Genomic DNA, 57,671 nt, shown 5'->3' on the forward strand with positions numbered 1-57,671 from the left:
CCGCTACATCTTCCTCGACCCCGGTGCACACCACTTCTTCGTCGACTGGGACGCCGCCACCATCGCCACCGCCGCCCTGCTACGCGCCGAAGCCGGGCGCGAGCCCCGCGACCGGCCACTACGCGAGCTCGTCGGCGAGCTGTCCACGCTCAGCCCCGAGTTCCGCAACCGATGGGCGGCGCACGACGTCCTGATCCGCCACGACGGCATCAAACGGCTCCAGCACCCCGACGTCGGCCACCTGGAACTGACCTTCCAATCCCTCGACCTACCCCTGCCCGGCCGAGCCGTGCACGACCTGGTCATCTACACCGCCGAACCCGGCAGCACGTCCGAAGACCGACTCAAACTCCTCGCCAGCTGGGCAGCTACCCAATCCCGGACGGCACAGCCCACCCACCACTCTGCGCAGCCCGACACGCTCTGACTCCCCATCTACGCCGATGTGAGGCGCCCTTCAGCAGGCGCCCTACCGGCGTCCAAGGGTCGGAATTCGTGGTCCCAAAGCGTTTAGGATCGCCCAAAATCGCTGAAACCGGGCGCCGAATGTTTCGTGTATGTAACGTCGGTTTACCTTCGTTGACAAACCGTTTTACCAGAAGCAAAGTGTTCTGCATTCCAGTGGTAAAAGGGTTTGGCAGGTGTCGAGATGGCGAAGCCGAGGGTGAAGATCCGCACGGTGGCCGAGGCCGCTGGCGTGTCTGTCACGACGGTCTCCCTCGTACTCAACGAGGTGGCCGGGGCCCGGGTCAGCGCGGAGACCCGGCAGCGGATCCACGACGCGGCACAGCGCCTCGGCTACGTACCGAACGAAGTCGCCCGGCAGTTGCGCGCCCAGCGGACCAAGGCGTTGGGTCTGCTGGGTGACGAGGTGACGACCACTCCGTTCGCGGGGCGGATGGTTCTGGGAGCGCAGGAAGCGGCGAGCAAGCACGGCTGGTTGCTGATGCTGCTCAACAGTGGCCAGGACCCCGAGTTGGAGCGCAAGGAGATCGCCGCGTTCCTCCGTGGGCGGGTGGACGGCGTGCTGTACACGACGATGTACCACCGGGTGGTGCGAGTGCCGGAGCGGCTGCGCACGGTGCCGACGGTGCTGCTGGACGCCGAGGACGACACCGCCGAGGTGCCGTCCGTGGTGCCTGACGAGCTGGACGGCGCGTACCTGGCGACGAAGGAGTTGCTGGATCACGGGCATCGCCGTGTCGGTTTCGTCAACCACAGCGGTGACATCCCGGCGACCTGGGGTCGGCTGGCCGGCTACCAGCGCGGGTTGCGGGAGGCTGGCGTGCCGTTCGACCCGAACCTGGTGGTAGCGGTTCCGCCGGTGGCCCGGGAAGGCTATGCCGCCACGTTGCGACTGCTGGGCGCCGAGCAGCGCCCGACAGGGCTGTTCTGTTTCAACGACCGGGTCGCGATGGGCGCCTACCAGGCGGCCGCGGCGCTTGGTCTGCGCATCCCGGCCGACGTGTCCATCGTTGGCTTCGATGACCAGGAGGAGATCAGCGAGGGTCTGCTGCCGGGGTTGACCACGGTGGCGCTGCCGCACTACGCGATGGGGGCGTGGGCGGTCGACGCGCTCATCGCCCGGATCACCGATCCACAGACGCCGGTGGAGCGCGTGCTCCTGCCGTGCCCGATCGTTCGGCGCGAGTCGGTGGGCACACCGCCGACGCTGTGACCGCGTAACACTGCCTGGCCGGTGGCACGGCCGCAGGCAGGAGATGACTTTCCGGTTCGTGACGGCCGCCGCGCTCACACCGCGACGGCGGCGAAGCCATGCCCAATAAAGAGGAGAAGGCACCGATGAACACTTCGAAGCGACGCTTGTTGGCCACCGGATTGGCGGCCGTGGTGTTGGCCGGCGTGGCCGCGTGCGGGTCGGGCGAGGGCGCGGGCACGTCCGCCGACGGCGGCCTGACCCTGTGGACGCACAATGCCGGCAACCCGCAGGAGCTGGCGGTCGTGGAGCAGATCGTCGCTGATTGGAACGCGGCCCATCCGGACAAGAAGGTCACGGTTCAGGCCTTCCCGCAGGCCGCGTACAACGAGGCGGTCGTCGCGGCGGCGACGGCGAAGAAGCTGCCCTGCATCCTGGACACCGACGCGCCCGCCGTGCCCAACTGGGCGTACGCGGGCTACCTGGCTCCGCTGGAGATTCCGGCCGACCTGCTGGCCAAGCAGCTGCCCAGCACGGTGGGCACCTACCAGGGCAAGACCTATTCCGTCGGTTACTACGAGGCGGCGCTGGGACTGTTCGCCCGCAGGTCCGCGCTCACGGCTGCCGGGGTGCGGATCCCCACGCTCGAGCAGCCGTGGACCGCCGCCGAGTTCGACCAGGCCCTGCGCGCGATCAAGGCGAGCAAGAAGTACCCGATCACCTTCGACCTGGGCACCGGCGACACCACGACCGAGTGGTGGACCTACGCCTACTCACCCTTCCTACAAAGCTTTGGCGGGGACCTGATCGACCGCAACACCTACAAGACCGCCAACGGTGTGCTCAACGGCGACAAGGCGGTGGCCTGGGCAACCTGGTTGCGGAATCTGGTGGAGCAGGACTACTCACCACAGAAGTCGAGCCAGGACGCGTTCGCCGACTTCGTCAACGGCAAGTCGGCGATGGTCTGGTCCGGCATCTGGAACGCGGGTTCGTTGAGCAAGGTCGAGGACGGGGTCGTGCTGCCCCCGCCGGACTTCGGCAGCGGCGCCAAGGTTGGTGGCGGGTCGTGGCAGTGGGCGGTCAGTAGCAGTTGTGCGGACAAGGCGACCGCGATGGAGTACCTGCGCACGTCGCTCACGGCCAAGAACATCGCGGCGTTCGCCGAAAAGCAGAACGTCATCCCCGCCACCGAGGAGGCGGCCGCGCTGGTTCCCGGCTGGCAGCCCGGTGGAGAGAAGCGGTTCTTCCTGGACGAGTCCAAAAAGCTGGCGACCGTCCGGCCGCCGACCCCGGGTTACCCGTACCTGACGACCACGTTCGCGAAGGCGACGCAGGACATCGTCGCGGGCGGAGACCCTAAGCAGATCCTGGACCGCGCCGCGAACGAGATCGACCAGGACCTGAAGTCCAACAACTACTACGGCTTCTGACCGTTCGCAGGGTGCGGGCGGCGGCTCGCACCCCGCGCGCACCGCCTTGGAGAGAAACGATGGCCGTCAGCATCTCACCGACCCCGGTCGCCGCCGCGGCGAAGCCGGCGCCGCGGCGTCACGACCGCCGGCAGAGCCGGGATCAGCGACGCGTGGGGCTGCTCATGATCGCCCCTGCTGGTGTCCTGCTTGCCCTGTTCTTCTTCGTGCCGGTCGCGTTGGGGTTCGCGCTGGCCTTCACCGACGCGCGCCTGATCAGCCCGAAGCCGCTGGAGTTCATCGGCCTGGACAACTTCCAACGGATCCTGGACGACCCGGTGTTCTGGAAGTCGTTGCGCAACACGCTGTTCTTCGCCGCCGTCGTCGTGCCCGTTCAATCGGGGCTCGCCCTGCTGCTGGCGTTGCTGGTCAACGTGAAGATGCGCGGCACCAACATCTTCCGGACGCTGTACTTCATCCCGGTGGTCACGTCCATCGTCGTCGTCTCGATCCTGTGGCGGTTCATGTACCAGCAGGACGGGCTGGTCAACAGCATGCTGCACTGGGCCACCGGCAACGTCGTACGCGTCGACTGGCTCAACAACACCAGCACCGCGCTGCCCGCGATCATTGTCATGTCGGTGTGGCAAGCGGTCGGCTTCCACATGGTCATCTGGCTGTCCGGGCTACAGACGATTCCCGGTGAGCTGTACGAGGCCGCCGACCTGGATGGCGCCGGAACCTGGGACAAGTTCCGCTACATCACCTGGCCCGGCCTACGGAGCACCCGCACCTTCATCCTGGTCACGATCACCATCGCCGCACTGAGCCTGTTCACGCAGGTCCACGTCATGACCGCGGGCGGCCCGCTGGACGCCACCTCGACGGTGGTCTACCAGGCCGTCCGGGTCGGATACCAGCAGCAGCAGACCGCCTACGCCTCGGCCATCTCGGTGGTCTTCTTCCTGCTGGTGCTCACCGTCTCGCTGATCCAGCGGTGGCTGACCCGAGAAAGGAACGCCTAGCCATGGCGATGCCCGCCGTCCACGGCGCCAAGCGCCGCCGACACCACGCCACCCGCGCCGCCGTGCTGGCTGCCCGCCTGGTGTGCGTGTTCCTGTTCGCCGCGCCGATGCTGTTCATGTTCGTCTCGTCGCTGAAGTCCGACACCGACATCTTCCGGGACATCGGCTCGGTGCGCGCCTTCCTGCCAGTCGGTGACATCTCATTGCGCAACTACGCCGGCGTGTTCGAGACCGTGCCGGCGGCCCGGTTCCTGCTCAACTCGCTGTTCATTTCTCTGCTGACGGTCGCGCTCGGTGTGCTGGTGAACAGCATGGCGGCGTTCGCGCTGTCCCGCCTGTCCTGGCCGGGCCGGCGCGTCGCGTTGAGCGTCGTGATCGCCACCCTGGTGGTCCCGTTCGAGACATTCGCGCTGCCGCTGGTGTGGTGGGTGAACAAGCTGCCCTGGCTCACAATGCACGGACTGCAACTGACCATCAGCGAGGGCTGGCTCGACACCTACCGGGTGCAGATCCTGCCGTTCGTGGCCAACGCCTTCTCCATCTACCTGTTCTACTCCTACTTCCAGAGCATCCCGCGCGAGCTCGACGAGGCCGCCCGGGTCGACGGCGCCGGATGGTTCCGCATCTACCGCACCGTCGTCATGCCGCTGTCCGGACCTGCCGTGGCCACCGTGTCGATCCTGACTTTCCTGCCGGCATGGAACTCCTACCTGTGGCCGCTCATGGTGGTCCAGACGCAGGAGCTACGGCCGGTCATGGTCGGCGTCTCCTACTTCTTCCAGCTCAAGGTCCACTGGGGCGAAATCATGGCGTACTCCACCCTCATCACCCTGCCGGTCCTGGTGCTGTTCCTCGCCTTCCAGCGCGCCTTCGTCAACAGCATCGCCTCCACCGGCGTCAAGGGATGACCTCCGCCGCCAGGCACAACCCCACCACACCGACTCCATCCGAAAGCGGTAGCCGATGACCATCGCCGACCCCGTGGAGAACCGCACGCAGGATGATGCGTTCCCCGCGCTACATGTGCGACCACCCGCGGGATGGGTCAACGACCCGAACGGCCCTTTCCAGTGGAACGGCCGATACCACCTGTTCTACCAACACAATCCGTCGGCGCCGGTGCACGCGAACATCCAATGGGGACACGCCAGCAGTGCGGACCTGGTGCATTGGCGCACCGAACCCATCGCCCTCACCCCGACGCCGGGACATCTGGACGCCGGCGGCTGCTGGTCCGGGTGCGTGGTCGACGACGATGGCGTGCCCACCGCCGTCTACACCGCGATCGGCAACGGCGTCCTCGACGCCAGCATCGCCCTGGCCACATCCGCGGACGGGCAGCTGCGCACGTGGCGTAAACATCCGGCCCCCGCCGCCCGCGCTCCGCAAGGCCTGCACCTGATCGGCTACCGGGATCCCTTTGTCTTCACCGCCTACGGGCACCGTTACGCGCTCGTCGGCGCCGGCTTGCGTGGTGGCGGCGCCGCCACCGTGCTGCTCTACAGATGCGACGACCTGTACGAGTGGACCTACCTCGGCCCGCTGACCAACGCCGCGGACCCGGTGGCCGCGCGGTACGCCCCGGCGGACATCTGGGAATGCCCACAACTGGTGCGCCTGGGCGACCGATGGGTCCTGATCGTCTCCCTCTGGACCAGCGAGATCCTCGGCCGCGTCGCCTACCTCGTCGGAGACCTCGACATCTCCGGCGGCGTGCCCCGCTTCACCCCAACCCACGGCGGGCTCGTCGACGCCGGCCGCGACTTCTACGCCCCAGCCGTCCTGGCATCCCCGGAACGCGTCCTGCTGTGGGGCTGGTCCTGGGAGGACCGCACCGACGCCGACGTATTGGCGGGTGGCTGGGCAGGCCTGCTGACCCTTCCCCGGGTACTGACGCTCAACCCCGCCGGCCGCCTCGCCTCGACCCCCGCACCGGAGCTGCACGCGCTGCGCGGCACTCCCGTCCGACGTGTGGTGGCCGTACGGGAACAGCCGCAAACCGTGGACCTGCCATCAGGCCCACTCGACATCGAAATCCGCCTGCACAGCCAGGCACGGCAGCCGACAGCGCTCACACTGCGCCTGGGCGACAACTGGCTCACCGTCACGGTCGACCCCGCGACCGGACGCGCCGCAGTACACCGAAACGTGCTGCACCCCGAACGAGCCACCCGCGACGCCACCGTGCACATCACCGGTGGCACCGAGTCCGTCCACATGCGTCTGCTGCTGGATGGCTCCATCGCCGAGGTGTTCCTGCCCGACGGCGTCGTCTTCACCGAACGGCTCTACCCCACGACCCCGGCCCGGCACACGTCGCTGCACCTGCGTGGATCGGTCGGCACCCAGGCGGTGATCACCGCCTGGCAGCTACGGCTCCCCGGCGTCCCCTGAGAACGCCGGGAGCACAGCAAGGAGGGCACCCTGTGAGACCCACCCCCGCAACGATCGCCCGCAACGCCGCGCTCCTCGGTGCGCTGACGCTGGTGATCGCATCCACGCTCGCACCGCATCGCCTCGACGCGACGCCCGTAGCGGCGACCACCTACCGACCGCTGTACCACCACATCGTCCCGGACCGGTGGATGAACGACCCCCAACGACCCATCCACCTCAATGGACAGTTCCACTACTACTACCTCTACAACAACGACTACCCGGACACCAACCACACCGCCTGGCGGCGCGCCACCAGCACCGACCTCGTCCGGTTCACCGACCGCGGCGTCGCCGTCCCCAAGGACACCACCCCCAACGGCAGCATCTGGTCCGGCTCACCGGTCGTCGACACCAACAACACCGCGGGCTTCGGCGCCAACGCGGTTGTCGTGCTTGCCACTCAGGAACACGCCGCGAACAACAACGCCCAAGCCCAGTTCCTCTGGTACTCCACCGACGGCGGCGCCACCTTCCGCAACTACAGCACCACGCCGGTCATCCCCAACCCCGGCCGGTTCGACTCCCGCGACCCGAAGACCATCTGGGACAGCGACCGCAACCGATGGGTCACCGTACTAGCCGAGAACGACCAGCTCAGCTTCTACACCTCCACCAACCTCAGAAACTGGCAGCGAGCCGGCGAATGGCGGATGCCCGGCCTCGGTGTACTGGAATGCCCCGACCTGTTCAAGATGGTGGCCGACGACGGCACCACGAAATGGATCATCGGCGCGTCCGCCGACGGCAAGGGCATCGGCCAACCGAACACCTACGCCTACTGGACCGGCACCTTCACCGGCACCGGCTTCCAGCAAGACTCCGCACACCAGTGGCTCGACTACGGCTGGGACTGGTACGCCGCCGTCACCTGGGAGAACCCCACCAACCCACTGGGCAGCCGATATGCCATCGGCTGGATGAACAACTGGGCCTACTCGGCGAACACACCAACCTGGGCCAACGACGGCTTCAACGGCACCAACTCGATCGTGCGCGAGATCAAACTCAAGCGGCAAGGCACCGGCGGCTACAGCCTCGTATCCCAACCGGTCAACGGCCTCGACAACATCGTCGCGAGCACCACCAACCTCGGCACGATCCAGGTCAACGGCGTCGTCCCGCTCAGCTACTCCGGCGAGGCGTACGAGCTCACCACCGACGTCAGCTGGACCCAGCTCAACAACGTCGGCATGCAACTGCGCAAGTCCACCGACGGCACTCGCCACGCCGACGTCGGCGTTTACGGCGACTACGCCTACCTCAACCGTGGCTACACCAACCACCCCGACCAGACCAACAGGTTTCTCGAAAGCAAAAGCCCGTTCGACCCCGCACGCAAGAACGTCCGGCTACGCATCCTGGTGGACCGCACCACCATCGAAGTGTTCGTCGACGATGGAAAGCACGTCCACTCCAGCGAGGTCTTCGCCGCCCCCGGCGACAACGGCATCGCCCTCTACACCGACGGTGGCACCGCCACGTTCGCCAACCTCACCATCCGCAGCCTCCGCGACATCAACGCCCAACCCGTCCCGACCGGCACGGTGCTGGCCAGCTTCGAAAACAACACCTACGGATCGTGGGCCCGCACCGGCACGGCATTCGGCACCGCGCCAGCCAACGGCACCCTGCCCAACCAACAACATGTCAGCGGATACCTCGGCGACGGCCTCGTCAACACGTACCTCAACGGGGACGCCACCACCGGAACCCTGACCTCGCCCGCCTTCACCATCAACCAGCGGTATCTCAAATTCCTCGTCGGCGGCGGAAACCATCCCCACACCGCCGGCAGCCCCACAGCGGTCAACCTCGTCGTCGGCGGTCAAGTCGTCCGCACCACCACCGGACGCAACGAGGAATACCTCCGCTGGACCACCTGGGACCTCGGCAACCTCACCGGACGCACAGCACAGATCCAAATCGTCGACAACAACACCGGCGGCTGGGGACACATCAACGCCGACCACTTCACCCTGGCAGCCACCGCCTGACCAAGCCACCAACGGAGGGATCGTCAGCCCGGCCGCGCACTGACGGTCCCTCCCACCAACACATCACCCTGGCGCCGTTTAGGAGCCCGCTACGCATGGATGATCGGGATGTCGGCCTCGGTGAGCCGGCGCACGGTGTCGTCGTCGGCGGGTGCGTCGGTGACGATGCCGGCCACCGCGGTGATCGGCAGGACCGTGAAGCGGGACGCGGCACCGATCTTCTCGGCGCTGGCCAGCACGTAGGTGTCGGCGCTGCGACGCGCGAGGGCGCGCTTCATGGCGGCCTCGTCGGCGTCGCCGGTGGTCAGGCCGGCGTCCGGGTGTACCCCGGTGACACCCAGGAGGAACACGTCGGCGTTCACCGCCTGTGCGGCCTCGACGGCCGCCGCGCCGCAGGTGACGACCGAATGCTTGAACAGCCGGCCGCCCAGCAGATACACCTCCACGGCCGGATGCTGGGCCAGGGCCGCCGCGACCGTGGGGCTGTGGGTGACCACCGTGGCGGCGAGCGTCGTGGGCAGGACCTGGATCACGGCGAGCGCGGTCGTGCCGCCGTCGACGACGACGGTCGTACCCGGCTGGATCAGCGCGGCGGCCGCCGCCGCGACGCGCTGTTTGCTGGCGACGCCTACGCCGCGGCGCGTCGGATAGTCGGCTACCGCGGGCGAGGCCGGCAGCGCCCCGCCGTATACCCGCTGGCAGAGCCCCGCCGCGGCGAGGTCACGCAGGTCACGACGGATCGTGTCCTCCGACACGTCGAGCTCGGCCGCGACATCCTTGGCCACGACGCGCTGGTCCTGCCGGAGCCGGGCCAGGAGAAGATCTCGACGCTGCGCAGCCAGCATGCACGGTCCTCCACGTTCTTGTTTATTTCTGCACGTTCTACCGATACTCTCATGGTCATGCTGGCGACGAAACCCATGCTGATCCTCATTGCCGGGCCCTATCGGTCCGGCACCGGCGACGACCCGGACCTGCTCGCGGCAAATCTGCGCCGGCTGGAGGAAGCCGCCTGGCCGATCTTCCAGGCCGGCCACGTCCCGATGATCGGCGAGTGGGTGGCGCTCCCGGTGCTGCGGGGCGCCGGCGCCGGCAGTGTCGCCGATCCGGTGGCCGAGCAGGTGCTCTACCCCACGGCGCAGCGGCTGCTGGCGCACTGCGACGCCGTGCTGCGACTGCCCGGTGAGTCCACCGGAGCCGACCAAGACGTGGCAATCGCCCGCCAGCGCGGGCTGCCGGTCTACTACGACCTCACCGAGATTCCCGGCGTCGCGGCGTAACCGGCGGTGCCTCGTTCACCTCTTTGACCGCTCCCGGGGTTAGGGTGTCCTGCCGGCCGTGTCAGACGGGGCCTGAGGGGGCGGTGAGGCATGGTGCCGAGCGCCGGTGCGGTGGCGGCAAAGGCGCCGAGCGCAGGCGGCGAGTCGGTGGCGCTGCTGTCGCGGTTCGGGCGCCGGTTCGCCGCCGCCGTCCGCGTGATGATCTTCGGCCCGGTGGCCGCGATCGGGCTCGTCCGGGCGACCGGCGAGCACGCGATGCCGACCGCCGTCGTGGTCGCCGGCGTCGCGGCGTGGAGCGCGGTGTACGTGTGGTGGCTGCTGCGACGCGCCGGCCGGTGGGCGACCGCCGTGGACGTCGCGGTGATGGTGCTCGTGTGCCTGAGCATCTTCTGGACCGACGCCGCGGCTGAGGGCAACGTCGGCTGGATTCGCCTGCTGGTGAGCTTCGCCTGCGTGGCGTACCAGTGGTATACGCCGCTGGCCCACGGCGTCGCGGCGACCGCGGTGGCCGCCGGCACCTTGCTGGCGGTCGTCCTGGTCACCGAGCCTGCCGCGGACGTGGTGAACGCGGCGGTCTGGGTCCTCGCCATCGCCACGCTGTCCCGCACCGCGTGGACGCTGGTCATGCGCGGGGCGCGGAGCGCGGACCGGCTGGCGCTGGACGCCGAGCGGGCGCGCAAGGCCCAGCAAGTCGCCGCCGCGGTCCGGGCCGACGAGCGCGACCTGGTCAACGCGCTGCACGACACCGCGGCCACCACCCTGCTGATGGTGGGCAGCGGCCAGGTGCGGCCGGACGAGGGTTGGCTGGCGCCGCGGGCGCGGCGCGATCTGGAGATGCTGCGCGCGTACGGCGAGCGGGCACCCACCTCGGCCGATCTGGTCCAGCTTCTGCGCGCCGAGGTCGACGCGGTCAACCAGCTCCCGGTGAGCTTCTCCGCCCCCGCCGACCTGCCGGTGCCGTACCGGGTCGGGCGGGCGGTCGCCGACGCGGCGCGGGAGGCGCTGAACAACGTCGTGCGGCACGCCGCCGCCGGCCGGATCCAGGTGCGGCTGACCGGCGACCCGCGCCAGCTGCGGGTGGACGTGGTCGACGACGGCAAGGGTTTCGTGCCCGAGCTTGTCGCGTCGACCCGGCGCGGTCTGCGCGACTGCGTGCGGGGACGGGTGGCGGCGGTGGGCGGCACCGTGCGCGTGGCCTCGCTGCTCGGCGCCGGCACCACCGTGTCGTTGGAGTGGCGCGGTGAGTGAGGACCCCCGGGCCGCCATCGAGCGGGATACCCGCGCCCAGCTGATCGCCCGGCTGCGCGTGGGCATCCTGGTCACGGCTTCTGGCGGGCTGGTGCTGCTGAGCCTGCCCAACATGCTGCGCGACTGGGACCGGTACCAGCCGGCGTGGGCGCAGGCGGTCGCGTTCGCGATGCTGGCCGGCGTCCTGTGTGCAGAGGCCGTGCTGGTGGTCCGCGGCCGGCTCTGGCCGGCGGCGTGGCGGTGGCCGGCCGTGGGCGTGGTGGTCGCCGCGTCCGTGCTGTCGTACGCGGCGCTGCCCTACGGGCACTCGGCGACCGCCGGTGACTGGATCTTCGGCGAGGCGACCTGGGTGGGGCTCGTCGTACTGCTGAGCCGGCCGCTCCGCGTGCATCTCGCGTTCCTTGGTCTACATTGGAGCGTCGCGCTGGTGAACATGTTGCTCTCCACCGACGTCGACCGGACGACGGTGCTGCGGTTCGCCACCGGTTCGATCGGCGTCATCGGCTATCCACTGTGTATGGCGGTGACGGCGGCGGCGTTTCGTGGGATCGCCCGCTCGGCGGCCGCCGCGAAGTGGGAGACCGAACAGGTGGCCGTCGCCGAGGCGGCCGCGGCCGAGTCACACCGGCGGCGGCAGCAGCGCTTCACCGACCTCGACCTGAGCACGATGCCGTTGCTGGAGGGCCTGGCCAGCGGGCGGCTCGACCCGACCGACCGGCGGGTGCGGCACGACTGCGCCATCGAGGCGGCCCGGATGCGGCGGCTGTTCGCCGAGGTCGATGTCGTACCCAACCGGTTGTTGCACGAGCTGCGGCACTGCGCGGATGTCGCGGACCGCAAGGGTGTGCTGGTGGAGTTGGACGCTCGAGGCCAGTGGCCGGACCTGCCGCTGCCGGTGCGGCGCGACCTGACCGAGGCCCCGCTGACCGTGCTGGCGACGGCCACGTCCTGGGCGCGGGTGACCGTGGTCGGCGGCCCGGACCTCGTCTCCGTCAACGTGCTCGCCGACTGCGGGCAGGTGGAGCTGCCGCGCCCGGCGGCGCCGGGTGTGCGGCTCGACGCCTTCCGTAGCGGGGAAAGGCTGTGGGTGGAGGTGCAGTGGCAAGCGACCGCATCACCGCGGTGATCGTCGACGACCACGCCGCGATCGCCGCAGGCGTCCGGTACTGGTGTGAGCGGGCCCAGCCGCCGATCGACCTGATCGACGCGGGGGCCCGGATGGCGAACGTGTGGACCGGCCCCGGCGCCGAGGCCCACGTGGTGATCTTCGACCTCGAGCTCGTGCCGAAGAACCCGGGCTTCGGCGAGCTGCGCCGGCTCGTCGACCACGGCCGCCGGGTGGTCGTCTACTCCCAGCACGCCGACACCCGGACGGTCCTCAAGTGCGTCAACCTCGGCGCGCTGGCGTACCTCACCAAGACCGAGGGGCCGGAGCACCTGGTGCCGGCGATCCAGGCGGCCGCGGACGGGCGGCCCTACACCGCGCCCTCACTGGGCGGGGTGCTGATCGCCGACGACGACCCGAGCCGGCCGCGGATCTCCCAGCGCGAGGCGGAGGTGTTGCGCGCCTGGTTCGCCTCGTCTTCCAAGGAGCTGGTCGCCGCGAAACTGCACATCAGCGTCAAGACCGTCGACACCCACATCGAGCGGGTCCGGATCAAGTACGCGAACGCCGGCCGGGCCGCGCGCACCAAGAGCGACCTTGTCACGCGCGCCCTGCACGACGGCCTGATCACGCTCGATGAGCTCGGGGAGGCATCCGACCCCACAAGGTAACTGTGGGGTGTTCGCCTGACACAGTGCGTGTTCGGCCGTCCCTACCGTGAGCGCCGGGCAAACCCGCCCGCGTTCACAGGAGGTAGGGCCTTGATTCATACCGCAAGACGCCTTCGGCGTCTCGCCGTCGCGCTCGCCGCGGCGGCCGCGCTCAGCCTGCTCACCACCGGTGTGGTCGACCTGGCCAGCACCGCACGTCCGGCGCACGCCGACGCCGGCCCGGTCGTCGACGACTACCCCTACCGGGGCCAGAGCAGCGGCGTCGACCCGTGGAACTTCTACAAGGGACAGTGCACCTCGTTCGCCGCGTGGCGGCTCAACGACCGGATCGGCATCGACTTCACCAACCAGTACCTCGGCGAACACTTCGGCAACGCGAACACGTGGGACGACGCCGCCCGACGCGCCGGGCTGACGGTCAGCTCCACGCCGCGGCCGGGTGCGATCGCACAATCGGACGCCGGTTCGTTCGGCCACGTCGCGTGGGTCGCCCGGGTCAACGGCGACGGCACAGTGCTCATCGAGGAGTACAACTGGGCGCGGCCGTCCGGGTACGGCACCCGTACCGTCTCCGCGTCCAGCTTCGAGTACATCTACTTCGGCAACCCGCCGGCGGTGAACCTGGCGGCGGAGAGCGTGAACGGGGATCGGTACGAGGATCTGTTGGCGGTCGACTCCGGCAACGTGCTGTGGTCGTATCCGGGTCGCTCGGGGCTGGACCGGCGACGGCGACGGCACCTTCGCCACACCCGCCCAAATCGGCCACGGCTGGTCCACCTTCCGCCTCGCCAACTACTGAGTGCGGAGTACCGGAGTGCGGTGCCAGCGTGTCCGATGTGGACACGCTGGCACCACCCGCTCACGAGCCGCTACCGGTCTCGACCTCGCCGGCATGGTCGCGCCACCGCGTCAGGCCGCGGAAGTGTGGGCTCAGCACGGCGTCGTACGACTCCGACCGGGCCACCTCCCGCAGCGTGACCCGGCCGGCGAGCACATCGGCGGCGAACCGGCGCAGCCCCGGGTCGGGCGACAGCTCGCTCATCTGGCGGAGTCCGTCCAGCAGTGCCCGGGCGGTCGGCTCGTCGCCCCCGGTCATCTCGACCAGTTCGTCGTACGCGGTCACGGCGCTCCCGGGTGGTCGTACGGGCGGCTGGGCAGCGGCAGCGACTTGAGGCCACCCAGGTCGGTCATCGCCATCACGGCACCGGCGATGGCCGCGAGCGCGGTGCCGGCGGACTGGATGATTTTCGTGGCTTCCGCGGCGAGCGCCTGGATGCGCATCACCTGCGACGCGGTCAGCACGCCGCCGGCCCAGGCGCCGATCCCGGTCCAGCCCAGCAGCGTACCGATGCCGGCGCCGATACCGCCGACCATCACCGCGTCCGTGATGGCGGTGATGACACCGGCGATCTGGTTCGCGAAGAGCCAGTTGCCGCGCGCGGCCTCCTTGTACCGCTCGGACAGCTCCTGCAACGCCGACCGCGCCGCCGCGCACGCCGCCGCCACCTCGCCGAAGTACGCCAGCGCGCTGGCGGCGGCGTTGCCGGTCCAGTGGCGGCCAACCTCCTCGCTGGCGTACCGGATGTTCTGACCGACGTCGTCCAAGCAGTCACCGAGCCGCGCCACCGCGACGCCGAAGCGGGCCAGCGCCCGCCAGTCCCCGGTGAACGGCTTCGTCATCGACCCGATCAGGTCGAAGCCGACGGTCTCCCGAAGCAGCCAGTTGAGCCAGGACGCCGGGCTGACCACCTCGAACACCTGGACCGGATCGACGTACCCGTCGCCGATCGTGGCCTCGGGCTCCCCCGGATCGGTCAGGTGCACCTGGGGATCACGCCAGCCGGCCAGGGGCACCCGAACGTCGGGTGTCCGTGGCCGCAGCGGCCCGTACAGGACGGGCGCCCCGTCGAAGGTACGGTCCAGATCGGACGCCGCGGCGACGTCGGTGGTGACGTAGTACCGCTCCGCGAATCGCAGCTCCAAAGCCGACCGGTCGAGCAGGTACTCCAGGCGCCGCAACGCCTCGTCGACCTCGGCGGCCGCGTTCTCGTGGGCCGGGCGCAGCAAGCCGATCAGCCCGTCCTCCAGCCAACCGAAGTCGGCGTGGTCGCGGACATAACGCCGGCCCGCCGCCACGTCCAGCCCGAGCCCGTGAATACGCGACGCGAACGTTTCGAGCGCCGCGACGTCGACCCGCACCTCAGCCCTAGCCGCAGTGCACGTACCAGCGGGATCCATAGGCGTATGTGGTGCCGGCGCCGTTGTAGACGTAGCCGCCGTATGTGATGCACTCGTTCGGCGCGGTCACGTAGACCGGCCCGGCGTACCAACGGTACGAGTCCGAGTCGTAGCCCAGCTCGCCACTCTGGTCCTCGAGCCGCACGGTGGTCTTCGTGGGCACGCCGACGTGGGCGCTCTTGATGGTGACGGCACAGTTCTTTCGGGTGGAGGCGCTGTAGAGGACGTAGGTCGTGCCCCAGACGTATCCGCTGTTGGTCTTCAGGGCCACCGAGGACAGCCGGTAGTAGCTGGACCCGCAAAGGCCCTCCGGCGTGTACGCGGCGGCGGCTGGGCTCGCCGTGGCCGTCAGACCACCGACGGCGACGAGGCCGAGGGCGGCGATCCGCACGACGTGGCGGGTGAGTCGGCGCATGAAGCACTCCTTAGGCGTGGGTTGCCGATCGAAGCGCTCACGGTAGCTACGAACGCGCCAGACCTGTGTCGGGTGAACACCCCACAGCGTCGGTCAGTCGCGCAGGTACACCGTGTCCTTGTGCGACAGGCGCCCGCCGGTGAAGCACAGCCGGTACGCGGGCGACCGGACGTGCGGGTCGGTGCGGTAGAAGAGGCACTCGTCGACGCCGAGTGGGTCGGCGGGGGTGCCGTCCGGCCGCCCGGGACCGCCGACCTGCCATTCCGGGAGGTGCTGCTCCACCAGCGGCTGCGCGTCGCCGATGCGCAGCTGCTGGTACACGTCCCGGTGCAGCAGGGACCGGGACCGGCTGTCGGTGTCGACGGCGAACGCGAGCAACAGCACGGCGGCCGCCGCCACCGGTACCCAGATCGCGTCGATGATGGTGCGGCGGACCCGGCCGCGGGCCAGCGCGAGCTCGCGTCGCGAGGTGCCGGTGCTCGGTGGCGGGGTGGTGACCGCCGCGGCGGTCTCGGGGATCCGGGCGGTGACCGCGAAGCCGCCGTCCAGCGGCTCCGTGTGTAGCGTGCCGCCGGCAAGCCGGACCCGCTCGTGCAGGCCGACCAGGCCGTGGCCGCCGTCGGGTGAGCCGGGGTGCGCGCCGTTGGACGAGGCCGCCGGCGGCGCGGGCGGTGCTTGGTTGACGACGCTCACCACCGCGTCGGTCCCGTCCCGGTGCAGCGTCACCGTGACCTTCGCTCCCGCGGCGTGCCGTGTCGCGTTGGTCAGCGCCTCTTGAACTACCCGGTACACCGCCCGGTCCGTCATCGGCGCGAGCGGTGGCGAGCCTGGTGGGGACATGCCGTCGACGAGTGTCACCGGCATCCCCGCGGCCTCGGCGCGGGCGACCAGCGATCCCACGGTGTCGTCGGCCGGCAGCAGTGGCGGGCTCTCGCCGTCTTCGCGCAGCACGCCGACGATGTCACGGAGCCGCTGCGTGGCGGCGGACGCGGCCTGGCGCAGCTCCGTAGCGGCCTGCCGGGACCGCTCTCCGGCGTCGGGGGCCACCTGGAGCGCGGCGGCCCGCAACGCGATCATGCTGAGCTCGTGGCCGAGCGAGTCGTGCATGTCGGTGGCGATCCGTGAGCGCTCCCGCAGCCGCACACGGTCGCCGACGAGCTCCTGCTCCCGTTCGAGCCGCTCGGCGAGCTCCCAGCCGGTGCGGACGAGCTCGGCGTGCTGGCGCGCGTAACGGCCCGCCAGCCACGGGAGGACGAACGTGACCAGCACGTTGGCGAGCAGACCGAACCAGTCGGACATCGTGGCGCTCGCGGTGGCCGGCACGAGGAGCAGCCCTGTCGCGCACCCCGCGGCGAACAGCAGCAGCGGCTCCCGCCGCCGCGCCGAGCGCCGGCCCAGCAGGTAGGCCAGCAGCCCCTGTGCCAGCACGAAGTTGGCGCTAAGCAGCTCGGGCGTCGCCGCCAGCCCGAGCGCCATCGTCACCGCGGTCGCGGCCACCGGCGCGCGCCGGGAGATGAGCACCGCGAACGCCAGCAGCGGGACCGCGACGATCCGCAGCCACAGCACCGGCACCGCGGCCAGTTGCGCGGACTCCCCGTCGTCCGGGATGAGCAGTGGTGCGGTGATCACGAGCCACAGCAGCAGGTCGGCCGCCCATCTGCCGCTCACGAGCCGGGTGAGCCGTTGCACGAGCCTCACGCTACGGGCCGCGGCCTGACGGGACACCTGACGAAAGACAGTAAGCCGGCCTTTGACGAAGGTTAGTAGTGGCCGCTGACGATCGGGTGCAGCCGGGTACCCGGTCATGTTCGTAGGTTCGTCGGCGTGAGGAAAGCGGTGCGAAAGACCCTGAGGGGACCCGGCGTGCTCCGTGCCGCCATGCGCGATGTGCTCGCCCACAAGGCCCGGCTGGCGATGACCATGCTCGCCGTGCTGCTCGGCACGGCGTTCGTCTCCGGCACTCTGGTGTTCACCGACACGGTCTCCGGCGCCTACCTCGACAGCGCGGAGAAGAGCTTCACCGGCGTCGACGTGCAGCTGCGGGCGGCTCGCAGCGGGGCTGGCCACGACACCGCACGGCTGATCGACGAGGAGCTGCTCGACCAGGCGCGCGCCCTGCCCGGCGCCGCCTCCGCGTCCGGGGTGATCTCCGGCTTCACCGCGCTGGCCGGCAAGGACGGGCAGATGGTCGGCGACGGCTGGGCCACGCTCGGCACCAACCGCATCCGCCACCCGATGGCCGAAGGCCGGGCGCCGCAGGCCGCTGGTGAGATCGCCATCGACGCCACGACCGCCAGGCGTACCGGTTACGCGGTGGGCGACACGGTCCGGCTGTCGGTCAGCGGACCCGTCCTCGAAGAGCGGATCACCGGCGTCTTCCGTACCGACGACGGTAACGTCGCCGCCGGCGGCACCCTCACCCTCTTCGACACCGCCACCGCCCAGGCGCTCTTCGCCGAGCCGGGCCGCTACAACCAGATCGAGCTGTCCGTGACGCCGGGCACCTCCGCCGAGCAGCTGCGCGGGCAGGCCCAGCCACTCCTACCGCCCGGGATCGAGGCGGTCACCGGCGCCCAACTCGCCGCGGAGCAGGCCGACCGGAACGCCGCGAGCATCCGTAGCCTCAGCCCGGTGCTGCTCGCCAGCGCCGGCATCGCCCTGTTCGTCGGCAGCTTCCTGATCGTCAACACGTTCACGATGCTGGTCGCCCAGCGCACCAAGCAGCTCGCGCTGCTGCGCGCCGTCGGCGCCAGCCGCCGCCAGGTGACGCGCTCGGTGCTGGCCGAGGCCGGCGTGGTCGGGCTGGCCGCCACCGTGGCCGGGCTGATAAGCGGAATCGGCGTAGGTGCCGGGGTACGCGCGGTGCTCTCCGCCACCAGCGACACGGTGCCGGACGGTCCGCTGGTCGTCGGCGCCCGCACGGTCCTGGTCTGCCTTGCGCTCGGGGTCGGCGTCACGCTGCTCGCCGCCTGGTTGCCGGCCCGCCGCGCCGCGAAGATCCCGCCGGTGGCCGCGATGAGCGCGATACAGGCACCGGCGACCAGACGCTCGCTGGTGCTGCGGAACACCGTCGGCGCCGTCCTGGCCGCCGCCGGCGCCGCCCTGGTGGTCGCCGCGACGGCGGTGGTCGACGGCAAGCTCCCACTTGCTTTGGGCGCCGTGCTGCTGCTGGTCGGCGTCATCGCGCTGACCCCGCTGCTGTCCCGGCTGCTGATCGCCGCCGCGCGGCCGGTGCTGCGGCGGTTCGGCATCAGCGGCACGCTGGCCGCGCAGAACGCCGTACGCAACCCGCGCCGTACCGCCGCCACCGCCTCCGCGTTGACCATCGGCCTCACGCTGATCACCGCCCTGACCGTCACCGGAGCCAGCGCGGACAAGGCCGTCGACGAACTGGCCGGTGCGGGCGTCTACCGCGCCGACTACATCGTCTCCATGGCCAACGCCGGCCCGCTCGCGGCGAAGACCGAAGAGATCTTGGAGGCCCTGGACGAGGTCGTCGCCACGTCCCCCCGGCGGGAGATCCCGGTCCAGGTCGCCGGCACCGAGCAGATCGTGGTCGGCTTCCGCACGGCCAGCATCGACAAGCTGCTCGACATCGACTTCACCGAGGGCGGCTTCGCCCCGGGCGACACCGTGGTGGTCGATCAGGAGACCGCGACGGCCAACGGTTGGCGGCTGGGCGACACGGTCGAGTTCACCTGGCCGGATGGTGCCCGCACCGACCTGACGCTCTCCGGCTTCTACCGCAGCGCGTTCGACGACGGGTTCAAGACCGACGTGTCCGTGATGGATCCGCATCTCGACCGCCCGACCGCCCCCGAGATCATGGTGGCGACCCGGGACGGCGCGAGCGAGGCGACGAGGCGCACGTTGCGCGCCGCGCTGGGCGACAGCCCGGCGATCCGTACCCAGGACCGGCAGGAGGTCGCCGACGGCATCACCGGGGCGATCGGCCTCGTGCTGAACCTCCTCTACGGCATGCTCGCCCTCGCTGTCGTCGTCGCGATCCTCGGCGTCGTCAATACGCTCGCCATGTCGGTACACGAACGCGTGCAGGAGATCGGCCTGCTCCGCGCCGTCGGCCTGGACCGCCACGGCGTCAAGCGGATGGTCCGCCTCGAGTCGCTGGCCATCTCACTCTTCGGCGGCGTACTCGGCGTCGGGCTGGGCACCTTCCTCGGCTGGGGTATCGGCGAGGTCGTCGCCGCGATCGGCATCGACACCTGGAGCCTCGTGTTGCCCTGGGGCCGGCTGGCGCTCTTCGTCGCCGTGGCCGCCCTGGTCGGTGTCGTGGCCGCGCTCTGGCCCGCCCGCCGCGCCGCGCGGACCGACGTGCTGACCGCGATCAGCGCCGAGTAGCTACTCCTCGACCAGCCCCGCCTGGTACGCCAGCACGGCGGCCTGTACCCGGTTCTTCAGCTCCAGGCGGCTCAACATCGCGCTGACGTAGACCTTCACCGTCCCCTCCACCAGGAACAGCCGCTCGCCGATCTCCGCATTGGACAACCCGGCACCGACCAGGGCGAGCACGTCCCGCTCCCGCGGCGTCAGGGCTGCGACCCGTTCCCTGGCCGCCGCCTCGCGGGTCATCACGCCACCGGACAGCCGCCGAATCACCCGGTGGGCGACCTGCGGTGACAGGAAAGCGGCGCCACCGTGCACGGCTCGCACCGCCGCCATCAGCTCGTACGGGTCGCCGGACTTGAGCAGGAACCCGCTCGCCCCACTGTCCAAAGCGGACGCGATGTACTCGTCTTCGGAGAAGGTCGTGAGCATTACCACCGAGACGTCGGGCACCACGCGGTGAAACTCGGCCGCGGCAGCCAGGCCGTCCAGCACCGGCATCCGGATGTCGAGCAGCGCCACGTCCGGCCGGTGGGCTCGCGCCCGGTCGAGCGCCTCGCGCCCGTCACCTGCCTCCGCCACCACCTCGATGTCCGGCGCGGCGGCCAGGATCGCCTTCACCCCCGCCCGCACGATCACCTCGTCGTCGGCGAGCAGCACCCTGATCACTCCAAGAACGTACCCCCCGCGGCTACTGGTCGATGTCGAGGCCGGCGCCCCGCACCGCACCGCCCCAGGCCGGTGGACCTGTGTCAATGCTGCGCCAGGACTAATTGACGCCAAAGCCGCACTCGGCATGGCCGCCGGGTGCCTGTTCTTTCTGGGACCCGTTGTGATTAGCGCGTCAGGAGCACGTTTACCTGGCCCCTGATCTCTTTGAGTATGTCGTCGACGGTGCTGTTGATGTTGATCGTGGCGGCCATGCTGAGGAACATGATCGCGGAGACGACGTGGGCGAGTGTGGCAGCGGCGCCGGGGTCGATGCGCTGGTCCCGTTGCAACACGACGGCGATCGCTTCCTCGGTTTGAACGGTGAGGCCTAAGGCGTCGCGGTGGTGGGGTTCCTCGGGGTCGCCGAACACCATCTCTCGCAGGTAGGTTCGGCCGTTGTCGACCTGGACGCGGTTGCATTCCACGACCGGGCGAATGATCGCCATCACGGCATCGAGCACGTCGGGAGTGTTCTGTGCCTGCGCCTTGCCCTGGGCGAGCGCCTCGGCGTAGGTGGAGTTCTGCACGAGCAGGAGCAGCTCGCCTTTGGTCTTGGCGTAGAGAAACAGCGTGCCGGTGCCAATGTCGGCTTTGTCGGCGATCTGCTGGGTGGTGACCTCATCGACGCCGTGCTCGGCGAAGAGCTGGCGAGCGGCGGCCGTGATGCGGTCGAGCTTTTCCTGTTTGTTTCGCTCACGCCGTCCGACCGGCTGAGGGGCGGCTGGCATAACGTGTCCTCTCGCCGAGATCTGACTATGCTCAGCTATGAGCATAGTCAACCGGCGACGTGGGGGCGGAGACGTCGGCTCGCGTTCACCGCTGCTGCGCCCCGGTCGATTACTTGTGGTAGTTCGGCAGGATCTTTCCGTGCTTCACATAGGTGAGCGCCTCGGCAACCTCGTAGGCGTGGACCGCTGAGACGAACGCGGGAAGTTTGGCCGACAGCGTCGTGACGGCATCGCTTGCGAAGTATGCCCGTCGTGCGGCGCCGTCGGTGAAGCCAAGGATCAGTGAGGCGTGGAAGCGCTCGTCCGTGGGGTTGTCGTGTGCCACGTTGGGCGTGTTCCAGAGCCTTTGGTTCCAAGGCATGAACACCTGTGTTCGGAGCTCTTTCAGCATGCCGGTGTTCGCGAGGGCGGGGACGATCTCGTCGGTGAGGAACCGCCGGAAGGCACCGGTGTTGACGTCCTGCCTTCGCCTGAGGTAGATCAGGGCTCGGGCTTGCTCCTTTTCGTTGGGATCCGCGACGTGGTACCAGCGAGCGGAGTTCGGCGGCCCTGCGTAGAGAAGAGTGCGCCGGAACACATTCACTTCGTCTTTGTAGGCCAGCTTCGTTTGCTTCCGGCCCGAGAGCGGCGAGAGGACCGATGTGAAGGTGACCTCGGCGACCCCGTCGATGCGGCGATCGACGGGGATGGCCGTCTCGACTCCACTGATGGCCGGCCACAGCCCGGGGTTGGCTTCGGTCAGGTGGATCTGCCGGTACTCCTCGAACCCCGGGGTCGCGCTGATGATCTTGGAGTGTGGGCCTTTCCAGTGATCCATCCCCTGCTGACGGGGCTGGTCGGTGCGCATCCACAGCAGGATCGATGAGGCGAAGGGCTTCCTGGTATACGTCGGTGTCTGAGCCATTGCTCGGCTTCCTGGATTTCGTAGTGTGCCGGTCATCGCGCGAGGAACTCCACGGCGACGGGAGCGAACCTGTCGTGGAACTGGAAGATCCCGCCGTGGCCGGAGTCGGGGTAGATGATCAGCTCGGAGTCCTTGATGCGACGGTGCAGGTCTTCGGAGAGGACGGAGGGCACCATGCGGTCGTTGTCGCCGTTGGCGATCAGGGTCGGCTGGGTGATCGTCGACAGGTCGTCGGGCGTGCCGCGTCCCCACTTCTTGATGGCCTTCAACTGCGTCTGGAGCGCCTTCACCTTGATCGGCGCGTCACGGTCCGCGGTGCGCTCCTCCAGGCGCTTGATGAATGCCTTCGCGGCGGGCTTGCCGGTGGTGTTGCGGTTGAAGAACAGGAACTCCTTCGGGTCCGACCGGGTCAGTGTCGCCCGGAGCATGTCGTAGTAGGTGATGCCGGCGACCTTGTCGATGTCTTTGCCGCCCTTGGGGCCGGTCCCGGTGAGGATCAGCTTGCGGACGAGCTCTGGGTGCTTGAGCACGAGTGCCTGGGCGATCATGCCGCCGAGGGAGAAGGAGAAGATGTCGACCTTGTCGAAGCCGAGCGCCTTGATGAAGGTGAAGGCGTCGTCGGCCATCGCCTCGACGCTGTCGGGCACCTGGCCCGTCGACGCGCCGACACCACGGTTGTCGAAGGCGATGACGTGGTGGTGCTTCGCGATGGGGTCGACGATCCGGGGGTCCCAGTTGTCGAGGGTCGCGGCCAGGTGGACCAGGAAGACGACCGGAATCCCGCCCTTCGGGCCCAGCTCGCGGTAGGCGTAGGTGACGTGACCGGCGGAGATGGTACGGGCCGGCGCTTGGGCGTAGGACGTGATGACGGATTCGTTCGAGTTGTCGCGTGTGCTCATGATCGTGCTCCTTGGATATGATTTGACGTTACTGCTAGTCCTGTGGGTGCGATCACGGTTTACTGACGACGGCCTTGCCTCGGATGCCGCCCTTCTCGAGTGCTTCCAGGCCCCGGGGGAGCTGGTCGAAGGGGAGAACCTTGCCGACGACCGGACGCAGCGCACCGCCGTCGATGAGGGCCGCGATCTGGCGGAGCTGGTCGCCGCTGGCACGCATGAACAGGAACTGGTAGTTCACGCCGAGCTTGCGGGCCTGGCGGCGGATGCCGCTGCTGAGTGCGGTGATCACCAGACGCAGCACCGCGTTGGCGCCGATCTCGCGGGCGAAGGCCGGGTCCGGAGGGCCGGCGATACCGATCGCCGTGCCGCCGGGACGAAGCACGCGCAGCGACTTCTTGAGGTTCTCGCCGCCAAGGCTGTCCAGCACCAGGTCGTACCCGGCAAGCAGTTGTTCGAAGTCTTGGGTGCGGTAGTCGATGACGGTGTCGGCGCCGAGTTCGCGCACGAAGTCCGCATTGGCGCCGCTGGCCGTGGTGGCGACGGTCGCGCCGAGGTGTTTGGCGAGCTGGATCGCGATCGACCCGACTCCGCCGGCGCCGGCGTGGATGAGGACCTTCTGCCCGGCCCGCACGTTGCCCCGCTCGACGAGGGCCTGCCATGCGGTCAACGCGACCAGCGGCAGCGAGCCCGCCTCCTCGATGCTGATCGACGCGGGCTTGAGTGCCAGGTCGGACTCGGCGACGGCGATGCGCTCGGCGAACGTGCCGATGCGGTCCTTGTCGGGCCGGGCGTATACCTCGTCGCCCGACCTGAACCCGCGCACCTTCGCGCCGACCCGAACGACGGTGCCGGCGACGTCGTTGCCCAGGATCAGCGGCAGCCGGTACGGCAGGATCTGTTTGAACTCGCCCGCTCGGATCTTCTCATCGAGCTGGTTGAGACCCGCGGCTTGCACCTGCACGAGCACGTCGCGCTCTCCCACGGTGGGCTCGGCCACGTCCGCCAGGTGCGGCGGAGTCTTGTACTTGTCGACGACGAACGCTCTCATGACTTCTTGTTCCTTCTTCGTGACGTTGTTATGTCGTGGTCGGCAGCTGCCGGGCGCGGGCGGTCGCGTTTGCCGGCGGCACCATGCGGTTCGACTTTCTGAGTGCACTCAACTATGACTCCACTCAGCAACATTGTCAAGGGAGATCGTGACGAGCGGTAGTCGAACGCCGACAGGACACCGAGAACGCGCCAAACAGCAGCAGCGTGGTACTCATCCACGATGGCCGCGGGCGCTCGGCTGCCGACCATGCACTTTCGTCCCGGGCGCTGGGCGCGGGTCAGGCGCCGCGGAGGACCTTGATGACTGCCAGCACGCGCCGGTTGGCGTCGGGGTCGGGCGGTAGGCCGAGTTTGGCGAAGATTTGGGCGCAGGCGGCTTCGACGGTGCGTTCGCGGATTCCGAGCCGTTGTGCGATTGCCGCGTTCGAGCGGCCTTCGGCCATCAGCGCGAGTACATCTCGTTCCCGGGGTGTGAGCCCGGCGGCCGCCGCGCCGGTCCGGCCGAGCAGGCGCTGGACGATGGTCGGGTCGATCACGCATCCGCCGGCCGCGACCCGGCGGACCGCGTCGGTGAGGACGTCGACGTCCGACACTCGCTCTTTGAGCAGGTATCCCAGGCTCGCGGGTTGGTCGGCGAGCAGTCGTTCGGCGTAGCGGGTGGCGAGGTACTGGCTGAGCACAAGCACCGCGGTGTCGGGGTAGTGGGTGCGGATCTCGCGGGCCGCGACGAGGCCTTCGTCGCGGTGGGTGGGTGGCATGCGGATGTCGACGATGGCGACGTCTGGGCGTTCGACCGCGACGAGCCGCAGCAGCTGTGCCGCGTCGGACGCCTCGCCGTCGACCTGCATCCCGGCATCGGTGAGCAGGCGGACGAGGCCGGCCCGGACGATCATTACGTCGTCGGCGACGACTAGGCGCATGGCAGGGTCACCACGATCGTTGTGCCGGCGCCGGCGGGGCTGACCAGCTGAAAGTGGCCACCGAGTGCGCCGGCCCGGTCGGCGAGTGCGGTGAGCCCGGGGCCGGGGAACGCCCCTCCTGGCCCGTTGTCCGTGATGCGGATCGTCAGTTCCGTGCCGTCGTCGGCGACGTTCACGCTGGCCTGGCCTGTGCCGGCGTGCCGGGCCACGTTGTCGAGCCCTTCGGCGACCACGGCGACCGCGGCCCGCTGCGCCGGCCAGGTGATCGAGGTGCCGGTGAGCGCGACGTGCAGGTCGACGTCGACTGCGGCCCGGTCGGTGAGGTCCTCGATGGCGGCTGTCAGCCCCTCGGTGGCTAGCACCTCGCTGGACTCGGACGATTGCGCGCGCAGGGCCGCGAGCGCTTGGCGCACGTGGTGTGTGGCCGCGGCGATGGCGGCGGCGGTCGCGGTGTCCGCCTGTGGGCGGGCCGAGCCGAGGTGCATCGCTACCGCGACAAGCCGTTGCTGTGCTCCGTCGTGCAGGTCGCGTTCGATGCGGCGGCGTTCGGCGTCGGCGGTCTGGACGATGCGCCGCTGTGAGGCCTGGATCTCGTCGAGTTGGAACGCGCCGGCCGCGCGGAGGCGGGCGTTCTGTAGGGCGAGGCGGTCGGCCGGGGTGAGCGCGGCGAGTGTGCGCGCGGGGTCGGCGTGCGGGGTCAGCAGCAGCCGTACCGCGGGCGTGTCCCGGTCGAGCAGGATCGCGGCTGGTCCGCCGTCCTGGGGTAATGGCCGGCCGGCGCTGTCGACCCAACGGCCGTCGCCGGGGACGCTGAAGTGCGCGGCGATGGCGGGTGCGGCACCGGCCAGTTGCGCCACCGCGCGGCGCACCCGGCGCCGGACGAGCTGTACCCGGATCGCCTCTGCCGATACGGCCGCGCTGGTGAGCGCCGCCCCTGCTGCCGGGAGCGGGTCGGCGCCGGTGGCTATCGTGGCGACGGTCAGTGCGGCGGTGGCGGCGCCGGCGGTCCAGACCAGCGGTGGCCGGCTCCGGCGTATCGCGACGAGCGCGGCTGCCAGCGTCAGCCCGGTCACGAGCGCGGTCGCCGTCCGGTTGTCCACCACGGTGGACAGCGGGGCCGGCGCGGCGAGGCAGGTGCGTTCGCAGGACGTGTCGTAGAACGGGTCGTACGTCAGTGCGTGCGCCGCGACCGCCGCGGAGGCGAGGAGGATCGGCGCCGGCTGCCGGCCGCCGAGCAGCACGGCGACGCCGGCGACCGCGAGCGGCGGCGCGGCCAGGAGCAGCGCCCGGGGGTACGGTCCGAGCGGCGACCATCCGGCGAAGGTCGGAAGCAGCCAGGCCAGGCCGATCACTGCGATCCCGGCGACCGCGCCGGAATCTTCGTTGATCGCCGTCCAACAGGCACCGAGAACGGTCGCGAGCGCGAGCATGTGAAGCGCGGTCAGGGCCGGCTCCGCTGGCGTCGTGAGGACCGGGACGGCGGCCAGCGCGGTCACCGTGAGGATGACCGCGAGCGTGGTCTCTTTCCGGCCGGTCACGTCAGGCAGCGTATCCCCGGCGGCAGCGGCCGGGCACCGGGTTACCACGGTGGTGTACCGGTGACTCCGTTCGTAGCGTGAGCAGCATGACCGCATATCGAATGGCCTGGCTGGCGCTGTTGCCGGCGCTCGTCGCGGGCTGCGCGGACAGCGCCTCCGATCAACCGCCGGCCGCGCCGCCGCCTGTCACCTCCGCCCCCATGGCTTCCGCCGGACCACAGGTGCCGGCCGAGGCGTCCGAGTTCCCCGGCGGGGTCTACCGCACCCAGCTCTCGGTTGAGCGGCTGCGTGCGTTCGGCGTCGACGATCCCGGTCACGCGGGCACGTGGACGCTGACCGTGAAGGACGGCACATTCACACTCGAGTGCCGGCCGGTGACCACGCCCGGCGTCGACTGTGGCGGTTACGACCCGAGCATGCCGGCAGTGGTCGAGGTGGGCACGCTGCGCGGCACCGGACAGACCGTCTGGTTCGTCGGTGACGTCGAACGGAAGATGAAGCTCTCCGGATGCGTCCGGCATTCCGAGCAGGCGGACGGCTGTGGGCCCGAGGACGCCTACCATCTGGACTGGACGCTTGCCGGCGATGGCGTTTCGTTCCGCAACTACGGCGGCTTGGGCGACCAGGCCACCTTCCCCGAGCTGAGCAACTGGACGGCACAACCGTGGACGCGTATCTCGTGAGGGCTCGGGTGCTGGTGTGCCTGGCGCTGGCGGTGGGCGTCGGCGCCGGCGCGGCCTGCGACGGCGCCGGCGTGGTGGACAAGACCGGCGGTGATGTCGTGGTGCTGCGTTTCGGCACGATCGACACGCTCAACCCGAACGGGCAGATCGTGGCGCCGGAGGTGTTCGTGGCGGCGGTGTCGCGGCTGTCCGGGGGCCAGATGCGGATCAGCGTGGTGGACCACTACGGCGATGGCGCGGCCGCCGCGGAGAGCGAGATGGTGGCGGCCCTCGCGCGCGGGGAGTTGGACGGCGGCTTCCCGGCCAGCCGCGCCTTCAGCCACGCCGGGCTGCGCGGGTTGGAGCCGATCGAGGCGCCGTTCACCGTCACCACGTACGCCGCGCAGCGAGCTCTGGTGACCGGGCCGGCTGCCGGACGGCTATTGTCCACACTCGATGGTTCCGGTGTGGTGGGGTTGGGTCTGGCGGTCGGTCCGCTGCGCCGGCCGTGGTCGACCACCGCCGCGCTGACCGACATTCGCCGGTGGCGCGGCGTGCCGGTGCGCGCATTCAATTCGCCGGTACAGCAGGCGGCGTACCGAGCGCTCGGTGCCGTCCCGGTGCAGGCCAGCTATACGTTCCCCGAGCTGGTGCGGGCCGGCACGCTGCGGGCGGTCGAGACGGACGTGGCCCAGTACGCCCGCAACAGCTACGGCAGGCTGCTGCCGGCGCTGGCCGGAAACGTCGTCCTGTGGCCCCGCATGCCGGTGATCACGATGAGCCGGGCCCGGCACGACGCGCTGACCGGCCGCCAGCGCGAGTGGCTCCGGGCCGCCGCCGAGGAGGCGGTAGAGGCCTCCGCCACCCACCCGTACGACGACTCGGCTATCGCCCGGCGGCTGTGCGGGCAAGGTGTCCGGGTGGCCACGGCGTCGCCGCGGCAGCTCGCGGAGATGCGGCAGGCGATGCGGCCGGTCATCGACGCGCTGGCCCGCGACCCGGCCACCGCGCCGTCCCTGGCCGACGTGCTCAGCGTGGCAGCGGCTGCGCCGGAACCGCTGGACGTGCCGGCGGACTGCCGGATGTGAGCCCGACCGTCGCTGTCACCACCGTGCCGCCACCGGGCGGGCTGGTCACGGCCAGCCGGCCGCCGACCGCCGCCAACCGGTCGGCCAAGCCTTGCAGCCCCGAGCCACGCGGGTCGGCGGCACCGCACCCGTCGTCGCCGACGTCGAGCACCACATGCCCCGACACACACCGCAGATCGATCCAGGCCCGTCCGCCGCCGGCGTGCTTCGCGACGTTCGTCAGCGCCTCGGAACACACGTAGAACAGGGCGGTCTCGACCGCGGCATCCGCCGCCAGCGTGGGGTCCACACGTACCGCCACCGGGACTGGACTCGCCGCTGCGAGCGCCTCGACCGCCGCCCGCAGCCGGCCCTCGCCCAGCGCCAGCGGCGGGGCGCCGCCGACGATCCGCCGTACGTCGGCGGCCGCCAGCCCGAGCTCGGTGGCCGCCTCGTCCAGCAACGCCGCCAGCTGCGGCCCGGTCCCGCTGCTGTCCCGGCGGGCCAGCTCAGCCGCCGCCTTGTCCAATGCGGCGATCACGCCGGTGCGCAGCGCCTGCGCCGCGCGGTCCCGCTCCCGGTCGGTCACGGCCAGCAGCCGCCGCCGCGCCGCCTCCAGCTCCGCGACGTGTCGCTCATGCGCCTCACGCAGCCGGTGGTTGGCTACCGCCAGAGCGACGGCGGTGCCGACCGCTGCCGCCGTCGGCGGGTCGGCCATCGCCCGGGACCCGGTCACCACCTGGGCCACCAAGGCACCGCCGTCCCGGACCGGAAACGCCGGCCTCTGTTCGGCGGGCCGGGCACCGCCGGTCGCCGGATCGCGGAACCGCTCCGCCACCGGGTCCCACATCTCGATGCGCAGGCCGGGATCGCCGATCAGGCCGGCCAGCACCTCGCGCAGGCCCGGAAGGCCGGCGCTCAGTCCACCGCCGAGCGCGGTGTCGGCGAGCCGGGCGGCGTCGCGACGCACCAGCCGGGTGGCGACGGCGAAACCGGCGGCGACCGTGAGCAGCGCCGCCTCGTACACGGCCAGCGGCGGCACCGGTGCGTCGTGCCGGCCACTCCACCACGCGTACAGCAGCGCGCTCGCGAGCACGCCGCCGGCGGCGGCCGGAAAAGCGCCGCGCAGCCGCGCAGCGCCGAGCAGCGCGACCGCCGCGACGGTGGCGAACAACGCCGCGACACCGACCTGGGGCACCAGCCCGAACGCCACAACGGCCGCCGCAGCCACCAGCGACACCCGCACCGGACCGCGGATCCGCCCGTCAGGAAAGGCAACCAACGCGACCAGCAGCATGCCCTGATGCAACGAGCGGACCTCCGCGAACACCGAACCGGCCAGCCACGCCGCGCCGGCACCGGCCACGAGCAACCGTTCGGCGGTGGCGCCGGCCGCCACCAGCGCGGCACCGGCGAGCGCCACCCCGACGGCCAGGTCGGCGGCCACATACCCCGGTGCGGCGCCGGCTGCGGCATCCGCCCGCGAAGCCAGAACCGACAGCGCGGCGACAGCGACCGCCACCGCGGCCGCCAGCAGCCGGCGCACCCTCACGACCACCATCATGCGCGGTGTAACGGGTCGCCGGCACCGTGGCAGCACGGTAGGCGCCGCCGGTGTACGGCCGCAGAGTCGACACATGAGACAACCGACCCTCCTCGCAGCGACCGCCGCGGTCCTGATGGCCGGCTGCTCGACCGCAACGCCAGCGGTCCCGACCCCGCCGGACGTGACGGACTACCGTGGCGACTTGAGCCGCACCGGACGCATGCCCGGACCCGGGCCGCGGGCACCGGTCCACCAGCGGTGGCGGCACACCGGCCCCGCGCCGGTCACGTTCCCACCAGCCGTCGCGGCGGGCCACGTCCTGGCGCCCGGCGACCGGTCGCTCGTGGCTCTGGACCTGGCCACCGGCGCCCCGCTGTGGTCGGTCGCGCTGGGCGCCGCGCTCAACGCCCCATTGACGGTCGCCGCCCCCACGGTGTACGCCACGACAGCCGACGGCGTCACCCACGCGATCGACCTCGACCAACGGCGAGAACGCTGGCGCCTGGCCGGCGTGGTCGACGGGGCGCAGGTGAGCGTGCACGCGGGAGTGTTGTACGCCGGCACCCGTACGCGCGACCTCGCCGCACACGACCCGACGGACGGCCGCCGACGCTGGTCGGTCCACATCGGACACAACGTGTCCCGCATCGCGATCTCGGACACCATCGCGTACGTCGGCGGCGAGGGCGGCGGCCGGCTCACCGCAGTCGACCTACGCACACGGCGCGTCATCTGGGCCTACGACACCGGCGGCGACCGGATCGTCACCCCCGCGGTCGACGCCGGCACCATCTACGTGGCCGGCGTCGCCGCCGCCGCCCTTCCCGGCCGCCGAACCCGGCTACACGCGCTCGACGCGCGCACCGGCAACCGCAAATGGGTCTTCGCACCCCCAGGCGACCCGCCGATGTCGTCCTTCGCGGTCGGCGGCCGCGCCGTCTTCATCGGTACCGACACGGCGCCAGGCCTGCTCTACGCGGTCGCACGCGACACCGGCGCCCTCAGGTGGCAACGCCCGGTGCCTGGTCCGGTGGACCGGCCAGCCCTCACCGGCGACACGGTGTACGTCGCGTCCGGCGCCGGCGGCCTGCTCGCCCTCGACGCGAACACCGGCCAGCGGCGCTGGGCCTGCGACGTCGACGGGTACGCCGAAGGCGTCGTCCTCACCGGCGGCCTCGCACTCGTGGCCAGCCGCGACGCCCAAGACGCGGCCGGCGCGGTTACCGCCTTCGCCGGCGGCGGCCCGAACGCCGCCGGAACCCAACTGCCATCACCGGACCGGCCCAGCAAGGAGAAATCATGACAGGCGTCGTAGTGATCGCCGGCATCCTGGCCCTCGCCGGCGCGGGAGCTGTGGGCACCGTCCTCATTGTCCGGTCGCAGCGCCCGCCGGCCGTAGCCCGGAACGCCGGCATCGAGCCCGTCCCCACGTTCCGCGTCGTCGCCCTCGGACCACGAGGATCCGGCAAGACGCTGCTACTGGCCAGCATGTACCACCAAATGCAGACACCCTCCGGGCGCAGCTACTTCCTCACCGCGCCCTACGAGCAGGTGACCCTGCTCAACAAATGGTTCTCCGAGGTCGCCGACCCGGCATTGGACTGGCCCACCGGCACGGCACTGGCGGACACCCGCGAATTCACCTTCACCGTACGGACCAGAACCCCATCCGGCGCGCTGCACTCCGTGATGAACCTCGGCTACCTCGAATACGCCGGCGGCCTGCTCACCGAACCGCAGGCACCCGGCAGCACCCTACAGGCCGACCTGCTACACCGGGTCGGCACGGCGGACGCCCTGATCGGCCTCATCGACGGCCACCGGATCCGGCAATGGCTGGACGGCAAGCCCGAAGGCCAGATGCGCCTGCAACACACCCTCACCGCCATGATCAGCCTGATGATGCTCGTCTCCTGCCCGATCACCTTCGTCATCACCAAATGGGACCTGCTGGCCGACATCGACGCGGACGAGAACGGCCGGCTGCACACCGTCCGCAAGCTCCTCATGTCCAACCCGGGCTTCCGCGACCTGGTCAACGTCCACAGTGCACACCGGGTGGTACGCCTGATTCCGGTCAGCGCGGTCGGCCCGTCGTTCGCCGCACTCGACACCGCCGGGGCGGTCGCCAAACGGCCGGACGGGTACATGCACCCCACCAACGTCGACGTCCCGCTCGCCGCCGTCGTACCCGACGTGTTCGAACAGGTGGAACGGTCCCTGAACCAGGCCCACCTGCACGCCCTGCTCGCCGACCTTCGCCGGCGAAGCGGGATGGGCCCCGCAGCCGCCCTGGCCGAGCTCGGCGCCTTCGTGGCGCGGACCGCCGGACGCGCCCTCGGATCGATCGCACCGGTCAATGCCGGATTCGTCGGTGATGCGGTCGCCGCGCTGTTCCGTTCCCCCGGCGAGGCCGCCGCGACAGAGCGACAGATGTCCACCGAACGCCGCCTCACCGAAGCCGAACGAGCGGTGGAAGAATTCCACCTGGCCCGCCGCAAGGTGATCCGCGAGTTCCAGAGCCGGGTCGACGTGCTCGAAGGCCGGCTGCCCAGCTCACGCCTGTCCGCCGAGCGGTGACATGGCACCCACCGAAGGTTGGCCCTTCCTGGTCGGCGCCGGCCGGCGCCGCGACTACAGCGTGCTCCTGGCACCAGACTTCATGCTCGCGGACTCGACACACGGCCGGCTCGGCGAGGTCGTCGCGCCGACACCCGTGGACGCCCCGCCCCGTGTGATCGAGGTATCGACGAGCACCGGCCACAGGCTCGAGATCGCGTACGCGACATACCTCGTCAGTGCCGCCGACGTCGCCCAGCCGCGAGACGAGCACGGCCGGCCGCTGCGCTTCATGTACGGATTCGTCTGCCGGGCCGGCCAGATCGAAACGCCCGCCACAGCCGACCTCGATGCGGCCCGGGCCGCATCGCTGGCTACGTATCGCCGGTACCTGGCAGAGGAGGACAATTTCCGCACGGCCGCTTCTACGGCGTTGCCCCTGCGCTCGACCGTCACCGCCTGGCCGGTCCACGACACCCGCGGCCGCTTGGTCACCATCCACCGGCACCGCCGGTCGGTGCTGGCGTGGTCCGCGGCGGCCGCCACGATCTGCGCTCTCGCCACCGCCGCAATGCTCATCGCCAGGCATGACGACGAACCCGCCCCGCACGACCGTCCCACTCCCAGTCCCTCTCAGGTTCTCGTCAGCTCCGAACCAGGTGTTACCCACACCTATCCCCACTGACCTCCGGACAGCGGCATGAGAGAAAGTCGGACGAGCTTCTGCGCGCCCCCGGAAGCAGATCATGAGGTTGAAACCGGATTGAAGGCGCCGACTGGTTTACTTCGACGATGTTTCAGCGTGGTAGCAGCGGACTACGTGGCCTTGCCGTGGCTGGGCTGCTGATCGGGTTGCTGGTCAGCGGGTCGCCGGCCAATGCGGTGGCACCAGGCGTGGCGGTCGCCACGGGGCGCCACACCTACATGGGCACAATCGACAGGGCTGACTTCAGGGTCGAGACGCCGCGGCGGTGGAACGGCACCCTGGTGCTGTTCAGCCATGGCAACTGGCCGGTCGGCTTCCCGCCACCCGGCGGGATCTGGCTTTCGAACCGGCCGCCGGACCGGTCCGGGACCGAGGCATGGCTGCTGGACAACGGCTACGCGCTCGCGGCTTCGAACTTCAAGGGCGTCACCGGCTTCACGATGAAGGACGCGCTTCAGGACCAGATCGCGTTGCTGGACTGGTTCGAGGCGAACGTCGGGCGACCGCACCGCACGGTTGCCACCGGGCATTCGAACGGGGCGGCGATTTCGGCATTGCTCGCCGAGCGAAACCCGCGCCGGTTCGCCGGAGTGGCGACCTCGTGCGGTGAGTTCGATCCGCCCGGGACCCTCAACACGGCGCTGGACATGCTGTTCGCGGTCAAGGCCCTGCTGGTACCGGCTGATCAGCAGGACATCGAACTGGTCCGATCCCGTGAGCCGGATCGCGGCAACGAGGTCCTGAGCAACGCGATCCGCGACGCCGTGACGACACCGCAGGGCCGCGCCCGCATCGCCCTGATCGCCGCGCTGGGCAACATCCCGGGCGCGTTTTCCGCGCACGAGCCGGCGCCGCGGCCTGGCACCGAGGACTGGGTTCGCAAGCAGGCGGACTGGATCATGGCCTACGTCTTCTTCGGCGGACCGAAGGAGCGGACCGATCTGGAACGCCGCGCCGGCGGCAATCCCTCGTTCAATACCGGCATCGACTACCGCCGCCTGCTGAGCCGGTCCAGCCAGACCGAGCTGGTACGCCGTGCCTACAAAGCCACGCCGGGTGCGGACCTCGACGCCGACCTGCACCGTCTCAACGCCACGCCGCGGATCGCCGCCGACCCGGCCGCCCTCGCCTACATGGAGCAGTTCGCCCTGCCGACTGGGCGGATCTCGATGCCCTTCATTACCCTCCACACCGAGCAGGATGGCGGTGCCGTCGCCGAACACGAGCGGTGGTACGCCGGCCAGGTCCGCCGGCACGGAGACCCGGCAAACCTGCGACAGGTCTATGTGGCCCGCGGCATGCACTGCGCGTTCAGTGACGCCGAAGAGCTGGTGACCCTCCGGGCCCTGTTCGAACGGATCGACACCGGCCGTTGGCCAAACCTGAGCCCGCGCCGGCTCAACGCGGCCGCCGGCGAGTTCACCGAGCCCTTCCACCGGGTCCTGGACTTCACGACGTTCCAGGACAAGGTCATGCCTCCGGCATTCACACACTTCACCCCAGCGCGGTTCCAGCGCCCGTCACGCTAGAAGTGCCGCAAGCGGCCGCGGGTCACAAGGTGAACTGCGCGAGTTCGGTTCTCCTGGTGATGCCTAGCTTCGGGTAGGCGCGGTAGAGGTGGTGTCCGACGGTGCGCGGGCTGAGAAACAGCTGGGCGGCGATGTCGCGGTTGCTGAGCCCGCCGGCCGCGAGCCGGACGACCTGGAGTTCTTGTGGGGTGAGTCGCGCGGCGGGGTCCGGGTCGTGTGGCCGGGCGACCGGCCGGTCGCCGAGGGCGGCCAGTTCGGCTCGGGCCCGCGCGGCCCAGCTGTGGGTGCCGAGCCGCTCGAATCCGGTCAGCGCGCCGGTCAGGTGCGTGTGCGCGTCGGTGCGGTGGCGTTGGCGGCGCAGCCATTCGCCGTACAGGAGTGCGGTCCGGGCGTGGTCGTACGGCCGGTCGGTCTCGTGGTGCAGCCGCAACGCGGCGTCGTAGTGCGTTTGGGCCTCGGGACCGGGGGCGAGCAGGGCGTGACAGCGGCGGGCCAGCGCGGCCGCGTGCGGTTGCCCGGTGTGTTCGGCCCAGTTGTCCAGGGCGGGCAGGTGGCGCGCGGCCCGGGTGGGCTGGCCGCTGCGTACGGCGGCTTCCACGTGATCCGGGACGGCCCGGATGAGGAAGTCCTGCCGGGCCGGGCCGGCGCATACCGCGTCGAGGGTGTCGGCCGCCGCGTCGAACTGTCCATGGCCGAGGTCGAGCAGGCCCAGCGCCCAGGTGGCCAGTGCGGCGTTGGTGGGGTGCTTCGCCTCGTTCCGGAGGATGGTCTCGGCGTACGACCGGCAGGTGTCCGCGTCGCCGGCGACCGCGGCCAGCCAGGCCGGGATGGCGTTCATGATGAGCAATTGGGTGTCCTGGCCGAGGTCGGCCGAGACCGCGAGGGCTTCGGCGACGGTGGTCCCGGCGTCGCGGAAGCGGCCGCTGAGCAGTTGGGCGATGGCCAGCGGCTCCTGCGCGTACGGCAGCCAGCCCAGTGCACCTTGCTGGCGGGCGTCGGCGACCAGCGCGTCGAGCACTTCGGTCGCGGCCTGGTCGTCGGCGACGATGAGGGCCAGGTAGCCGGCGAGGACCCGCTCGACCAGTCCGTGGACGGTTCCGCCCTGGGCGGCGGCCACGAGCTTCCGCATCCGGGCGACGGCCGGTCGGGTGGCGCCGGCGAAAAGGTCGCCCAGCCCGATCATGCCGTCGACTACTGGCCGCAGCGCGGACTCGGGTGGCAACGACACCGTGGCCAGCAGTTCGGCGGCCCGGCGGATCAGGTCGTGCGCGCAGGCGTCCTTGGCACACCCGATCGCGTCGGTGAGGATCGACACGGCTTGCTCGGGATGGGAGCCGACGATGGGCGCGGTGCCGTCCAGCATCAGCGCGGCCGCGGTGGCCGGGGTGTCGCGTTCGTAGGAGACCTGCGCCCGGATCCAGGCGGCCTCGGCCAGCAGGGACTCGTCGGTGCTGACGCCGGCGGAGGCCGCGGCGAGCTCGGCCGCCCGGTCGAGCCAGCTGACGTTGTAGGCGGCCCGGGCGGCGCCAATCTGCCGCCGGGCCCGGCGGTCGGGGTCGGTGCTGAGTTGGGCGGCGCGTTCGAGCGCGATCGCGACGGCAGCCGATCCGCCCCGCTGCCCGGCGCGCAGGGCGGCCTGTTCGAGCGCGCCCGCGGCGGTCTCGTCCGGGGCCGTGGCGGCGGCAGCCAGATGCCAGGCGCGACGGTCGGCGTACTCGTCGCCGGTCAGGGTATCGGCCAGTGCCTGGTGCGCGGCGAGCTGCCAGCTGCGCGGCGCGCCTTGGTGGGCGGCGGCCCGGATCAGTGGGTGCCGGAACGCGACCGTGTGGGCGGACAGTTCGAGCAGGTGCGCGTTCTCGGCCGGCTCCAGGTCCGCGGCGGTCAGCCCGAATCGTTCGCCGGCGCGCAGGAGCACTGTGAGGTCGGCGGTGTCGTCAGCCGAGGCGAGCAGCAGCATTCGCTGTGTCGGCTCCGGCAGCTCGCCGATGCGGGCGCGAAAGGCATCCTGGACCTGTCTGGCGACCGGTAGCGGTTCGACGGGCAGGGACCAGCCGTGGTCGCCACCGTGGTGCCGGTCGGTGAGCGCGGCGGTGAACTCGATGATCGCCAGTGGGTTGCCTCGCGCCTCGGCCAGGATCCGCGCCCGGGTCGGGCCCGCCAGGCCACGCGCACGCTCGTTGAGCATCGCGATGGCGCTGTCACGGTCCAACGTGGACAGCCGCACCGTGTCGATGCCCTCGGTCGGGAAGTGCCTGCTGCCGTCGCGCACGGCGAACAGCATCGCCACCGGCTCCTGTCTCAACCGGCGGGCGGCGAACATCAGCGCGTCCGCGGACGCCTCGTCGAACCACTGGGTGTCGTCGATCAGGCACACCAGCGGCCCTTCGCCGGCCAGTTCGGAGATGAGCGACAGGGTGGCGGCGCCGATCAGGAATCGCTCGACGGTGCCGGCGTCGGCCAGCCCGAAGGCGGCTCGCAGTGCCCTCGCCTGCGGCCGCGGAAGCACATCCAGGTGCTCCAGGTAGGGGTGCAGCAGCAGGTGCAGGCCGGCGAACGGTACCTCGATCTCCGACTCGATCCCCACCCCGCGCAGCACGCGCAGGCCGGCGGCGCCCGCGGCAGCGTGATCGAGGAGGGCGGTCTTACCGATCCCCGCCTCGCCGCGGATCACCAGTGCGCCCCCGGCGCCGGCGCGGGCGTCGGCCAGCAGCTTTTCGATCCGGGCCTGTTCGGCCGATCGCCCGACGATCACCCGTGCACAGTAACAATCCGTACCGGCGCCGGACTCGTGCGCGGCCGGTACGCGTCCCGGCCGCCGCCTGGGCGAACGCCACCGCGAAAGACGGCGGTGTCGCGCGCACCAGGCGGCCAACCGTGTCCGGGTGGTCTGGCGGCTACCGGTCCGCCGGCGTGACCCGGAGGCTCGTGGTCTCGTAGCCGCCCCCGCCCGGGTAGACCCAGGCCCCGGTAAGGACGTCGCCAGCCTCGTTGAACGTCGCCCGCATGTACGCCGGCGAGCCCTTCTCCCCGCCCCAGATGGTGAGAACGTCACCGTCCAGCTCGTAGACGTAATCCAACGTGTCGCCCCTGTTGCCATAGAAACGGCTCTTGATGTCGACACTGGCCTTCTCCGCACCGAACGGGCGTTCCCGACCGATCACCTCCATGCCCGTGATCCGCTCGCCGTACTGCTCGAGGTCCACATCCTGGATCAGGAAGTGGCCGCCCTCCATCCAGCGGTAGGTGACCGTGCCCTCGGCGCCGCCGGTGACCTTCCAGGTGCCGACCAGGCGATCCAACGCGGCCAACTCGGCGTCCTGCACCAGCTTCGTGCTCTCGCTCATCTCGCGGTTACTCCTCTCGGGGACCCGCCGCGGACGCGACGGCGTTCATGATCGGAACCTACGAGCACGGCGATCAGTAACCGCATCGGTCGAAGTACTGGCAACCACGTCACCGTCGTCTTGGTGCGGGGTTCAGCCCGCGCAGACGCTGTACGAGGTGATCTTCCAGTTCGCGTCCGAGGAGCCGCCAAGCTCGTGACACGAGGGGCGCTCTGATGGGCGACGCGTATCCTCTCCGGCTGTGGCGACCTGCGACAAATGCGGCCAGCACGAGACCGACGCCTGGTACGAGTACCACTACGGCGCGCATGTGCGCACCGAACCGGCCGGGTCCTACGAAGTCACCTGGTACAGCGACATCCGGCAGGGCGGCGCGCATGTGTGCTCCCGGTGCGGTAACCGTCACGTCATGCTCCGCTACCTGCTGCCGTTCGCCCTCGTGCCACTGCTGGTGGTCGCAACGGCCTACGGCCCGGCGGTCGAGCTAAGCACCTATCTCGTTCTCGCTGTCGTACTGGCCGCGCTGACAGCCAGCGTCGGCCCGGCCGCGTGGTGGTGCGTTCAGCATGCCGCAGCCCGCTCGCGCCGGGTGATCCTCCCGGTACTGGGATTGGCACTGGTATGGGCCACGGGCACTTTCGGCCTGATCGGTTCGTTCGCCCTCGCCATCGCCAGCGCTGAAGGCGACCTGTCCGGCTGGCCGGAGGTGTTCCTGTGGCTGCCGGTGACTGCGCAGTTGGTGCTGCTGTGGTTCCTTTGGCGGGAGCGCTCAATCCTGGTGGAGACATTGGCGTGGCGTCTGCACAAGACCCGCCTGCGGCGAGCCGGCACACCGGCATGGCGGTCGGGCCTGCGCGGCTGGAACAGCTATCAGTCCAGCCAACTGCGCAAGCCCCGCTAAGGCTCCAACGTCTCTGGGGTGCTGGATGCGGTTAGGGTTTACCGGGTGACGGACCGAAAGCCGCCCGGAATCTCGGCCGACGAGAAGACCACGCTAGTCGGATTCCTGAACTACCTTCGCGATGCGATCACCGCCAAGGCGACCGGCGTACCGGAACCTCAGGTCCGCACTCCCGGCGTGCCCTCCGGCACCAGCCTGCTCGGACTGATCAAACACCTGACATCCGTCGAGCGCTACTACTTCCAGGGCGCAGACGTCCGCAACTGGGCCGCAACGTTCAAGCCGACCAGAAAAGACACAGTAGACAGTGTGCTCGCCGGCTACCGGCAGGCGGTCGCCGAGGCGAATGCCGTGATCGAGTCATGCGACGACCTCGCTCAACCGGTTCCGAGATCAGTGAACGCGAAGTCAGCACCATCGATGCGCTGGCTCCTCACGCACATGATCGAAGAAACGGCTCGGCACGCCGGGCACGCCGACATCCTCCGGGAACAGATCGACGGTGCGACGGGCCGATGAATAGCTATGAGAGGGCGTTCCGGGAGGCTATGTCCGTTATGACCCTGGCGTTGGGTTAGGACCACCGGTGGGCGGGCCGGGCGAGAGTGAACAGGCCGGCCTCGGCCTCGGTCAGAACGCCGCGGGCGACGAGGCGTTTGAGTTTGGCGCGGAGCCCTTCGACGTCTTTGGCGGCGGTGCCGATACCCAGCGCATGGCAGATGTCCTTGGCGCGTAGTCCACTGAGGTCGGTGGTGGCGAACACGGCGAGGATCTGCTGGTAGGCCGGGCTGGCCACGGTCACGTCCGCCGGCGGTGGGCTGCCGTTGGCGGCGCCGGCGAGGCGCAGTCTCCTCCACGAGGCGGACACGTGCCGTCGGGTCTTGACAGGTTCCCGTGTCTGGATCACCATCGTCCAGTGCGGGCAAGGTAACCAATGCGGAACTGGTCCTACTAGGTCGCTGCTCGACTGGCTTGAGAAACAGCTCGGCCATCGCATGATGGTCACAGGCGTTCGTTCTCTGCACGACGGGGAAAGCCCGTGGTGGATCGATGTGACGACGCCCAACGAGTCGCCCTTCTCGGTGGTCCTTCGGTCCCCGAGCAGCAGAATCCGTCCCGATATGATTGCGACCAACGCAGCGGCGCTTGCCGTCGCCGAGAAGTATGGCTTGCCGGCTCCTCGGCTGCTCGCCAGCGATCTCGACGGCCGGTCCACCGGAGGCGTGGCAGCGACGTTGGAGACGGCGCTGCCGGGCAGCAGTGCGCTGCCGGGCACGGTTACGGCCGCGTGCCTCAAAGAAGCCGGCGCCGCGATCGCTCGGGTACACGCGATTCCCCTTGAACCACAGGCCGATTTGCCGTTGCGGACCCGCCCTACCCAGGTCGATGACCGTGCCATGGAGCGACGCTGGGCAACCCTCTACCAGGCGTCGACTGACGTGCAGAAGCCGGCGGTCGTAGCAGCGCTGCGTGAACTGACCGGGTGGGGCGAAGACACTGCTCTGCGGGTGGCGGCCGGCGCGCGGTCGACGCCGCTGCTGCAACTCGCCGACGAACGGATCCGGGAGATCCCGCGCCCACAAGCGCGGACCGTGTTCGTCCACGGCGACGTCTGGTGGGGCAACATGCGCTGGGATGGTGAGACCTGCCTCGCGCTGATCGACTGGAAAATCGCCGGCGCCGGTGATCCGGGCGTCGACCTTGGCGAGTTGCGCATGCAGATGGCAATCCAGTACGGGCTCGATGCGCCGGCACACGTCCTCGACGGCTGGGAACGCCAGGCCGGCCGCACAGCGACGAACGTGCCTTACTGGGACGCGGTCGCCGCCCTCAACACCCCCGTCACCATGGACGGCTGGCCCGGGTTCGACACGAACGGTCAACCCCTCGACACTCCAGCGGTCACTGCACGACGTGACGCGTTCCTCCGCGGCGCCTTCGACGCCCTTTAACGCGGGTCTCCATCACGCCGGTACATCGTCTGCCGCTCCGGCTGCGCCGAAGAGCCAAAGGCGCGAGCCAAGCTCACAGCCGTGACGAATTGCTGATCCAGGAGACGGTGTGCGGTTTGCCGCGGGGTTGGCTCGAAGCACTACGCTCTGCGCCGTGGATGAGACCTTGACGGGGTTCGAGGCGGCGGCTGACCGGCTCGCGACGGCTGCTCCGGGCACGGCACAAGCGGCCGTGGCGGAGCTGATCACGCTGGCCGTGGCCGACGCTGAGCTGCGGCAGTCGGTCACGGAAACGATTTGCCGGTGGCTGCGAGGCGAGGCCGGGTCAAGCGGCGTCGCGGTCCAGCAGCGGCGTGCCGTACTTGGGTCGCTGACCGATCGGCTGCGGGCGCGAGAGGCACCGTGGCAAGGCGTGAGCGTCGACCTGTCCGGTGCGACGCTCGTCGACGCCGACTTCACCGGCTGCCGGCTCGGCGGTGCCGTGTTCGCCGACACCCGGTTCCACGGCACCACGGTCTTCGACGGCGTCACGTTCGATGGTGAGGTCATGTTCCAGCGAGCGGTCTTCTACGACGACGCCAGCTTCACGGAGGTGCGATTCGAAGGCGATGCCGAGTTCGGCCGGGCCCGGTTTCGTGGCCGGGCGGACTTCACCGGTGCGGCTTTCGGCGGCATGGCCTGGTTCGGGCGCGGCACCGACACGTGGTGGGAAGACGACGAGGCGTGGGAGACGGTCGAAGAGATCGACCCGGCGCCCTGGGACGAGCTCAACGAGGACGATCCGCACTGGCCCATCGCGGTGCTCATCGAGGACTACCAGGACTGGGAGGAGGGCGGCGACGGCGCGCGGTTCGCCGGTGACGCGTCGTTCGCTGGCGTCCGGTTCGACGGCCCGGCCTGGTTCTACAACGCCCGGTTCGCGGCGGCGGCCACGTTCGCGGGGGCCCGCTTCGCGGGGCGGGTGCATCTCGACCAGCCCTCGGTCGACCTCTCCGACGCGCACTGGGCCGGTGGCACCGACGACGGTAGGTCCGAGTGGCCGCTGGGCTGGACGGTGCGATCGGACGGCGCCGGCGGCGTGCTGGTCCCGGATTCCTCGATAGCGCCACACACCCGGCGGCTGGCCGACCCGGACCCCTCGGTCCGCGCGGCCGCGCTGGAGAGCCTGGACCGACTCGGTGACGACCGGCCCGAGCTACGGCAGCGTGTCGTGGCGACGCTGTGCTCGTTCCTGCGGATCCCGGTGCCGTTCGATCTGCACGCGCAGGAACGCACCGCAGAACAGACCACGCTGCTCCAGCTGCGCCAGCAGGCGCAAACACTACTCGCGCAGCGGCTGCGGCCCGGCCCCGGACAGTGGAAGGACATGAACGTGTGGCTCTGCGGCGCCACGCTTGTCGAGCTGGACTTCAGCGGCTGCGAGGGTGGGTACGCCGAGTTCACCGGCGCCCAGTTCCACGGGACAACCCGCTTCGACGGCAGCCGGTTCGACCCAGCGACGTTCACATTGGACGGATCGTCCGGCCGGGCCACCTTCCACGGCGACGTCCTGTTCGACAGCGAGCCGCCCGACGGCGCAGTCTTCCACGGCGCTGTCACCTCACGCGCCTAAGCGTGTGCCAGCGCTCGGCATCTGCCGCGGCTATGTGTTCTGCCGGTGGCCCAGCCGCCCGGGTTCGGTGGAGGCCAGGTGAGCACGGATGGCGTCGGTGGTGGTTTCCTCGTCGTCGGTGCGGTCGATTCCGATGTCGGTGAGGATGTTCAGGGCGTGTTGCCAGTGTTCGCGGGCTTGTTCGTGCTGGCCCCGGGCGTGGTGGGCGTGGGCGAGTCCGTCGTGGGCGCGGGCCTCGTCGACGGGTTGGCCCAACTTTCCCGCCGGTCAGCGCGTCCAACTCGCCAACCGGGTGACCGGTGGCCCGGGCAAGGCGCAACGCTTGCTCGAGGTGGTCGGCGGCTTGCGTGTATCGGCCGCGCAGCCGGTGGATGTGACCAAGGCCGGCCAGCGCATCCATCTCGCCGACGCGGTGGCCGGTGGCACGGGCTGTCATCAGGGCCTGGTGGTGAAGGGCTTCGGCGTCGTGGTAGCGGCCTCGGGAGCGTAGATGCCGGTGCAGGATGGTCGACAGGTGCAGGACGTGTTCAGCCTGGCCGTGTTCGGCGGTGTATCTGGCGGCGGTCAGCAGGTTGGGAAGCTCGTTGTCCAGCCAGCCGAGCGCGGCTGCCGGGTCCTGGAGGTCGGGGCTCGGGGTGCTCGCGGGAGGTACCTCGGGGCGGCCTTCGGGCTCGTATGGGTGTGCGGCGTCCACGGCGAGCGCGGCGGTGTGCCGGTAGTAGTCGAGAAGTCGATTCAACGCCGCGCGGTTGGTGGACTCCGTCTGGTCGCGGGTCGCGGTGAGCGTGGCATGGGCGTGGACGAGGTCGTGGAACCGGTACCGGCCGGGTGTGGGTTCTTGCAGCAGGTGGGCATCGAGGAGTTGGTCGAGCAGCCGGCTGGCGTGATCTGGGGTGGAGTCGAGCAGGGCGGCGGTGGCGTACGCGTCGGTGTCTGGGCCGGGGTGTAGGCCGAGCAGTCGGTACGCGCGTTGGGTGTCGCCGGTCAGGTGCCGGTAGGACAGGTCGAGGGTGGCGGTGACGCTGCGCTGCCCGGCTTCGAGCTCGCTGAGCCGCTGCTGCTGGTCGCTGAGCCGCGCCACCAGGTGGGACAGCTGCCAGGCGGGGTGGGATCGCAGCCGGGCGGCCGCGATGCGGATCGCCAGCGGCAGCCGGCCACACAGCTCGACGAGGTCCGCCACCAGCTCAGCTGGCTGGTCGCGTAGCCGGCCCGGGCCGGCGGTCCGCACGAACAGGCTGGCCGCGTCGGGGGCGGGCAGGGTGTCCAGCGACAGGGTGTGGGTGTGGTCCAGTCCGGCCAGCCTGTGCCGGCTGGTGATCAGCACCAGGCAGCCGGCGCTGCCCGGTAGCAGCGGCGCCACCTGGGTTTCGGTGGCGGCGTCGTCCAGCAGGATCAGCATCTGCTGGTCGGCGAGCCGCGTGCGGTACAACGCGGCCCGATCCTCCAGGCCGGCCGGGATCTGTGGCCCGGGAACGCCGAGGGCGCGCAGCAGGTGCTCGAGCGCCTCCGCCGGCTCGCGAGGCGCCATGCCCGGTGTGTGCCCGTGCAGGTCGATGAACAGCTGCCCGTGCGGGTACCGGTCGGCGATCCGGTGTGCCAGGTGGACGGCGAGGGCGGTCTTGCCGATCCCGGCCATCCCGTCGATCGCGCTGATCACCACCGTGGACGCGTCCCGTGTCTGGTCCAGCGCGGCCAGCTCACGGGCCCGGCCGGTGAACAGCTGTGGCGGCGCAGGTAGCTGCCGCACCGGGCCCGAGGTGTGCGCGGTCGCGGACGGTGCCGGGGTCAGGGTGGGGTCGGCGGCCAGGATCTGCTGGTGCAGCCGCTGTAGCGCCGGGCCGGGCCGCACCCCGAGCTCCTGGTCGAGCAGCCGGTAGATCCGCTGGTAAGCGTCGAGGGCGTCGGCCTGCCGCCCGGCGCGGTAGAGCGCGAGCATGAGGTGTGCCCAGAGCCGCTCGCACAGCGGGTGGCGGGCGGTGAGCTCGGCCAGCTCGGCGGCGAGCACCGCCGGCTCGGCCAAACCCAGCCGCGCCTGGAAGCTGTCCTCCAGCACCATCATGCGCAACTCTTCGAGCCGTTCAACTTCTGGTTGGAGCGCGGCGGGCAGTGGCAGGTCTTCCAGCACCGGCCCGCGCCATCGGGCCAGGGCCTGGGCAAAGTGTTCGACGGCGGGTGCGTGGCGCTGCTCGGACAACGCCTGCCGGCCCTGGCCGGCCAGCCTCTCGAACACCGCCGCGTCCAGCTCTTCCGCCGCGGCCCGAAGCTGGTATCCGCCGGAGGCCCGGTGCAGGCGCGGCGGGTCGGCTGGCTCACCGGCGTGCAGCAGGCGTCGCAGGTCGCTGACGTAGGACTGGAGGTTGGCCCGCGCCGACGGCGGGGGCGCTTCGGGCCACAGCAGATCGAGCAGCGACTCGGTCGACACCGGCGTGTTGGCCCGCAGCAACAGCACGGCCAGCAGCAGTCGCTGCTTGCGCCGGGGCGGCGTCAGCAGCTGCCCCGTATCATCCCTGATCTCCAGGATGCCCAGTATCCGAAACTCCATGATCCCCGTCCGCGGGTGAGGCTCCGACCGGGACGCCCCGCTTCAGCGGGCCTCCACCGGGCAAGCCGTAATGCCGGGCATCGATCCACTTTCTTGTCGAAGTAGCTAGTCGACGACGGCACCGGCGGTGAGGTTGATCTCGGTGGCGGTCATCGTGGCGGCCAGGTCGGAGGCGGCGAACACGGCCGCGTTGCCGACCTGGTCGTAGCTGGGGCGCCGCGGCAGCAGCAGCCGGTCAGCTTCTGGGTCGGGCTCCCCCGTATTCGGCGAGCCTGGGGAAAGTAGCCAGGCGACGCGCACGCCGTGTGGCCCGAGCTCGGCGGCGAGCTGCCGGCAGAGGCCCGCGAGCGCGGCCCAGGCGACGTGGGAGCCGCCGAGGTTGGGGATGGCCTCGCGGCCGCCGCCCATGACGAGGATGACTCCGGTGCCGCGTCGGACCATGTGGCGTGCCGCCGCGGTGGCGACGGTGAGGCTCGACGTGAGGGCCTTGGTGACCGGCTGCATGACGTCACCGATCGGCATGTCGACCAGCGGTGTGCCTTGGATGTCGTCGTTGAAGGTGGCGTTGAAGCAGATGTCGATACCGTCACCGCGGTCGGCCACGGCGGCGGCGTGCCGTTCGACCGCGTCCCGGTCAAGGACGTTCAGGACGTCGACGTGCGCGACACCGCCGGCCGCGCGGATGCCGGTGGCGACGTCCTCGAGGGTCGTCCGGGTGCGCCCGGTCAGGTGGACGGCGGCGCCTTGCCGCGCGAATGCCCGCGCGACGGCGGAACCGATGGAGCCGCTTCCACCGTGGACGATTGCAGTTCGGTTCAGCAGCAGCATTGTTCGTCAACCTCCCGTCGCTCAGGCCTCGACGCGGCGCCCGTTTCGGCGGCCTCGCACGCCGACGGCCCGGCCACGTTCGAGTATCACCTGGTCGACGGCCGTCGACAGTGCGAGGGTGACGTTCGAGGGTGTCCCACGACCACGTAGTCGAACTCCGTCACGAAACTTCCGCCCTTCATGTGCGGCGGCGACGGTCGGGCTGGTCGCTGCCGAGTACCACCGCCAGGATCGCGGTCGGCTTGTCCATCGGGAGCAGTTCCCCGGTGATGACGCCCTCCCACCGTCGGTACCGGACAAGGCCCATCGACGTCCGGTGCTCGGACAGCACGGTCCCGACCACCCCGTGTGGTGTCCTGTCACGCACGCTGCACCCTCCAATGTGGATTGCTGCGGTGTCGTGCCGCGCCTTGGCTCGTCCGGTCAGGACGTCACGGCGCAACGTCCGCATCCCCGCGGGGCGAACGGCTCCTTCGCGGGAGGACCACGCCAGTGCCAGCTGGCGCCCTACGTGGACAACGCTGCCGTCGGGTGCTACACGGCCCGCCATACACCGCCGTGTAGATCGCGTTAGGTGTCCCGTGGTCCGGCGGTAACTCCCGTCTGATGTAACGCCGCGAGGCACCGCCGCGCTCTCTCCACTGACGGCCCGGTACGGGGCCACCGCAGAGGGAGGACGGTGAGCCGGGACCATGGTCATCGTGCAGGCTGTGAGTGGGCGACTCTCGGTCGGTCCCGGTGAGTAGACGCTGGTATCGCAACGGGGTGATCTACTCGCTCGACGTCAGCCGGTTTCAAGACTCCAACGGCGACGGCATCGGTGACCTCCGCGGCTTGATCGGCCGTTTCGACTACCTGTCCCGTCTCGGTGTGAACACGATCTGGCTCAACCCGATCCATCCGTCACCGATGCGCGATGGCGGCTACGACGTCACCGACCACTACGCGATCCATCCGCGGCTGGGCAGCATGGGCGACTTCGCCGAACTGCTCGACGAGGCCGACGAGCGCGGTATCCGCGTGATGTTGGACCTGGTCGTCAACCACACCAGCGACCAGCATCCGTGGTTTCAGGCCGCCCGCGCCGATCACGCCTCGCCGTACCGGGACTGGTATGTCTGGTCGGACACCGAGCCGCCCGACCGGTTCGAGGGCCAGGTCTTCCCCGACGTGGAGACGGAGACCTGGACCTACGACGAGGCCGCCGACGCGTGGTACCGGCACCGGTTCTACGCCTTCGAGCCGGACCTCAACGTGGACAACCCGGCCGTCCGCACGGAAATCCTCCGGATCGTGCAGTTCTGGCTGCGGCTCGGCGTTTCCGGCTTCCGGGTCGATGCCGCCCCGTTCCTGATCGAACACTTCGATGCCGACGGCCGGCCGTTTTCCGACTTCAGGTTTCTGCGCGAGCTCCGCGAGACCATCTCCTGGCGTCGCGGCGACGCGGTGCTGCTGGCCGAGGCGAACGTATCCGACACCGAGCTACTGGAGTACTTCGGCTCCGACGATGGACACGCCAGCCGGGTGCCGATGGTGTTCGCGTTCCGCCTCAACCAGGCCATCATGCTCGCCCTGGCCCGCCAGGATGCCACCGCGATCCGGCAGGTGTTCACCGAACTGCCGGACCTGCCCCGGCACGCACAGTGGGCCACCTTCCTCCGCAACCACGACGAAGTCGACCTCGGCCGACTGACGGCCGCCGAACGCGAGGACGTCTTCCGCGCCTTCGGCCCCGAACCACACATGCGGCTCTACCGCCGCGGCATCCGCCGCCGCCTAGCCCCCATGCTCAACGGCGACCGCCGCCGCCTCGAACTCGCCTACAGCTTGCAGCTCTCCATGCCCGGCACACCGGTCATCCGGTACGGCGACGAGATCGGCATGGGCGAAAACCTCGACCTACCCGAACGCGAAGCGATCCGCACACCGATGCAGTGGGACGAAACCCCCGGCGGCGGCTTCTCCACCGCCGCCGCGCACCGGCTCCCCGTACCGCCGATCACCGACGAACCCTACGGCTACCCCACCCTGAACGTCGCCGCCCAGCGACGCGACCCCGTCAGCCTGCTGACCTGGTTCGAACGGATGCTGCACACCCTCCGCGAATGCGAAGAAATCAGCGGCGGGCACCACGAGATCCTCTCCGACGCCTGCCCGCCCCACGTCCTGGTACATCTGGTCACCGCGCCCGAGGGCAGACTGCTGTTTCTGCACAACCTCGCCGACCGACCCTGCCGGCTGGCCATCCCCGCACAACCCGGCGACCCCTACCCCATCGCGGTCGCCGCCGACAGCGACTACGGCGACGACATAGACCTCAACGACCTGGAACTCAACGGCTACGGCTACCGCTGGATCCGCCTTCGCGACACCCGCACCTCGGCGGTGACAGCCTGGCCCACGGCGGCATCTGACCTGTAGACGCGTTGTCCGCCACGGCGGGGTCGCCGGCAGCGCCGTTGTCGAGCTCACTCATCGATCCCCCATTCGAGGTCGTGAGAGACCTCCAGCCAGCGGCGAGTGTTGTTCACCATCAACGTTCGTCGAGACGGTTTCTACCGCTGATGTGGGAGGGGTGCGGCCGCGCGCTGACCAGCCCGGCGTCGTATGCGGCGATCACGAGGTGCGTGCGGTCACGGGCGTCGAGCTTGCGTAGCAGGTGCGAGACGTGGGTTTTGACGGTCTTGATGGAGATCGTTAGTTGATGGGCGATCTCGTCATTGGACAGGCCCTGCCCGATGAGGCCGAGCATTTCCACTTCGCGTGTGGTCAGCTGGTCTGGCGGGGAGGGTTCGACGGCGGTCGGTCCTCTGGCGGTGTAGTGCGCGACAAGTCGGGTCAGGATCGAAGGGGCGAACAGCGGCTCGCCATTGTGGGTGCGGCGGATCGCGGCGAGCAGGTCGGTGGGCTTGCTGTCTTTGAGCAGAAAGCCGCTGGCTCCCGCGCGCAGTGCGTGGAAGACGTACTCGTCGAGGTCGAACATGCTCAGTACGAGCACTCGCGTGTGCGCGAGCTTCGGCATCCGGCAGATGCGCCGGGTCGCTTCGATTCCGTCGAGGCGCGGCATCCTGACGTCCATGAGTACCACGTCCGGTGTGGTGTCGCTGGCGACGGTGGTGGCCTCCAGGCCGTCGTGGGCCTCTCCGACGACGGCGAGGTCGGGTTCGGCGTTGATGATCATCGCGAGGCTGTGCCTGAGCAGTGGCTGGTCGTCGGCTAGGACGACCCGCACCGGCGCGCTTGTCATGTCGTCCCGTCCGGGATGGTGGCTACGAGGCGAAACCCCGGCGGGTGGGGCGTAGCGGTGACGGTGCCGCCCAGACTGATGGTCCGTTCCCGCAGGCCGATGAGGCCGTGCCTCGGGCCGGGGTTGGCGGCCCAGCCTGGGCTCGGCCCGTCGTCGGTGATGGTGACGACGACGGCGTCGGGTGCTCGTGCGAGGTTGACCTCGACGCGTGTGAGGCCGGCGTGGCGGGTGCTGTTGGCCAGCCCTTCGCGGACCACCGCGCAGATCCCGGCCTGGGCTCCTGAGGACACCGGGCCGAGCTCGTCCTGGTGCAGGTCTACGCGCAGGCCCGCCCGGCGCGCGTCCGCGATGATCTTCGGCAGGGAGGCGAGATCATCCGTAGGGTGGCGGCTGGCCGGGTGGTCGACCTCGCGCAGCGCCTGAAGCATCCGTCGCAGCTCGACGGTGGCCTGACGGCTGAGTGCCTCGACGTCCGCGATGGCGGCCATCAGCTCCTTCTCGTCAGGCTTACGCGCGTGGAGATGCGCCGCCGCGGCCGCCCGTACGGTGATCATGCCGAGTCCGTGAGAGACGATGTCGTGCAGGTCGCGGGCGATGCGCAAGCGCTCGGCGAGCACCGCCTCCGCGGCATTCCACCGCGCCTGCGTCGCCTCATGTTCGGCGCGTTCGGCACGTAGCCGAACCATCGCTCGCGCCGCGACCGCCGCGGCGGCAGCGACCAGTAACAGCGTGGCGAGCGGCCACGTGAGCCCGAGTACCACGACAGCGGCGAGCGCGACGACGCCGGCGCCGACCGGCAGCAGCCAGCTCACCGATCGCCGAAAACGGCGCCCGCGCTCATGGGTCATACGCCGAATCTAGCGGCTGTCACCGTGCTGGGCGTCAGACCACGGTCCGACAGCCCCACGTCCGACAACCGGCGGGAGTTGCGGTCCGTGGACCGATGTGGCGTGCCTTCCGGAACTGTTCTCTTGAGCCCGACACAAATGGGAGGACCGTTGCACAAGCGCGTCGTAGGAGCCGTAGCAGGGGCATTGTTCGCCCTTCTGGCGCTGGTGTCGGCCGTAATTACTGATCTTTACGATCGCGATTTTCCGCAGGCCATCGGGGTCGAGAGCAGGCTTGGTCTTGACTTCGGCGACTCGCGATTTACGCCCGTGGAAGCGTTCGCGTACCTAGAGGAGCTCGATGCGCGTCTGGGTCTTGGCCTGGTCAGGGTCGTGCCGGACCTCGACGACGAGGGCGGACAGGTCTACATAGCACTCAATTCCGCAGACCTGCCGGCCGAGTTTCGTTACTTCGGCGAGGGTGTGGGCAAGGTCGTCGGCAAGGAGCGGCTGGCCCACTCCTACCCTGACGGAACCTACCTCGTGACCGGCGATCGTGGCCGCCTCGGCGAGTTCGAGGACGCGCTGCGCCGTGATGGTGTGAGCATCCGCCGCAGCGACGCCTCTGTCGCTGACAGCCTGCGATTCGTCGTGAAGGAGGCAAGCTTCTTCGCCGCGGTCCTTGCCGCGTTCGCGCTGATCGCCGCGCTCGCGCTGTATTGGTTGTCGATGAAGGCGCGGGGGCGCGCATTGCGGGTGCTGGGTGGCTGCCCGACCGCGCGGATCCAGATGCAGGACCTGGGCGGCTTCCTCGGCGCGCTGGTGGTTTCGGCGGTCGCCGTCGCCCTAGCCGCCGCGGCGTGCGTCGGCGTGCTTCGTGGCTGGATGTACGTCGGTTCCTTCCTGAAGGCGTTGGCCGGCCTAGAGATCACCGTCATCGTCGCGTCACTGCTCGCCGCGCTCGCCATGTCCGCCTCCGCCTGGCCGAGCGCCACCATCCTCGCCACCAGGCAACCCGCGGCGAAGAGCCTGCGCTTGGCAGCCATCGTCATCCAAGCCGCCACGTTCGTCCTGGTGGTCGCTACGGCCGGACCCGCATGGTCCGCACTCGAACGGTCGTCCGCCATCGCCGCCGAGATGGCGCAGTGGAGAAAGCTATCGGACCAGGTCGGCCTGGCGTTCGTGGGCACCGACGACGAGATGACCGGAGTGGAGCCACAGATCGGTCAACTGGTCAAAGAGGCCGAGTCACTCGGCTCGGTCGCGTACTCGTACGCGTTCACTCCCGATTCGTCGGCGGATTTCGGAGGCTATTCGGCGGTAGCGTTCGTAAACCAGCGTTGGCTGGACCTCATGACCCGCGGCGCACGGCGGCCCGCTGTCGCACATGTGCCGTACCGCGACGTCCAAGAAATCATCGTCCCCGCGTTCGCCGACCAGTTCGCGTTGTGGTCGAGAAGCAAGGCTCCCGGCGAGGCGCAACTCGCCCAGCTCCGGTTCGTACGGCCGGTGGAGGGTTTCCGGCTACCAGTGGCGACCGGCGGTGGAGGAGACCTGCGGTTGATGGACGACGTCCTCGTCGCCGTGATGCCCTCCCTCTACGAGGCCATCGACGATTCCAACCTGACGTCCATGATCTCGACCCACAACATTGTCTTCACCGGCGTGGCGGCGACACAGAAACTGCTGGAGCGTCACCGTCTTACCACGCCGGCGCTCCGGGTCGTCTACATCGCGGAGGAAGGGATCATCCAGGCGCGGTTCGCTGCGTACGTCGTGTGGTTGCGGAGTCTCGCGCTTGCCGCCTTGGCCGCAGCGTTCACCGTCGCCGCCGCGGTCAGCGCATTGATTACCGCCCTGCTCCACGCCAAGCGTGACTTCCCGTTACGGGCGGCGGGCCAGTCGTGGGCGCTGATCCTCCGGCGCCGCGTCGCCAAGGAATTGCTTGCCGGTCTCGGCCTCACGATGATTGTGCTGCTGTTCCAGAAACCCGACGCGATAGGCGCAATTCTCGTTGCCGCGGCACTCGGATTGCTCGTCCCCCCGCTGGGTCACCTGTTCTCCGCACAATGGTGTTTCGCCGGTGTCGGCCGGCGCCGGATCTGATCGGAGCGAGAAGATGTTGATTGCCGCGCACGGTGTCTCGAAAGCCATCGACGGGCGACTCGTGCTCGACAACGAGTCCATTCGCTGCGAGCCCGGCACCATGACGGCCCTGGTCGGCCCTAGCGGCTCTGGAAAGACCACGCTGTTGCACTGCCTCGGGCTGCTGCTCCCCGTCGACGAGGGACGCATCGTGATCGGCACAGACGACGTCACGGCATACAGAAGCGCGGCGCGACGCCGCTTCTGGCGTGATCACGCGGCGTTCGTACTTCAGGACTACGGCATCATGGACGAGGAGTCGGTCGCCTTCAACGTCGCGATGCGTGCTGGCCTCATCCCACGTCTCGCCACCGGCGCCCAGGAGCGTTTGCGGCGGACGCTCGACCGGACAGGCCTGTCGGGGCGACAAGATGAGACGGCCAGCCACCTCAGCGGCGGCGAAAAGCAGCGACTCGCTCTGGCGCGCGCCATCTACAAGCAAGCCAGGATCGTATTCGTCGACGAGCCGACCGCATCGCTCGATGCCGCCAACCGCCAAAAGGTCATCGACCTGCTCGCCGAACTCGCCGCCGACGGCCGAACCGTGCTTGTGTCTACGCACGACTCCGAGATGATCAGCGCGTGCGACTCCCGGCACGAGATCGGTTCGAACCGTCAGGCCGCATGACCCCCTCCATCACTCACTGCGGAAAGGTTCATCATGAAGTCCGTCACCATAATTGTCCTCGGAATCGCGTCGCTTCTGGGAGTGGGAGCGATCGCTCTATCCGGAGTGATCACGAGATCGGGCGATACACACCCGCCGTGCGACCAATTGCCCACCGTGGCCGTGGCCAGCGAAAGGCTCGCCAAAAATCAGGACCTGGCCAACGAGATCGAGTCGTTGGGTAACGGCGTCGCCGTCGAAGTGGGCAAACCGTGCGCCGCTGGACAGGACCGCGCGCTGATCAGCGTGGCCTACGAGACAGGGTCCGAGCGCGAGGCCATCTCCGACCTGCTCACCCACCGTGACGGATTCGGCGTTCCGGTGCACCTGGTGAAGCGTTAGCCCCAGCCGCCTACCGGCCGCCACCCGAGCCGCCACCGCGGCAAACGGAGCCGCTCCCAGTGGTTTCCGTCCGACAGGCCGGCACGGTCCGTGCCGGCGTACGGGGTTGAACGCGATGCGGAAGGCCTCGATAGTAGTCCGGAGACAACCTCGATCGTGTAGCCCTCGCCTCGCTACACGTGACCAGGCACCGCTGTCTTAAGGAGATGCTTCTGAACGCGCTCGCAATCGTCGCTACCACGGTAGGCCCGCTGCTCGGCGTGCTGGTAGGAGGTTGGGCGACCCATTGGACGCAGCAAAGAGGCTGGCGAAGAGACGAGCAGCGTTACCTGATGGACTCCAGACGCCAAGCGTACGGTTTGTTCCTCACCGCCGTACGCGCCTACTTCGCGTACGCCCAAAGTCCCAGTGTCAAGATTGCCGCAGTGAAGGTCTCGGACGGCAGCGACGTCGAGATACCGATCCTCGATGAGACAGGCGTTCCTTACAAAGAACGACTCGACGCGGCACACGCGAGTGTTCGGCTAATCGCCGGCTCCACCGTGGTCGTGGAGCGTGCGCACGACCTGTCGAAGGCGGTACGTCGTGCCGTCGCCACCCGCGCGCACTACGACGCTGGGCGTATTCCGCGCGAGACTTATCTGGCCGTGTGGGCGGCGGAACGGCGGTTCATCGACACGGTTAGGGCCGAACTCGGGCTTGGCGCCGTCGAGTACGACGATTGAACACGTGGACACTCAATTCGCGATCCCCTTGTACGTCCCTGGCGTAGCCATCGGGCAGCGGTCGACCACCTAGGCGCGCACGCGCCGCAGAAATACCCGCGAGGGTGGCTGCCCGGGTACGCCGTGGCAGCTCACGTGGCCGAAGGCCAGCAGCAGCGTCAGGCGCAGGCACCGGCCGAGGGCCTCCTGCCCATACGCGTTGGGGTGCATCGACTCGGCGAGGGTGCTGCCCTGGCCGGGCAGGTCGATCCAGCGGATCCACTCACTCGTGGCGGCCTCCGGCGCGGTCTGCGGCTGCCGCGCCGCGCTGTGGCACAGCTCGTGGCCGCGGAACGCGTCCCGAAGGTCGAGGAACTGCGCGCGATGCGCGACCGCGACCGCGTGGAGGGTGTCGGCGAGCTGGGCCACGAGTCGCGTGTGGCCCCATTCGACGTCCGCGTCGTAGAACGGGCAGCCAGCCACCGACGTGCGGCCGTCGCGATCTGACTCCGGGTACCGCATATCCGCGGCCCTCGGCATCGGCGCCGGGTAGGACTGAAGGATCAGCCGATACGAACCGGCGCGGTACCCAGCGGTGGCCATCGCGGCGTGGACATCGTCGATCGCGCGGCCCACCCCGGCGCGCATGTCGGCAAGGCGCTGCTCTACAGCGGCCTGCTTGGCGGGGTGGCAAGGCAGCGGACCGACCTCCGGATCGAACGTCAGGTAGGCGATCACACAGTCGGTCACGATCCCCGCGAACCCGACGTCGTTGCCGCCGACCGACACCGCGATCGCCAGTACCCGATGGGTCCTGGCGACCTGCGCGAGTTGGAGGATCTGCGCCTGCATGCCGGCGGAGGTGATACCCGAGCAGGCGAGGTTGACCGGTGTGACGCCAGGAAGCCGCACCTGGGTTATCTCGGCCACGTCCGAACGCCAGCAGCCGCCGACCGTGTCGGCGTAGATCAGCGAGGGGTCGTAAGGGGCGGCGGGCGAACCGGTGTAGGCGCGGTCGGTGCCCCTGCGGTCTGCGGTGTTGTCGGCCGAGTTGCCCAGCCAGCGGCCGGCATTACCGGAGATGAAGGAGTCGCCGAGGCTGACCACCGCCAGCGGACGGCGGTCGGCCACACCGGCCGAGGCTGGTGTGTGCCCCGCCGCCGGCACCGCCGACAGCACAACCACAACGATCGCCAAACGCGGGAACAGCCGGCGTCCAACCATGATGACCACGCCTCCTCAGTGGAAGCCGCCTCGACGGACGAGCCGATCGTAGCGGCGCCGACACGTCCGGCGTCCTCCACTTTGCACACACTTAACCTTCGGCGTGATTGCCACGAGGCACCGCTCCCGCCGCGGCCGCCAGGCGTCGGCTGTTCGGGCGGCCCGGAGAACCCTTACCCCACACGAGAAAGAGGCGACCCTCACCCTCAGTGACGACCTGCCTGGGGCCTTCGGACGCGCAGTCCGGTCGCCCTTGCGCGTCCCGAAGGCATCCGGCCGGCGACGGGTTCGTATCACTGCGAGCAACCGCCACCGACCGGGACGGCACCAGCACGGAACAGACCGTCCTGCGCGCGTACCGGATCGGATGAGCTGACATCTCACGGCCGGCCCCCTGGTCGATGCGACCGGGGGCCGGCCCTGTGCGGCAACCGCTAGCGGCTGCTACCAGCTCGGCTCTCGGTCGCGCTGCATCAGTGGAGGAATGCGGTAGTTGGCGTAGGTGTATTTGCCGGTGATCGCTCCATCGGTGTCGAAATGGAAGACATCGACGCCGTGCCACCGCATGTGCGTGCCGTACCGCAGGCGTGCGAACAGCCGCAGCGCCAAGGGGACGGCACGTCCACGCGGGCCGGAGATGTCGATCCGGCACACCCAGCGGATGGCCGCCCGCCGCCGGGCCTGGTCGACGAGCCGGTCGTACACCTCGAAGCGCATAGCGCCGTATCGGCCGGCGAACTGTGGCGCGAACTCTGCTCGGATAGCGGCCCGGCCGTGATGTGTGACGCCGTTGCCCGGACAGTACTCCGCCGTTTCCGAGAAGAACGACATCACCCTGTCAAGGTCGTTGTCGTTGAAGGCCGCGACGAACTCCTCGATGACATCGGCCAAATCACGCTTCGCATCTGTCACGGCAGAGGCCTACTCCCTTGTCGTTCTGGGCGACGGAAGTCGTCGCGCTTTGTCGTCGAACAATGCGGGGGCCACTGCTCGACGATGGCCAACCGGGCAGTGGGCGGGCCAGTCACGGCGCAGCATAGCCGCCATCACCTGGATGGGGCGGAGCGGCTCGAGCCATCAGACAGGGCGGGATCGGCGCCGCCTGTGGCGCGCGCACGGGCGCAGGCGGTGGTTGGGAGAGGCGGTGCCTCACGCCCGGAAGGTCAGGCCGAACTCGGCACCCAGCTGCCGCACCGCCTCGGGATCGCCGAAGACGGCCTGCGGCCCGTAGGCGCCGTCGTAGATCTCGACGGCGCACCACCGAGCAGGCGAGCCGGCCGGCACGAGTTCGTGAATGCGCATGGCGAACGTCATCACGGCATCGAACTCCTCCTCGTCCTCGTCCTCGTCGTGCGGGATCCGCCACTCGCGCGGCTCCCCGTCGCAGCGGAACCGCAGCGCATGGTGACCGCCCGCCTCGTCGTCCACCACGTCGACGTCCGTGATCGTGATCAGTCCACGCGTGCGGTCCGCGATCAACCGCAACTGCTCCTCGTACAGTTGGGGCCCGTCTTCACATACTCCGCGGAAGGCATCTGGGTCGGCGTCGTACCAGATCCCCAGACTGTCGAGCAGCCTCAGCACGGCCCGGTCGTCCGGCACACCGAAGTAGTCAAGCGTCCTGTCCAACATGTCCGGTTCCAGGGCATCTAACGCTGTCTGCGCGTCTACGAGGCCGAGCTCGACCACGCGCTCCGTCACCTGGCGAATGGTCAATGTGGACTCCACAGGTTGCAGGTCATCCATTGTCGACGGTCGTAACGCCGAGGATGCGGTAGGCGGCGACGAAGCGGCTGCTCCACCACGAGGTATTGGCGTGGAAGCCGACTTTGACCCCGGGGCTGCGGGCGTCGTAGAGGGTGTCGTCCCCGGCCCAGAAGGCGACGTGCGTGATGTAGCGACCGTTGTCGACGGTGTTGGTGTAGAAGAGCAGGTCACCGATCTTCAGGTCCGAGGTCGGAATCCGCTTGGCGTATTTCTTCGCGGGAGAGGTATGGGTCCGCGCCCAGTCGTAGATCTGTTCGGCGGTGCGGACGCTGCTCGTGTCGAAATCGGGGAAGTTTCCGACCTCGTTGTAGGAGGTGAGCAGGAGCCCCGAGCAGTCATAGGCTGGACCCGTACCACCCAACAAGTAGTCGGCACCCTGCTTGTCGACAGCTTTCCGGTAGGCGATCCTGGTCCAGTTGAAGATATTCCTCTCCTGGTAGCAGGAGGTCCCCTGCTCGGTCGTCCCGTTCTGGACCTTCACCAGAAGGTGGTTGAGGTCGGCGAGGTTGCTTGGGTTCCATTCGAACTTGGCGCCATCCTGATGGGTGCCGTTGCCGCCCCTGAGGACGAAGTAGGCGTTGTCGCCGGGGAAGACGAAGGGCTCCGCGTTGTGGTCCTCGTCGTGGGCCTGGATCCGCAGGACCGGAGAGATGTTGGCCGCCGTGCCGGTGTCTTCGACGCGCCACCAGATGTTCACCTTGTTCGGGCCTTCCCAGCCGACCTGGATGAAGGCCTCGGCGCCCGGGCAGGAGACGGTGAGCGTGCCGCTCGGGTTGGCCAAACCGTCTGCGGACGCCGGAGGCACCGCCACGAAGACGCCACCGGAAATCGCGACCGCGCAGGCCGCGATCAGCGTCTCGATTCTGCGTTTCAGATGCTTCCCTTTCATGGTGGAGATCTCCTTTCAGCGCGGGATCGGCGA

General features: G+C 69.7%; 52 protein-coding genes (1 of these 52 only partly in view). 28 read left to right on the forward strand and 24 right to left on the reverse strand.

Annotation, left to right across the window (positions count from 1 at the left end; all coding sequences use genetic code 11):
• The 7 genes from AC5L36_RS13035 to AC5L36_RS13065 form a co-directional block, all read left to right on the forward strand.
• Window positions 1-427, forward strand: partial view of a helix-turn-helix transcriptional regulator gene (locus AC5L36_RS13035; RefSeq protein ID WP_441215725.1) — the 3' end only. 494 nt of this gene lie to the left of the window's left edge; the window shows 427 of its 921 coding nt (coding positions 495-921); the start codon falls outside the window, past its left edge; the stop codon is at window positions 425-427.
• Window positions 428-649: 222 nt separating this feature from the next.
• Entirely contained in the window at window positions 650-1,678 is a 1,029-nt protein-coding gene (locus AC5L36_RS13040) for a LacI family DNA-binding transcriptional regulator (RefSeq protein ID WP_441215726.1), read from the forward strand.
• A gap of 125 nt (window positions 1,679-1,803) precedes the next feature.
• Entirely contained in the window at window positions 1,804-3,090 is a 1,287-nt protein-coding gene (locus AC5L36_RS13045; protein WP_441215727.1) for an extracellular solute-binding protein, read from the forward strand.
• Between the two features lie 59 nt (window positions 3,091-3,149).
• A complete protein-coding gene (locus AC5L36_RS13050; protein WP_441215728.1) occupies window positions 3,150-4,094 on the forward strand; it encodes a carbohydrate ABC transporter permease in 945 nt (314 codons plus the stop codon).
• Window positions 4,095-4,096: 2 nt separating this feature from the next.
• A complete protein-coding gene (locus AC5L36_RS13055) occupies window positions 4,097-5,002 on the forward strand; it encodes a carbohydrate ABC transporter permease (protein ID WP_441215729.1) in 906 nt (301 codons plus the stop codon).
• 55 nt (window positions 5,003-5,057) lie between these two features.
• A complete protein-coding gene (locus AC5L36_RS13060; RefSeq protein ID WP_441215730.1) occupies window positions 5,058-6,488 on the forward strand; it encodes a glycoside hydrolase family 32 protein in 1,431 nt (476 codons plus the stop codon).
• Between the two features lie 32 nt (window positions 6,489-6,520).
• Window positions 6,521-8,527 carry a glycoside hydrolase family 32 protein gene (locus AC5L36_RS13065; protein ID WP_441215731.1) on the forward strand — a complete coding sequence of 669 codons (2,007 nt, stop codon included), beginning with the start codon at window positions 6,521-6,523 and terminating at the stop codon, window positions 8,525-8,527.
• An 89-nt stretch (window positions 8,528-8,616) separates the two neighbouring features.
• On the opposite strand, the gene AC5L36_RS13070 is transcribed toward AC5L36_RS13065, so the two are convergent.
• Window positions 8,617-9,372 carry a DeoR/GlpR family DNA-binding transcription regulator gene (locus tag AC5L36_RS13070; RefSeq protein WP_441215732.1) on the reverse strand — a complete coding sequence of 252 codons (756 nt, stop codon included), beginning with the start codon at window positions 9,370-9,372 and terminating at the stop codon, window positions 8,617-8,619.
• Window positions 9,373-9,429: 57 nt separating this feature from the next.
• Between AC5L36_RS13070 and AC5L36_RS13075 the strand changes: the two genes are divergently transcribed.
• The 5 genes from AC5L36_RS13075 to AC5L36_RS13095 all read left to right on the forward strand — a co-directional run bounded on the left by AC5L36_RS13075 (window position 9,430) and on the right by AC5L36_RS13095 (window position 13,809).
• A complete protein-coding gene (locus AC5L36_RS13075; protein WP_441215733.1) occupies window positions 9,430-9,807 on the forward strand; it encodes a DUF4406 domain-containing protein in 378 nt (125 codons plus the stop codon).
• Window positions 9,808-9,897: 90 nt separating this feature from the next.
• The gene (locus AC5L36_RS13080; protein ID WP_441215734.1) at window positions 9,898-11,055 is read left to right on the forward strand and encodes a sensor histidine kinase; all 1,158 of its coding nucleotides are present in this window, start codon (window positions 9,898-9,900) and stop codon (window positions 11,053-11,055) included.
• Window positions 11,048-12,181: a hypothetical protein gene (locus tag AC5L36_RS13085; protein WP_441215735.1), complete on the forward strand. Its 1,134-nt coding sequence runs from the start codon at window positions 11,048-11,050 to the stop codon at window positions 12,179-12,181. The genes AC5L36_RS13080 and AC5L36_RS13085 overlap by 8 nt, the downstream gene beginning before the upstream one ends.
• Window positions 12,154-12,831 carry a response regulator gene (locus AC5L36_RS13090; RefSeq protein ID WP_441215736.1) on the forward strand — a complete coding sequence of 226 codons (678 nt, stop codon included), beginning with the start codon at window positions 12,154-12,156 and terminating at the stop codon, window positions 12,829-12,831. The genes AC5L36_RS13085 and AC5L36_RS13090 overlap by 28 nt, the downstream gene beginning before the upstream one ends.
• A 90-nt stretch (window positions 12,832-12,921) precedes the next feature.
• A complete protein-coding gene (locus tag AC5L36_RS13095; RefSeq protein ID WP_441215737.1) occupies window positions 12,922-13,809 on the forward strand; it encodes a CHAP domain-containing protein in 888 nt (295 codons plus the stop codon).
• 141 nt (window positions 13,810-13,950) lie between these two features.
• On the opposite strand, the gene AC5L36_RS13100 is transcribed toward AC5L36_RS13095, so the two are convergent.
• The 3 genes from AC5L36_RS13100 to AC5L36_RS13110 all read right to left on the reverse strand — a co-directional run bounded on the left by AC5L36_RS13100 (window position 13,951) and on the right by AC5L36_RS13110 (window position 17,173).
• Window positions 13,951-15,030: a hypothetical protein gene (locus tag AC5L36_RS13100; protein ID WP_441215738.1), complete on the reverse strand. Its 1,080-nt coding sequence runs from the start codon at window positions 15,028-15,030 to the stop codon at window positions 13,951-13,953.
• Window positions 15,031-15,037: 7 nt separating this feature from the next.
• Window positions 15,038-15,484: a hypothetical protein gene (locus tag AC5L36_RS13105; RefSeq protein WP_441215739.1), complete on the reverse strand. Its 447-nt coding sequence runs from the start codon at window positions 15,482-15,484 to the stop codon at window positions 15,038-15,040.
• A gap of 93 nt (window positions 15,485-15,577) precedes the next feature.
• Complete coding sequence (locus AC5L36_RS13110) at window positions 15,578-17,173, reverse strand: sensor histidine kinase (RefSeq protein WP_441215740.1); 1,596 nt, start codon at window positions 17,171-17,173, stop codon at window positions 15,578-15,580.
• A gap of 174 nt (window positions 17,174-17,347) precedes the next feature.
• On the opposite strand from AC5L36_RS13110, the gene AC5L36_RS13115 reads away from it, so the two are divergent.
• The gene (locus AC5L36_RS13115; RefSeq protein WP_441215741.1) at window positions 17,348-19,843 is read left to right on the forward strand and encodes an ABC transporter permease; all 2,496 of its coding nucleotides are present in this window, start codon (window positions 17,348-17,350) and stop codon (window positions 19,841-19,843) included.
• On the opposite strand, the gene AC5L36_RS13120 is transcribed toward AC5L36_RS13115, so the two are convergent.
• The 7 genes from AC5L36_RS13120 to AC5L36_RS13150 form a co-directional block, all read right to left on the reverse strand.
• On the reverse strand, window positions 19,844-20,497 hold the full coding sequence (locus AC5L36_RS13120; RefSeq protein WP_441215742.1) for a response regulator: 654 nt from the start codon (window positions 20,495-20,497) through the stop codon (window positions 19,844-19,846).
• 167 nt (window positions 20,498-20,664) lie between these two features.
• Window positions 20,665-21,267: a TetR/AcrR family transcriptional regulator gene (locus AC5L36_RS13125; protein ID WP_441215743.1), complete on the reverse strand. Its 603-nt coding sequence runs from the start codon at window positions 21,265-21,267 to the stop codon at window positions 20,665-20,667.
• A gap of 109 nt (window positions 21,268-21,376) precedes the next feature.
• The gene (locus tag AC5L36_RS13130) at window positions 21,377-22,114 is read right to left on the reverse strand and encodes a hypothetical protein (protein WP_441215744.1); all 738 of its coding nucleotides are present in this window, start codon (window positions 22,112-22,114) and stop codon (window positions 21,377-21,379) included.
• 89 nt (window positions 22,115-22,203) lie between these two features.
• Complete coding sequence (locus tag AC5L36_RS13135) at window positions 22,204-23,070, reverse strand: alpha/beta fold hydrolase (protein ID WP_441215745.1); 867 nt, start codon at window positions 23,068-23,070, stop codon at window positions 22,204-22,206.
• Between the two features lie 52 nt (window positions 23,071-23,122).
• On the reverse strand, window positions 23,123-24,067 hold the full coding sequence (locus AC5L36_RS13140) for an NADP-dependent oxidoreductase (protein ID WP_441215746.1): 945 nt from the start codon (window positions 24,065-24,067) through the stop codon (window positions 23,123-23,125).
• Window positions 24,068-24,398: 331 nt separating this feature from the next.
• Window positions 24,399-25,040, reverse strand: a complete 642-nt coding sequence (locus AC5L36_RS13145) for a response regulator transcription factor (protein WP_441215747.1) — start codon at window positions 25,038-25,040, stop codon at window positions 24,399-24,401.
• The gene (locus AC5L36_RS13150; protein WP_441215748.1) at window positions 25,031-26,578 is read right to left on the reverse strand and encodes a sensor histidine kinase; all 1,548 of its coding nucleotides are present in this window, start codon (window positions 26,576-26,578) and stop codon (window positions 25,031-25,033) included. The genes AC5L36_RS13145 and AC5L36_RS13150 overlap by 10 nt, the downstream gene beginning before the upstream one ends.
• Window positions 26,579-26,679: 101 nt before the next feature.
• On the opposite strand from AC5L36_RS13150, the gene AC5L36_RS13155 reads away from it, so the two are divergent.
• Window positions 26,680-27,261, forward strand: a complete 582-nt coding sequence (locus tag AC5L36_RS13155) for a hypothetical protein (RefSeq protein WP_441215749.1) — start codon at window positions 26,680-26,682, stop codon at window positions 27,259-27,261.
• Window positions 27,258-28,328: a TRAP transporter substrate-binding protein gene (locus tag AC5L36_RS13160; RefSeq protein WP_494908083.1), complete on the forward strand. Its 1,071-nt coding sequence runs from the start codon at window positions 27,258-27,260 to the stop codon at window positions 28,326-28,328. Before AC5L36_RS13155 ends, AC5L36_RS13160 begins: the two co-directional genes overlap by 4 nt.
• On the opposite strand, the gene AC5L36_RS13165 is transcribed toward AC5L36_RS13160, so the two are convergent.
• A complete protein-coding gene (locus AC5L36_RS13165; protein ID WP_441215751.1) occupies window positions 28,270-29,859 on the reverse strand; it encodes a sensor histidine kinase in 1,590 nt (529 codons plus the stop codon). The two genes, AC5L36_RS13160 and AC5L36_RS13165, sit on opposite strands and share 59 nt — an antisense overlap.
• Before the next feature lie 85 nt (window positions 29,860-29,944).
• Here AC5L36_RS13165 and AC5L36_RS13170 point away from each other — a divergent pair, with 85 nt between their 5' ends.
• From AC5L36_RS13170 to AC5L36_RS13185, 4 genes are all read left to right on the forward strand, one after another.
• Window positions 29,945-31,156 (forward strand): outer membrane protein assembly factor BamB family protein, encoded by a 1,212-nt coding sequence (locus AC5L36_RS13170; protein ID WP_441215752.1) that lies wholly within the window; start codon window positions 29,945-29,947, stop codon window positions 31,154-31,156.
• Window positions 31,153-32,433: a hypothetical protein gene (locus tag AC5L36_RS13175; protein WP_441215753.1), complete on the forward strand. Its 1,281-nt coding sequence runs from the start codon at window positions 31,153-31,155 to the stop codon at window positions 32,431-32,433. Before AC5L36_RS13170 ends, AC5L36_RS13175 begins: the two co-directional genes overlap by 4 nt.
• 1 nt (window position 32,434) lies before the next feature.
• Window positions 32,435-33,097, forward strand: coding sequence for a hypothetical protein (locus AC5L36_RS13180; RefSeq protein ID WP_441215754.1), 663 nt, complete (start codon window positions 32,435-32,437; stop codon window positions 33,095-33,097).
• 146 nt (window positions 33,098-33,243) lie between these two features.
• On the forward strand, window positions 33,244-34,647 hold the full coding sequence (locus tag AC5L36_RS13185) for an alpha/beta hydrolase family protein (protein WP_441215755.1): 1,404 nt from the start codon (window positions 33,244-33,246) through the stop codon (window positions 34,645-34,647).
• Window positions 34,648-34,669: 22 nt separating this feature from the next.
• On the opposite strand, the gene AC5L36_RS13190 is transcribed toward AC5L36_RS13185, so the two are convergent.
• The gene (locus tag AC5L36_RS13190) at window positions 34,670-37,399 is read right to left on the reverse strand and encodes a helix-turn-helix transcriptional regulator (RefSeq protein WP_441215756.1); all 2,730 of its coding nucleotides are present in this window, start codon (window positions 37,397-37,399) and stop codon (window positions 34,670-34,672) included.
• A gap of 142 nt (window positions 37,400-37,541) precedes the next feature.
• On the reverse strand, window positions 37,542-37,991 hold the full coding sequence (locus AC5L36_RS13195) for a hypothetical protein (protein ID WP_441215757.1): 450 nt from the start codon (window positions 37,989-37,991) through the stop codon (window positions 37,542-37,544).
• Window positions 37,992-38,232: 241 nt separating this feature from the next.
• Between AC5L36_RS13195 and AC5L36_RS13200 the strand changes: the two genes are divergently transcribed.
• On the forward strand, window positions 38,233-38,892 hold the full coding sequence (locus AC5L36_RS13200) for a hypothetical protein (protein ID WP_441215758.1): 660 nt from the start codon (window positions 38,233-38,235) through the stop codon (window positions 38,890-38,892).
• Window positions 38,893-38,937: 45 nt separating this feature from the next.
• Window positions 38,938-39,411: a DinB family protein gene (locus tag AC5L36_RS13205; protein WP_441215759.1), complete on the forward strand. Its 474-nt coding sequence runs from the start codon at window positions 38,938-38,940 to the stop codon at window positions 39,409-39,411.
• A gap of 55 nt (window positions 39,412-39,466) precedes the next feature.
• On the opposite strand, the gene AC5L36_RS13210 is transcribed toward AC5L36_RS13205, so the two are convergent.
• Complete coding sequence (locus AC5L36_RS13210) at window positions 39,467-39,760, reverse strand: hypothetical protein (RefSeq protein WP_441215760.1); 294 nt, start codon at window positions 39,758-39,760, stop codon at window positions 39,467-39,469.
• A gap of 13 nt (window positions 39,761-39,773) precedes the next feature.
• Here AC5L36_RS13210 and AC5L36_RS13215 point away from each other — a divergent pair, with 13 nt between their 5' ends.
• Window positions 39,774-40,844: a phosphotransferase family protein gene (locus AC5L36_RS13215; RefSeq protein WP_441215761.1), complete on the forward strand. Its 1,071-nt coding sequence runs from the start codon at window positions 39,774-39,776 to the stop codon at window positions 40,842-40,844.
• 154 nt (window positions 40,845-40,998) lie between these two features.
• On the forward strand, window positions 40,999-42,456 hold the full coding sequence (locus AC5L36_RS13220; protein WP_441215762.1) for a pentapeptide repeat-containing protein: 1,458 nt from the start codon (window positions 40,999-41,001) through the stop codon (window positions 42,454-42,456).
• Here AC5L36_RS13220 and AC5L36_RS13225 read toward each other — a convergent pair.
• The 3 genes from AC5L36_RS13225 to AC5L36_RS13235 all read right to left on the reverse strand — a co-directional run bounded on the left by AC5L36_RS13225 (window position 42,440) and on the right by AC5L36_RS13235 (window position 46,193).
• Window positions 42,440-44,998, reverse strand: a complete 2,559-nt coding sequence (locus AC5L36_RS13225) for an AfsR/SARP family transcriptional regulator (RefSeq protein ID WP_441215763.1) — start codon at window positions 44,996-44,998, stop codon at window positions 42,440-42,442. The genes AC5L36_RS13220 and AC5L36_RS13225 overlap by 17 nt on opposite strands.
• Window positions 44,999-45,103: 105 nt before the next feature.
• Window positions 45,104-45,826 carry an SDR family NAD(P)-dependent oxidoreductase gene (locus tag AC5L36_RS13230; protein ID WP_441215764.1) on the reverse strand — a complete coding sequence of 241 codons (723 nt, stop codon included), beginning with the start codon at window positions 45,824-45,826 and terminating at the stop codon, window positions 45,104-45,106.
• A 178-nt stretch (window positions 45,827-46,004) separates the two neighbouring features.
• Window positions 46,005-46,193 (reverse strand): hypothetical protein, encoded by a 189-nt coding sequence (locus tag AC5L36_RS13235; RefSeq protein ID WP_441215765.1) that lies wholly within the window; start codon window positions 46,191-46,193, stop codon window positions 46,005-46,007.
• A gap of 371 nt (window positions 46,194-46,564) precedes the next feature.
• Between AC5L36_RS13235 and AC5L36_RS13240 the strand changes: the two genes are divergently transcribed.
• Window positions 46,565-48,247: an alpha-amylase family protein gene (locus AC5L36_RS13240; RefSeq protein WP_441215766.1), complete on the forward strand. Its 1,683-nt coding sequence runs from the start codon at window positions 46,565-46,567 to the stop codon at window positions 48,245-48,247.
• 112 nt (window positions 48,248-48,359) lie between these two features.
• Here AC5L36_RS13240 and AC5L36_RS13245 read toward each other — a convergent pair whose 3' ends face one another.
• Together AC5L36_RS13245 and AC5L36_RS13250 are read right to left on the reverse strand one after the other, a co-directional pair.
• Window positions 48,360-49,073, reverse strand: a complete 714-nt coding sequence (locus AC5L36_RS13245; RefSeq protein WP_441215767.1) for a response regulator — start codon at window positions 49,071-49,073, stop codon at window positions 48,360-48,362.
• On the reverse strand, window positions 49,070-49,921 hold the full coding sequence (locus AC5L36_RS13250) for a sensor histidine kinase (protein ID WP_441215768.1): 852 nt from the start codon (window positions 49,919-49,921) through the stop codon (window positions 49,070-49,072). The genes AC5L36_RS13245 and AC5L36_RS13250 overlap by 4 nt, the downstream gene beginning before the upstream one ends.
• A 186-nt stretch (window positions 49,922-50,107) precedes the next feature.
• Here AC5L36_RS13250 and AC5L36_RS13255 point away from each other — a divergent pair, with 186 nt between their 5' ends.
• From AC5L36_RS13255 to AC5L36_RS13270, 4 genes are all read left to right on the forward strand, one after another.
• Window positions 50,108-52,006: a bacteriocin-associated integral membrane family protein gene (locus AC5L36_RS13255; protein WP_441215769.1), complete on the forward strand. Its 1,899-nt coding sequence runs from the start codon at window positions 50,108-50,110 to the stop codon at window positions 52,004-52,006.
• A complete protein-coding gene (locus AC5L36_RS13260) occupies window positions 51,984-52,673 on the forward strand; it encodes an ABC transporter ATP-binding protein (protein ID WP_441215770.1) in 690 nt (229 codons plus the stop codon). Before AC5L36_RS13255 ends, AC5L36_RS13260 begins: the two co-directional genes overlap by 23 nt.
• Before the next feature lie 33 nt (window positions 52,674-52,706).
• A complete protein-coding gene (locus AC5L36_RS13265; protein ID WP_441215771.1) occupies window positions 52,707-53,054 on the forward strand; it encodes a hypothetical protein in 348 nt (115 codons plus the stop codon).
• A gap of 206 nt (window positions 53,055-53,260) precedes the next feature.
• Complete coding sequence (locus tag AC5L36_RS13270) at window positions 53,261-53,779, forward strand: hypothetical protein (protein ID WP_441215772.1); 519 nt, start codon at window positions 53,261-53,263, stop codon at window positions 53,777-53,779.
• A gap of 69 nt (window positions 53,780-53,848) precedes the next feature.
• Here AC5L36_RS13270 and AC5L36_RS13275 read toward each other — a convergent pair whose 3' ends face one another.
• The 4 genes from AC5L36_RS13275 to AC5L36_RS13290 form a co-directional block, all read right to left on the reverse strand.
• Window positions 53,849-54,889: a GDSL-type esterase/lipase family protein gene (locus AC5L36_RS13275; protein WP_441215773.1), complete on the reverse strand. Its 1,041-nt coding sequence runs from the start codon at window positions 54,887-54,889 to the stop codon at window positions 53,849-53,851.
• Window positions 54,890-55,426: 537 nt separating this feature from the next.
• Window positions 55,427-55,894, reverse strand: coding sequence for a YybH family protein (locus tag AC5L36_RS13280; RefSeq protein ID WP_441215774.1), 468 nt, complete (start codon window positions 55,892-55,894; stop codon window positions 55,427-55,429).
• 237 nt (window positions 55,895-56,131) lie between these two features.
• Window positions 56,132-56,728 carry a hypothetical protein gene (locus AC5L36_RS13285; protein ID WP_441215775.1) on the reverse strand — a complete coding sequence of 199 codons (597 nt, stop codon included), beginning with the start codon at window positions 56,726-56,728 and terminating at the stop codon, window positions 56,132-56,134.
• Window positions 56,721-57,638: a C40 family peptidase gene (locus AC5L36_RS13290; RefSeq protein WP_441215776.1), complete on the reverse strand. Its 918-nt coding sequence runs from the start codon at window positions 57,636-57,638 to the stop codon at window positions 56,721-56,723. The genes AC5L36_RS13285 and AC5L36_RS13290 overlap by 8 nt, the downstream gene beginning before the upstream one ends.
• Window positions 57,639-57,671 lie beyond the last annotated feature (33 nt).

The sequence above is a fragment of the Phytohabitans sp. LZ39 genome (assembly GCF_059359075.1).

Excerpts from the sequence above, each read along its gene's own strand:
- AC5L36_RS13080 (WP_441215734.1), top strand. The coding sequence starts at position 9,898 with ATGGTGCCGAGCGCCGGTGCGGTGGCGGCAAAGGCGCCGAGCGCAGGC.
- AC5L36_RS13055 (WP_441215729.1), top strand. The coding sequence starts at position 4,097 with ATGGCGATGCCCGCCGTCCACGGCGCCAAGCGCCGCCGACACCACGCC.
- AC5L36_RS13130 (WP_441215744.1), bottom strand. The coding sequence starts at position 22,114 with ATGCGCACCGACCAGCCCCGTCAGCAGGGGATGGATCACTGGAAAGGC.
- AC5L36_RS13250 (WP_441215768.1), bottom strand. The coding sequence starts at position 49,921 with ATGACCCATGAGCGCGGGCGCCGTTTTCGGCGATCGGTGAGCTGGCTG.
- AC5L36_RS13145 (WP_441215747.1), bottom strand. The coding sequence starts at position 25,040 with ATGCGCCTAGTCGTCGCCGACGACGTAATGATCGTCCGGGCCGGCCTC.
- AC5L36_RS13040 (WP_441215726.1), top strand. The coding sequence starts at position 650 with ATGGCGAAGCCGAGGGTGAAGATCCGCACGGTGGCCGAGGCCGCTGGC.
- AC5L36_RS13290 (WP_441215776.1), bottom strand. The coding sequence starts at position 57,638 with ATGAAAGGGAAGCATCTGAAACGCAGAATCGAGACGCTGATCGCGGCC.
- AC5L36_RS13170 (WP_441215752.1), top strand. The coding sequence starts at position 29,945 with ATGAGACAACCGACCCTCCTCGCAGCGACCGCCGCGGTCCTGATGGCC.
- AC5L36_RS13125 (WP_441215743.1), bottom strand. The coding sequence starts at position 21,267 with ATGCCAGCCGCCCCTCAGCCGGTCGGACGGCGTGAGCGAAACAAACAG.
- AC5L36_RS13265 (WP_441215771.1), top strand. The coding sequence starts at position 52,707 with ATGAAGTCCGTCACCATAATTGTCCTCGGAATCGCGTCGCTTCTGGGA.
- AC5L36_RS13105 (WP_441215739.1), bottom strand. The coding sequence starts at position 15,484 with ATGCGCCGACTCACCCGCCACGTCGTGCGGATCGCCGCCCTCGGCCTC.
- AC5L36_RS13270 (WP_441215772.1), top strand. The coding sequence starts at position 53,261 with ATGCTTCTGAACGCGCTCGCAATCGTCGCTACCACGGTAGGCCCGCTG.
- AC5L36_RS13180 (WP_441215754.1), top strand. The coding sequence starts at position 32,435 with ATGGCACCCACCGAAGGTTGGCCCTTCCTGGTCGGCGCCGGCCGGCGC.
- AC5L36_RS13045 (WP_441215727.1), top strand. The coding sequence starts at position 1,804 with ATGAACACTTCGAAGCGACGCTTGTTGGCCACCGGATTGGCGGCCGTG.
- AC5L36_RS13050 (WP_441215728.1), top strand. The coding sequence starts at position 3,150 with ATGGCCGTCAGCATCTCACCGACCCCGGTCGCCGCCGCGGCGAAGCCG.
- AC5L36_RS13070 (WP_441215732.1), bottom strand. The coding sequence starts at position 9,372 with ATGCTGGCTGCGCAGCGTCGAGATCTTCTCCTGGCCCGGCTCCGGCAG.
- AC5L36_RS13230 (WP_441215764.1), bottom strand. The coding sequence starts at position 45,826 with ATGCTGCTGCTGAACCGAACTGCAATCGTCCACGGTGGAAGCGGCTCC.
- AC5L36_RS13155 (WP_441215749.1), top strand. The coding sequence starts at position 26,680 with ATGGCCTGGCTGGCGCTGTTGCCGGCGCTCGTCGCGGGCTGCGCGGAC.
- AC5L36_RS13195 (WP_441215757.1), bottom strand. The coding sequence starts at position 37,991 with ATGAGCGAGAGCACGAAGCTGGTGCAGGACGCCGAGTTGGCCGCGTTG.
- AC5L36_RS13225 (WP_441215763.1), bottom strand. The coding sequence starts at position 44,998 with ATGGAGTTTCGGATACTGGGCATCCTGGAGATCAGGGATGATACGGGG.
- AC5L36_RS13245 (WP_441215767.1), bottom strand. The coding sequence starts at position 49,073 with ATGACAAGCGCGCCGGTGCGGGTCGTCCTAGCCGACGACCAGCCACTG.
- AC5L36_RS13285 (WP_441215775.1), bottom strand. The coding sequence starts at position 56,728 with ATGGATGACCTGCAACCTGTGGAGTCCACATTGACCATTCGCCAGGTG.
- AC5L36_RS13175 (WP_441215753.1), top strand. The coding sequence starts at position 31,153 with ATGACAGGCGTCGTAGTGATCGCCGGCATCCTGGCCCTCGCCGGCGCG.
- AC5L36_RS13075 (WP_441215733.1), top strand. The coding sequence starts at position 9,430 with ATGCTGGCGACGAAACCCATGCTGATCCTCATTGCCGGGCCCTATCGG.
- AC5L36_RS13135 (WP_441215745.1), bottom strand. The coding sequence starts at position 23,070 with ATGAGCACACGCGACAACTCGAACGAATCCGTCATCACGTCCTACGCC.
- AC5L36_RS13060 (WP_441215730.1), top strand. The coding sequence starts at position 5,058 with ATGACCATCGCCGACCCCGTGGAGAACCGCACGCAGGATGATGCGTTC.